The organism is Bacillus sp. AF23, from assembly GCF_020861455.1.
Taxonomy (GTDB): domain Bacteria; phylum Bacillota; class Bacilli; order Bacillales; family Bacillaceae; genus Bacillus; species Bacillus halotolerans.
This window is the reverse complement of the sequence record NZ_JAJHVY010000015.1, coordinates 346,029-403,699: the sequence shown is the minus strand read 5'-3', so window position 1 is coordinate 403,699 and position 57,671 is coordinate 346,029. Positions and strand designations below refer to the sequence as shown.

Below are 57,671 nucleotides of genomic sequence, written 5' to 3'. Positions count from 1 at the left end.
TTCAACTCTTATTAAAACTGACGGCAACAAAGGTGTTATTTTAGAAGTAAACTCTGAAACTGATTTCGTTGCGAAAAACGAAGGCTTCGTAGAGCTTCTTAATACATTGGCTGACCACCTTCTTGCAAACACTCCTGCAGATGTTGAAGAAGCAATGGGCCAAAAAATGGACAACGGCTCTACTGTAGAAGAGTACATTACAAGTGCAGTTGCTAAAATCGGTGAGAAAATCACGCTTCGCCGCTTTGCTGTTCTTACAAAAGATGACAGCTCTGCATTCGGTGCTTACCTTCACATGGGCGGACGCATCGGCGTATTAACTGTTCTTAACGGTACAACTGACGAAGAAACTGCGAAAGATATCGCAATGCATGTTGCTGCGGTTAACCCTCGTTATATTTCTCGTGACCAAGTATCAGAAGAAGAAACAGACCATGAGCGTCAAATCTTAACTCAGCAAGCTCTTCAAGAAGGAAAACCTGAAAACATCGTAGCGAAAATGGTTGAAGGCCGTCTGAACAAATTCTTCGAAGAAATTTGTCTTTTAGACCAAGCATTTGTTAAAAACCCAGATGAAAAAGTGAAACAAGTTGTTGCGGCGAAAAACGCAACTGTTGAAACTTTCGTTCGCTATGAAGTTGGCGAAGGTATCGAAAAACGTCAAGAAAACTTTGCTGAAGAAGTAATGAACCAAGTGAAAAAATAATGGTGAAAAGATGTCGCGATCAAGTCGCGTCTTTTCAGGCAGTATAGGGGACACACTTTGTGTTCCCTATTTTTAAAACTATATTTACAAACCTTTTTTTCTCTTGCATAATAGAAAACGGCAATGTTTACACTTGGAGGTTATTATGGAAAAACCAAAATACAAACGTATCGTATTAAAGCTTAGCGGGGAAGCATTGGCAGGGGAACAGGGTAATGGAATTAACCCTACTGTCATTCAATCCATTGCAAAGCAAGTGAAAGAAATCGCTGAGCTTGAAATCGAAGTGGCTGTTGTAGTAGGCGGCGGCAACTTATGGCGCGGAAAAACAGGAAGTGACCTGGGCATGGACCGCGCAACTGCAGACTATATGGGGATGCTGGCGACAGTGATGAACTCGCTTGCTCTTCAAGACAGCTTGGAAACACTCGGAATCCAGTCCAGAGTGCAAACATCCATTGAAATGAGACAAGTTGCTGAACCGTATATCAGAAGAAAAGCGATACGCCACTTAGAGAAAAAACGTGTCGTTATTTTTGCTGCGGGTACAGGAAACCCATATTTCTCAACTGATACGACAGCTGCACTGCGCGCTGCTGAAATTGAAGCAGACGTTATTTTAATGGCTAAAAACAATGTTGACGGTGTGTATAATGCTGATCCTAGAAAAGATGAATCAGCTGTAAAATATGAATCGCTTTCTTACCTTGACGTTCTAAAAGACGGCTTGGAAGTGATGGATTCAACAGCATCATCTTTATGCATGGATAATGACATTCCGCTAATCGTCTTTTCTATTATGGAAGAAGGAAATATTAAACGCGCCGTGACAGGCGAATCAATCGGAACGATCGTGAGGGGGAAATAACGTGTCAAAAGAAGTATTAACACAAACGAAAGAAAAAATGGAAAAAGCAATTGCTGCTTATCAGCGTGAATTGGCTACTGTACGCGCAGGCCGTGCGAACCCATCTTTATTAGATAAAGTAACAGTTGAATATTACGGAGCACAGACACCTTTAAATCAGCTGTCTTCTATTAACGTGCCTGAAGCTCGTATGCTGGTCATAACACCATACGACAAGTCAGCAATCGGTGATATCGAAAAAGCAATTTTAAAAGCGGATTTAGGCTTAACGCCAACGAGCGACGGCAATATGATTCGCATTGCGATTCCTGCGCTAACAGAAGAAAGACGTAAAGAATTAGTCAAAGTTGTAAAAAAATATGCTGAAGACGCAAAAGTAGCTGTACGAAATGTACGCCGTGATGCGAACGATGATCTCAAAAAACTTGAGAAAAACGGAGACATCACTGAAGATGAGCTGCGTGCTTCCAATGAAGATGTTCAAAAACTGACAGATGAATATGTGTCAAAAATTGACAGTGTCACAAAAGACAAAGAAAAAGAAATCATGGAAGTTTAATGAAAAACTATGTACAATAGATAATAGTGAAAAGACCCTCTCATGTTTACAGGGGGTTTTTTTGTTAATACTGTTGATTACATTGGTTATCAGCAGGGAATGCAACCTTTTTGGGTGACGGAGGAATCTCATGCTCAACATACTCAAAAATTGGAAGAACCAGCAAACTGCGGCTTCCAACTTAGAACGCTATACAAAAGAAGACATACTTAAGGGGGAAATCCCCGAACACATCGCCATTATAATGGATGGAAATGGCCGTTGGGCTAAAAAACGCTCTCTCCCCCGAATTGCAGGCCACCACGAAGGAATGAAGGTGGTTAAAAGGACAACAAAGCTTGCTAACGAATTGGGTGTCAAGGTACTGACCCTGTACGCATTTTCAACAGAAAACTGGAAGCGGCCGAAAATGGAAGTTGATTTTTTGATGAAGCTTCCTGAAGAGTTTTTAAATACGTATCTACCGGAACTTGTTGAGGAGAATGTGCAGGTCCGGATTATAGGAGATGAATCAGCCTTGCCGCCGCACACAATGCGTGCGATTGAAAAGGCTGTAAAGGATACGGCGCAAAATGACGGGCTGATCCTTAATTTTGCTCTCAACTATGGAGGGCGTACTGAAATTGTCACTGCTGCAAAAACACTCGCGGAAAAAGTGAAGGATGGTTCTTTGAAAATAGAAGACATTGATGAGTCGCTTTTTTCTAATCATTTAATGACTGAATCTTTGCAGGATCCTGAACTTTTAATTCGAACGAGTGGCGAGATTAGACTAAGCAACTTTATGCTTTGGCAGGTTGCCTACAGTGAATTTGTCTTTACTGACGTTCTGTGGCCTGACTTTAAAGAAAATCATTTCTTGCAGGCGTTAGGAGAATATCAGCAACGGGGCCGGAGGTTTGGCGGAATTTAGAGGATGGTGGACATGAAACAAAGAATTTTGACAGGTGTTCTGGCAGCAATTGTATTTTTATTTTTAGTTATTGTCGGGAATTTGCCGTTCACCATATTAGTTTATGCAATGGGCAGTGTAGCGCTTTTTGAGCTTCTGCGGATGAAAAAACTTAAGCTGGTTTCACTGCCTGGATTGATCAGTCTTTTATTGTTATGGATGTTCTTAATGCCAAGCCAGTACTCTTTTTTTGAAGCGAATGGTATCTCGAAAATTGAAACGGCTTTGTTCGCAGTACTGATTTTACTGACGTACACAGTATTGGTGAAGAACACTTTTACCTTTGATGAAGTCGGCTTTATTACCCTTGCAACGATTTACATCGGAATGTGTTTTCATTATTTTATTGAAATCAGAAATCTTGATCAGCATGGGCTGACATACATTTTTTATGCCTGTGTCGTGATTTGGTCGACTGATTCCGGTGCATATTTTGTCGGGAAATCGCTTGGGAAACGAAAACTGTGGCCTGAAATCAGCCCTAATAAAACAGTTGAGGGATTTGTAGGCGGAATCGTCATTGCACTTGTACTTTCGACGATTTTTCAGCTTGTGGCAAACTTGCCGATCCCATATTTCTATCTGCTTTTGATCACACTGTTTTTGTCTGTTTTCGGACAGATTGGGGATTTAGTAGAATCCGCTCTGAAAAGACATTACGATGTAAAGGATTCTGGGAAAATTCTTCCCGGGCATGGCGGTGTGCTAGACCGTTTTGACAGTTTTTTGTTTGTCATGCCTTTCTTGTACTTTCTGCTTGCCCTTTTTTCATAAAAAAGTCTAATATGAATTAGAGACTGATTATGCAGCAAAAAGAATAGGAGTAGTGGCACTTTGAAAAATATTTGTCTTTTAGGAGCAACAGGATCAATCGGCGAACAGACTCTTGACGTATTGCGTACGCACCAAGACCAATTTCAGCTGGTATCTATGTCGTTCGGCAAAAATATTGATAAGGCCGTGCCGATGATAGAGGCCTTTCAGCCGAAGTTTGTATCTGTCGGTGATCTGGATACATATCACAAATTAAAACAAGTTTCTTTTTCATTTGATTGCCAGATCGGGCTTGGAGAAGAAGGCCTGATTGAAGCGGCAGTTATGGAGGAAGTCGATATTGTTGTCAATGCCTTGCTTGGGAGTGTCGGTCTCATTCCTACGTTAAAGGCGATCGAACAGAAAAAAACAATTGCGCTTGCAAATAAGGAAACTCTTGTCACTGCCGGGCATATAGTTAAAGAACATGCTAAGAAATACAATGTTCCGCTGCTGCCCGTTGACAGTGAGCATTCAGCCATTTTTCAAGCCCTGCAAGGCGAACAGGCTAAAAACATTGATCGCCTTATCATTACGGCGTCCGGCGGAAGTTTTCGGGACAAGACGCGGGAGCAGCTCGAATCAGTTACAATTGAAGATGCATTACAGCACCCGAATTGGTCAATGGGTGCAAAAATTACAATTGATTCGGCTACAATGATGAATAAGGGATTAGAGGTGATTGAGGCGCATTGGCTTTTCGATATTCCATATGAACAAATCGATGTGGTCTTACATAAGGAGAGCATCATCCATTCCATGGTAGAGTTTCATGACAAAAGTGTGATTGCACAGCTCGGCACTCCTGATATGAGGGTTCCGATTCAATATGCGCTCACCTATCCCGACCGATTGCCATTGCCAGACGCCAAAAGGCTCGAGCTGTGGGAAATCGGCACTCTTCATTTTGAGAAAGCTGACTTTGACAGGTTCCGCTGCTTACAATTTGCCTTTGAATCAGGTAAAATAGGGGGAACAATGCCGACTGTGCTAAACGCGGCAAATGAAGTGGCTGTCGCCGCCTTTTTAGCGGGCAAGATATCGTTTTTAGCGATTGAAGACTGTATCGAAAAGGCATTAAACCGCCATCAGGTTATTCAAAAGCCTAGCTTGGCAGACATTCAGGAAGTGGACAAAGATACCCGGGGATACGTCAATTCAATACTCACATAAGGTGGTATGTTCGTGAATACAGTTATAGCGTTTATCATTATTTTCGGAACGCTCGTTTTCTTCCATGAACTGGGCCATTTGTTGTTAGCCCAAAGAGCGGGAATTCTGTGCCGTGAATTTGCGATCGGCTTTGGTCCAAAAATCTTTTCATTCAAAAAAAATGAAACGGTGTATACGATCAGACTTCTCCCGGTCGGCGGGTTTGTCCGCATGGCCGGCGAAGATCCGGAAATGATTGAGGTGAAACCCGGCTACACGATCGGGCTTCTTTTTAACAAAGAGGATCAGGTTGAAAAAGTCATCATCAATCAAAAGGAAAAATACCCGGATGCTTTAATTATCGAGGTGGAAACGGCGGACCTAGAGCATGACATGAAGATCACCGGCTATGAACAGGGGAAAGAGGATGAGCTTTCCAGCTTTAGTGTGAGTGAAACCTCCTTTTTCATTGTTGACGGAGAAGAAGTTCAAATCGCGCCGTATAACCGCCAGTTTGGTTCCAAACCTGTGTGGCAGCGAATTAAGGCGATTGCCGCAGGTCCGATTATGAATTTCATATTGGCTTATGTCATTTTAGTGATGCTTGGGCTGATTCAGGGTGTTCCGTCAAATGAGCCTATGCTTGGACAGCTGACAGACAACGGACGGGCAGCCGAAGCAGGGCTAAAAGAAGGAGATTACATTCAAAGCATTAACGGAGAGAAGATGAGGTCCTGGACCGACATTGTCTCTGCGGTAAAAGAAAACCCGGAAAAAGAAATTGACGTTGAGGTAAAAAGAGATAACAAAACGCTCCACATTTCAGTTACTCCGGAAGCCGTTAAAGATGAGAACAAAAAAACAATCGGCCGCTTTGGTTCTTACGCGCCGACTGAGAAAGGCGTTCTCTCAGCAGTTGCTTATGGTGCAACATCAACTGTTGATGTTACAAAAGCGATATTAACAAATCTCAGTAAATTAGTGACAGGACAATTTAAAATTGATATGCTTTCAGGTCCTGTCGGCATATACGATATGACAGACCAAGTGGCAAAAACGGGAATCATTAATTTATTCCAGTTTGCTGCATTTTTAAGTATTAACCTTGGGATCGTCAACCTGCTTCCGATTCCGGCTCTTGACGGCGGAAGACTGTTGTTTCTATTTATAGAAGCCATTCGGGGCAAACCGATCAACAGAGAAAAAGAAGCCTTTGTGGTGTTTATCGGAGTCGCTTTCCTAATGCTTCTTATGCTGGTCGTTACATGGAACGATATCCAGCGGCTGTTTTTGTAAATGAAAAGTAAATCAATCAGAGGTGCGAAGAAATGAGACAAAGCTTGACGCTTATTCCTACGCTCCGTGAAGTTCCAGCTGATGCCGAAGCGAAAAGTCATCAGCTTCTTCTAAGAGCAGGATTTATCAGACAGAATACGAGCGGGGTATACAGCTATATGCCTCTTGCGTATAAGGTTATTCAAAACATTCAGCAGATCGTCCGTGAGGAAATGGAAAAAATCGACGCTGTAGAAATGCTTATGCCCGCGCTGCAGCAGGCTGAGACATGGCAGGAATCAGGCAGATGGTATACGTACGGTCCTGAACTGATGAGACTTAAAGACCGTCACGGCCGTGAATTTGCTTTAGGGGCAACGCATGAAGAAGTGATCACTTCACTCGTTCGCGATGAGGTTAAATCCTATAAGCGTCTCCCTCTGACTCTGTACCAAATCCAGTCTAAATTCAGGGATGAAAAACGCCCGCGCTTCGGTTTATTAAGAGGCCGCGAATTCATTATGAAGGATGCTTATTCTTTCCATGCTTCTGAAGAGAGCTTGGATGAAACATATCAAAAAATGTACAATGCGTATTCTAATGTTTTCGCCCGCTGCGGCATTAATGTAAGACCTGTTATCGCTGATTCAGGTGCCATGGGTGGAAAAGATACACATGAGTTTATGGCACTTTCTGAAATCGGAGAGGATACCATTGCGTACTCTGATGAATCACAATATGCAGCCAATATCGAAATGGCTGAAGTTCTTTATCAGGAAGTCCCTTCAAATGAAGAGCCTATCGCTTTAGAAAAAGTGCACACTCCTAATGTGAAAACGATCGATGAGCTGACTGCATTTTTACAGGTTTCAGCTGAAGCCTGCATTAAATCGGTATTGTTTAAAGCGGATGACCGTTTTGTTCTGGTGCTTGTACGAGGGGATCACGAAGTGAATGATATTAAAGTGAAGAATCTCCTGCATGCAGAGGTTATGGAACTTGCTTCCCATGAAGAGGTCGTTCAGCAGCTTGGAACAGAGCCTGGCTTTGTCGGACCTATCGGTGTGAATCAAGAGATTGACGTCTATGCAGATTTCGCTGTTAAAGCAATGGTTAATGCTGTTGCCGGTGCGAATGAAGGAGATTATCATTATAAAAATGTCAACGTAAGCCGTGATGCGCAAATTAAAGAATTTGCCGATCTTCGCTTTATTAAGGAAGGCGACCCGTCACCAGACGGCAAAGGCACGATCCGTTTTGCAGAAGGAATCGAAGTCGGACAAGTCTTTAAGCTTGGAACTCGTTATTCTGAAGCGATGAATGCGACATATTTAGATGAAAACGGACGAGCACAGCCAATGCTGATGGGCTGTTACGGAATCGGTGTTTCCAGAACCCTTTCTGCTATTGCTGAACAGCATCACGACGAAAAAGGCTTAATATGGCCAAAAAGCGTCGCGCCGTATGATCTTCATATTCTTGCGCTGAATATCAAAAACGATGCGCAAAAAGAATTGGCTGAAAAGCTGTACGGTGATTTAAAGGCGAAAGGCTATGAAGTGCTGTATGACGATCGTGCGGAACGTGCCGGCGTAAAATTTGCTGACTCGGATCTAATCGGTCTTCCAATCCGTATTACTGTCGGCAAACGGGCTGATGAAGGAATTGTGGAAGTTAAAATCCGCAAAACGGGTGAGTCAACAGAAGTTTCTGTTGATGAGTTATCTGCTTTTATTAGCAAGCAGTAAACACCATAACGATTTATCAAAAAACATGTTAAAATAGAAATAATAGAAGGTACCTCATTGCCTGAGGTACCTTCACTTATGATGTTTTTAGGGGGGATACTGTCTTAATGGAACAGTTATCAGTAAACAGAAGGCAGTTTCAAATTCTTCTGCAGCAGATTAATATGACAGATGATACCTTCATGACATACTTTGAAGATGGCGAGATTAAAAAGCTGACGATACACAAAGCATCTAAATCTTGGCATTTTCATTTTAAATTTAAATCTTTGCTGCCTTATCAAATATATGACATGTTAACCATGAGGCTGACGCAATCGTTTGCCCATATTGCAAAAGTGACGTCTTCAATCGAAGTGCAAGATGCCGAGGTTGATGAAGGCCTCGTGCAGGATTACTGGACACGCTGCATTGAAGAGCTGCAAGGCATTTCACCGCCGATTATCAGTCTCTTAAGCCAGCAAAAACCAAAGCTGAAGGGCAACAAACTGATTGTCAAAACAAAAACGGATACAGAAGCATCTGCTCTTAAGAACAAATACAGTGCGATGATTCAAGCGGGATACCGTCAATTTGGGTTTCCGGATTTTCAGCTTGATGCTGAAATATTTGTATCTGATCAAGAAGTGCAAAAGTTTCGGGAACAAAAGCTAGCTGAAGATCAAGAACGGGCGATGCAGGCTTTAATTGAAATGGAGAAGAACGATAAAGAAAGTGATGAAGATCAAGCTCCTTCAGGGCCTCTTGTTATCGGCTATCAAATTAAAGATAACGAGGAAATCAGAACACTTGACAGCATAATGGACGAGGAACGGAGAATTACGGTTCAGGGTTATGTGTTTGATGTGGAAACCAGAGAACTGAAAAGCGGGCGCACGCTGTGCATCTTCAAAATTACTGACTACACAAATAGTATCTTAATTAAAATGTTTGCAAGAGAAAAAGAAGATGCGGCCCTGATGAAGTCTCTGAAAAAAGGCATGTGGGTAAAAGCACGCGGAAGCATTCAAAACGACACCTTTGTCCGAGATCTGGTCATGATTGCAAACGATGTAAATGAGATAAAAGTAAAAAACCGTGAAGACACGGCGCCTGAAGGAGAAAAAAGGGTAGAATTGCATCTGCATTCCCCAATGAGCCAAATGGATGCTGTAACAGGCATCGGAAAGCTTGTTGAACAGGCGAAAAAATGGGGGCATGAGGCGATCGCTTTGACTGACCATGCTGTCGTTCAATCCTTCCCAGATGCTTATTCTGCTGCCCAAAAACATGGAATTAAAATGATTTACGGAATGGAAGCCAATATCGTGGATGACGGGGTGCCGATTGCTTATAATCCCGCACACCGTTTGCTTGATGAAGAAACATATGTCGTTTTTGACGTCGAAACAACCGGACTTTCCGCTGTGTATGATACGATTATTGAACTGGCGGCTGTAAAAGTGAAAGGCGGAGAGATCATTGATAAGTTTGAGTCATTTGCCAACCCGCATCGTCCGCTTTCGGCCACAATCATTGAACTGACAGGCATCACTGATGATATGCTGGTCGACGCGCCGGATGTAATAGACGTGATAAGAGATTTCAGAGAATGGATTGGCGATGATATTCTCGTCGCCCATAATGCAAGCTTCGATATGGGATTTTTAAACGTTGCTTTCAAAAAGCTTCTCCAAGTTGAAAAAGCAAAAAATCCTGTCATTGATACGCTGGAGCTCGGCCGATTTCTTTATCCGGAATTTAAGAATCACCGTCTGAACACGCTGTGTAAAAAGTTTAACATTGAACTTACACAGCACCACCGTGCGATCTATGATACCGAGGCAACCGCTTATTTGCTTTTGAAAATGCTGGAGGATGCTGCTGAAAAGGGCATTCAGTATCATGACCAGCTGAATGAAAATATGGGTCAGTCCAACGCTTATCAAAGGTCAAGACCGTATCATGCAACAGTGCTGGCGGTGAACAGCACAGGCTTGAAAAACTTATTTAAGCTCGTTTCACTTTCCCATATTCATTATTTTTACAGAGTGCCGCGTATTCCAAGGTCTCAGCTTGAGAAATACAGGGAAGGCCTTCTGATCGGTTCAGCCTGCGACAGAGGAGAGGTTTTTGAAGGCATGATGCAAAAGTCGCCGGAAGAGGTGGAGGATGTTGCGTCATTCTACGATTACCTCGAGGTTCAACCGCCTGAGGTGTACCGCCACTTGCTTGAGCTAGAACTGGTTCGCGATGAAAAATCGCTGAAAGAAATCATTACGAATATCACCAAACTCGGTGAAAAGCTTAATAAACCTGTTGTCGCAACAGGAAATGTTCATTATTTGAATGATGAGGACAAAATTTACAGAAAGATTTTAGTATCCTCTCAGGGCGGCGCGAATCCGCTGAACAGACACGAACTTCCGAAAGTGCATTTCAGAACGACAGATGAAATGCTTGAAGCCTTTTCCTTCTTAGGGAAAGAAAAAGCGAAGGAAATCGTGGTTACCAACACACAAAAGGTTGCATCTTTAATTGAAGACATCAAGCCGATTAAAGATGATTTATATACGCCGAAAATCGAAGGCGCTGATGAAGAAATCAGGGAAATGAGCTATCAGCGTGCACGTAGCATTTACGGAGAGCAGCTCCCTGAAATCGTTGAAGCGCGTATTGAAAAAGAACTGAAAAGTATCATCGGCCACGGCTTTGCTGTTATTTATTTGATCTCTCATAAACTTGTAAAGAGATCTCTCGATGACGGGTATCTGGTAGGGTCACGGGGATCGGTAGGTTCTTCATTAGTTGCGACACTTACTGAGATCACAGAGGTGAACCCGCTGCCGCCGCACTATATATGTGCTGAATGCCAGCATTCTGAGTTCTTTAATGACGGATCTGTCGGTTCAGGTTTTGACCTGCCTGACAAAATGTGTCCTCATTGCGGAACGCCTTTGAAAAAAGACGGGCACGATATTCCGTTTGAAACGTTCCTGGGATTTAAAGGGGATAAAGTACCTGATATCGATTTGAACTTCTCAGGGGAATATCAGCCGCAGGCCCACAATTATACAAAAGTATTGTTCGGAGAAGACAACGTATACCGTGCGGGAACGATCGGCACGGTTGCAGAAAAAACAGCTTACGGTTACGTAAAAGGCTATGCCGGCGATAATAATCTCCATATGCGCGGCGCCGAAATCGACCGGCTTGTGCAGGGCTGTACAGGTGTAAAACGGACGACCGGACAGCACCCTGGCGGTATTATTGTAGTACCGGATTATATGGATATTTATGATTTCTCTCCGATTCAGTTTCCGGCAGATGCGACAGGTTCTGAATGGAAAACGACTCATTTTGACTTCCATTCCATTCATGACAACCTGCTGAAGCTTGATATTCTGGGGCACGATGACCCGACGGTAATCCGTATGCTTCAAGATTTAAGCGGAATTGATCCGAAAACGATTCCGACAGATGACCCTGAAGTAATGAAAATCTTCCAAGGAACCGAATCACTCGGTGTCACACAGGAACAGATTGGATGTAAAACGGGCACTCTGGGTATTCCTGAATTCGGAACCCGCTTTGTCCGGCAAATGCTTGAAGACACAAAGCCGACAACGTTTTCTGAGCTCGTTCAGATTTCAGGGTTGTCTCACGGAACAGATGTATGGCTCGGCAATGCGCAAGAGCTCATTCACAATAATATTTGTGAGCTGAGTGAGGTGATCGGCTGCCGTGATGACATTATGGTTTATTTAATCTATCAAGGGCTCGAGCCGTCACTGGCGTTTAAAATTATGGAATTTGTCCGTAAAGGAAAAGGTTTAACGCCTGAATGGGAAGAAGAAATGAAAAATAACAATGTCCCAGACTGGTATATCGATTCCTGCAAAAAGATTAAATACATGTTCCCGAAAGCCCACGCCGCGGCTTATGTATTAATGGCAGTCCGTATTGCTTACTTTAAAGTGCATCACGCGCTTCTGTATTATGCGGCTTATTTTACGGTTCGTGCAGACGACTTTGATATTGATACAATGATCAAAGGCTCCACAGCAATCAAAGCCGTAATGGAGGATATCAACTCCAAAGGGCTTGATGCGTCGCCGAAGGAAAAAAACCTTCTCACAGTATTAGAATTAGCGCTGGAAATGTGTGAAAGAGGCTATTCATTCCAAAAAGTCGATTTATACCGCTCCAGCGCAACGGAATTTATTATTGACGGCAACAGCCTGATTCCGCCGTTTAATTCTATTCCTGGATTAGGTACGAACGCCGCTCTAAATATTGTAAAGGCCCGTGAAGAAGGAGAATTTCTCTCAAAAGAAGATTTGCAAAAGAGAGGGAAAGTATCAAAAACGATTTTAGAGTATTTAGATCGTCACGGCTGTTTGGAGTCATTGCCGGACCAAAACCAATTATCGCTGTTTTAGCATATAAAAGCCGAATTTCTTAAGAAATTCGGCTTTTATGCATACATGAGCGGCAAAAGTGCAATCGTATGAGTAGAGCCCCTGTGATCTGCTTAACAGCGTAAAGGTAAACGTATATCCATTTGCAATAAAAATATGGTTATGGTATAGTTTTATTGGAAATGCTAACGATTACCGAGGCAAAGAGTGGGGAAACCCGCTCTTTTGTATTGAACAAGACAATTTTGTCTCGACATGTTCATCGTTTACTTTAAAGCCCCTGCTCTTTTGAAGCAGGGTTTTTATGCAGAGTGACGAGACGAATATGATATCGACAGCACAAGGAGGAAGAACATGAGCAAAAAAGTGACTGACACCGTTCAAGAAATGGCTCAGCCAATCGTAGACAGCCTTCAGCTTGAACTCGTTGACATTGAATTTGTCAAAGAGGGTCAAAGCTGGTTCCTTCGCGTGTTTATTGATTCCGATGACGGTGTGGATATTGAGGAATGTGCCAAAGTAAGCGAAGCTCTAAGCGAGAAGCTTGATGAGGCAGACCCAATCAGCCAAAATTACTTTCTTGAGGTTTCATCCCCGGGAGCTGAGCGTCCATTAAAGAAAAAAGCCGATTTCGAAAAATCACTTGGGAAAAATGTATACATTAAGACCTATGAGCCGATTGACGGCGTAAAAGTGTTTGAAGGACAGCTGGCTGAATTCGATGGACAAACAGTGACAGTTGAGATGACAATCAAAACAAGAAAGAAACGGATCGATATTCCGTATGAAAAAATAGCTAACGCAAGATTAGCTGTAACATTCTAATGAATACAAGTTTTAAGGGGGGAGACCGTTAACATGAGCAGTGAATTATTAGATGCTCTCACCATTCTTGAAAAAGAAAAAGGCATCAGCAAAGAAATTATCATTGAAGCAATCGAAGCTGCTTTAATTTCTGCTTATAAGCGAAATTTTAATCAGGCGCAGAATGTACGGGTGGATTTGAACCGTGAAACAGGTACAATCCGTGTATTCGCAAGAAAAGATGTCGTTGATGAGGTATACGATCAAAGACTGGAGATCTCAATCGAAGAGGCGCAAAGCATCCACCCGGAATATATGGTAGGTGATGTTGTAGAGATTGAAGTAACGCCTAAAGATTTCGGACGCATTGCGGCCCAAACAGCGAAGCAGGTCGTGACACAGCGTGTGCGCGAAGCTGAACGCGGTGTGATCTATTCTGAGTTTATTGACCGTGAAGAAGACATCATGACTGGTATTGTTCAGCGCCTGGACAATAAATTTATCTATGTGTCTCTAGGTAAAATTGAAGCTTTGCTGCCGGTTAATGAGCAAATGCCGAATGAAAGCTATAAGCCTCATGACCGCATTAAGGTGTATATCACAAAAGTAGAAAAAACGACGAAAGGCCCGCAGATTTATGTGTCAAGAACACACCCAGGCCTCTTGAAGCGTTTATTTGAAATCGAAGTGCCGGAAATTTATGATGGAACTGTAGAGCTGAAATCTGTTGCCAGAGAAGCAGGCGATCGTTCGAAAATTTCTGTTCGCACTGATGATCCTGATGTGGATCCGGTAGGCTCTTGCGTCGGTCCTAAAGGCCAGCGTGTTCAGGCGATTGTCAATGAATTAAAAGGTGAAAAAATTGACATTGTCAACTGGTCGAATGATCCTGTAGAATTTGTCGCGAATGCGCTCAGCCCTTCGAAAGTGCTGGATGTCATCGTGAATGAAGAAGAAAAAGCGACAACTGTTATTGTTCCTGATTACCAGCTGTCTCTGGCGATTGGCAAAAGAGGACAAAACGCACGCTTAGCTGCTAAATTGACAGGCTGGAAGATTGATATTAAGAGCGAAACAGACGCAAGAGAGCTTGGAATTTATCCGAGAGAACTTGAAGAAGACGACGAAGAGCCGCTCTTTACGGAGCCTGAAACTGCTGAATCGGATGAATAAGAGGTGACCTTAGGTGAATAAACACAAAAAGATCCCGTTACGCAAGTGTGTAGTGACTGGAGAAATGAAGCCTAAAAAGGAACTAATCCGAGTTGTACGTTCAAAAGAAGGCGAAATCTCAGTAGATCCGACCGGGAAAAAGAACGGGCGGGGTGCTTATTTAACGCTGGATAAAGAGTGCATCTTAGCAGCAAAAAAGAAAAACACTTTGCAAAATCAATTTCAATCACAAATCGATGACCAGATTTTCGAAGAATTGCTGGAACTGGCGGAAAAGGTGAAAAAATAAAATGTCTGGAATGGAATGGTTTCCCTTGCTGGGTCTGGCCAATCGAGCTCGTAAGGTCGTGTCAGGCGAGGACTTGGTTATTAAAGAAATCAGGAATGCGCGTGCGAAGCTTGTCCTGCTTACAGAGGATGCATCATCTAACACAGCAAAGAAAGTAACCGACAAGTGCAATTATTATAAAGTTCCTTATAAAAAAGTCGCGGATCGCGCGATTCTTGGACGCTCTATCGGTAAAGAATCCCGTGTCGTTGTCGCCGTCACTGACCAAGGTTTTGCGAATAAGCTGATCAGCTTGCTCGATTAATATTTTTGGGGGTGAACGAATGGCTAAAATGAGAGTATACGAATATGCAAAAGCGTTAAATGTTTCAAGTAAGGAAATTTTGACCGCACTGAAGAACATGGATTTAGAAGTGAATAATCATATGGCCATGCTTGAAGAAAAGGCCATTAAACAGCTTGATGCCAAATTTAAAAAAGGCGGCGCAGCCGTTAAATCTCAAAAGCCTGCGGAAACGAACAAAAACAAACAGCCGCAAGGGGTAAATCAGCAGTCTGCTGGAAATCAACCAAATAAAATTCGAGACGGAAAGAAGAATGACGTGCAGAATAATCAATTTAACAAAAACAAGAAGAATAACAACAACAAAAAAAATAAACGCAACAATAACAACAACAGAAACCAACATCAGCAAAAGCCTGTGAAGCCGAAAAAAGAGCTTCCTGAAAAAATTACGTTCTCAGGCACTTTAACAGTCGGCGCACTGGCTGAAGAGCTTGGCAAAGAGCCTTCTGAACTCATCAAAAAACTGATGCTTCTTGGTGTTATGGCGACCATTAACCAAGAGCTCGATAAAGACACAATCGAACTGATTGCATCAGAATACGGTGTTGAAACAGAAGAAGTTATTGTCCTTGAAGAAACTGAATTAGAGAAATACGAAGAGCCTGACAAAGAAGAGGATCTTGAAATTCGTCCTCCTGTCGTTACAATCATGGGTCACGTTGACCATGGGAAAACAACGCTTCTTGACAGCATCCGTAAAACAAAGGTTGTTGAAGGAGAAGCTGGCGGAATCACTCAGCATATCGGAGCCTACCAAATCGAAGAAAACGGCAAGAAAATCACTTTCTTGGATACCCCGGGTCACGCCGCATTTACAACAATGCGTGCACGCGGTGCGGAAGTAACCGATATTACGATCCTGGTTGTAGCTGCGGATGACGGTGTAATGCCGCAAACAGTAGAGGCGATCAACCACGCGAAAGCGGCAGAAGTGCCGATCATCGTTGCTGTGAATAAAGTTGATAAAGAAGCTGCAAACCCTGACCGTGTGATGCAAGAACTGACAGAATACGGACTTGTGCCTGAAGCTTGGGGCGGAGAAACGATTTTTGTTCCGCTTTCCGCTTTAACTGGAAAAGGCATCGATGAACTCGTTGAAATGATTTTGCTTGTCAGTGAGGTAGAGGAACTGAAAGCGAACCCGAACCGCCAGGCAAAAGGAACTGTTATTGAAGCGGAACTTGATAAAGGCAGAGGGTCAGTTGCGACATTGCTCGTACAGACTGGAACACTGCATGTCGGTGATCCGATTGTAGTCGGCAATACATTTGGCCGTGTCCGTGCAATGGTCAATGATATTGGTCGCCGTGTGAAAACAGCGGGACCGTCTACTCCGGTTGAAATTACCGGTCTAAATGACGTGCCTCAAGCGGGAGATCAATTCCTTGTCTTTAAAGATGAAAAAACAGCTCGTTCTGTTGGAGAAGCACGTGCTTCCAAACAGCTTGAAGAGCAGCGCAGCGATAAAGCAAAGCTGAGTCTTGACGACTTATTCGAGCAAATTAAACAAGGTGATGTAAAAGACATCAACCTAATCGTAAAAGCTGACGTTCAGGGATCTGCCGAAGCTTTAACAGCCGCACTTCAAAAAATTGAAGTTGAAGGCGTTAAAGTGAAAATCATCCACACAGGCGTTGGTGCAATCACAGAATCTGACATTATTTTAGCATCTGCTTCCAATGCAATTGTTATCGGGTTTAATGTGAGACCGGACGGTAATGCTAAGAGTACGGCTGAAGCTGAAAACGTAGATATTCGTCTTCACCGTATTATTTACAAAGTAATCGACGAGATTGAAGCAGCTATGAAAGGTATGCTTGATCCTGAATATGAAGAAAAAGTAATAGGTCAAGTAGAAGTGCGCCAAACATTTAAAGTGTCTAAAATCGGTACGATTGCCGGCGGATATGTTACTGAAGGAACAATTACGCGCGACAGCGGCCTCCGTTTAATTCGTGACGGCGTCGTAATCTTCGAAGGCGAAGTGGACGTTCTGAAACGCTTTAAAGACGATGTGAAAGAAGTTTCACAAGGCTACGAATGTGGTATAACGATTAAGAAATACAATGACATTCGTGAAGGTGACATCCTTGAAGCGTATGTCATGCAAGAAATTGAAAGAAAGTGATCGGATTTGCGGAATGTGAATGCATCATTTATGATGCAGGATCGTTAAAAGAAAAGCGGGCCGTTCTGAAGCGGATCTTAACCAGGGTTCAAAATAAGTTCAATGTTTCGATTTCAGAGATTGGCTATCAGGACACATGGCAAAGAACCAGCTTTGGAATCGCCGCTGTTTCTTCCTCTCGCGTTCAGACAGAAAAAGAATTGCAGCGTGTTCTTGCGTTTATCGATTCTTTTCCTGAAATTGAACGGACGATCACTAGAACAGAGTGGTTTTAACTTAGAGGTGATTGAATTGAGTATGAGAGCAAACCGTGTCGGCGAGCAAATGAAAAAAGAACTCGGTGATATTATCAGCCGAAAGCTGAAGGATCCGAGAATTGGTTTTCTGACAGTAACGGATGTACGTGTATCAGGTGATTTACAAATTGCAAAGGTGTATATTTCCGTTCTCGGAGACGAGAAAAAAAGGGAGGAAGCACTGAAAGGGCTTGCTAAGGCGAAAGGGTTTATTCGCTCTGAAATCGGCAGCCGCATCAGACTTCGTAAAACGCCTGAAATTGAATTTGAGTTCGATGAATCAATTGATTACGGAAATCGAATCGAAACATTGATTCACCAATTGAATTCAGAGAACCCGTCTGAATAACAAATGAAGAGGATAGGCGTTCGTCGTCTGTCCTCTTTTCTGCGTTTTGAAGAAAATCCTCACAACAGAAGGAGTGAAAGGCATATGGTTAACGGAGTTCTCCTTTTACATAAACCGGTCGGCATGACATCGCATGATTGTGTCATGAAGATCCGGAAGCTGCTTAAAACAAAAAAAGTCGGACATACGGGAACGCTTGATCCTGAGGTATCAGGTGTGCTTCCGATTTGTGTGGGCCGGGCTACCAAAATTGTCGAATATTTAACTGAGAAGTCTAAAACATATGATGCTGAAATTACGCTTGGTGTTTCAACGACGACAGAGGATCAAACCGGAGAAACCGTTGAAACAAAGCCAGTAGATCAAGCTGTTGATGAAGCAGAAGTAGAAAAGGTTTTAAACAGTTTAAAGGGGCAACAAGAACAGATTCCCCCGATGTATTCCGCAGTAAAGGTAAACGGCAAAAAATTATATGAATATGCAAGAGCGGGACTTGAAGTAGAACGGCCAAAACGTCTTATTACCATTGAAGATATTGTGCTCACTACAGGGGTTAAACATAATGGAGAGACAGCGAGTTTCCGGTTTACAGTAACATGTTCAAAAGGAACCTATGTGCGCACATTGGCGGTTATGATTGGCGAAAAGCTTGGATATCCGGCTCATATGTCTCATTTGATCCGTACGGCATCCGGTGACTTTTCTCTTGATGAATGCTTTACGTTTGAAGAGCTGAAAGCTCAAGCCGAGTCCGGAACTGTAGCAGACCATACAGTCTCTATTGAACGTGCGCTCAATCATTTGCCGAAATGGATCATAAGTGATACATTAGCTAAGAAAGTAGAAAATGGGGCTTTGCTTGAAACACCAGAACAATTCTCGGATCTGACTAGTGACGACCGTCTCGCAGTCTATACGGAATCCGGAAGCTGTCTGGCGATTTATTTCCCTCATCCTACAAAACACGGGCTGTTAAAGCCGGCAAAAGTATTGATGCAAAAAAGCGAACAATAGAAAAAAGGTGACCGTTCTGTGAAGACGATACATATGACACATCCGCATCATTTAATAAAAGAGGAGCAGCCAAAGTCTGTGATGGCGTTAGGTTATTTTGACGGCGTTCATTTAGGGCATCAAAAGGTAATCGGCACAGCTAAACAGATAGCTGAAGAAAAGGGTCTGACATTAGCCGTGATGACCTTTCATCCCCATCCTTCCCATGTGCTGGGCAGGGATCGGGAACCAAAGGATCTGATTACCCCTCTTGAAGATAAAATCAGCCAAATTGAACAATTAGGTACGGAGATTCTGTATGTTGTTAAATTCAATGAAGTGTTTGCTTCTCTGACTCCTAAGCAGTTTGTTGATCAGTATATTTTAGGCCTTAATGTACAGCATGCAGTGGCAGGCTTTGATTTTACGTACGGAAAATACGGCAAAGGAACAATGGAAACGATGCCGGTTGATTTAGATGGAAAAGCTGATTGTACAATGGTGGAAAAATTGACGGAGCAGGATAAAAAAATCAGCTCCAGCTATATTCGGACTGCACTTCAAAACGGAGACGTTGAACTGGCCAATGTCTTGCTTGGACAGCCCTACTTTATTAAAGGAATTGTCATTCACGGAGATAAAAGAGGGCGGACAATCGGGTTTCCGACGGCCAATATCGGCTTAAATAACAGCTATATTGTCCCGCCGACCGGTGTATATGCCGTCAAGGCGGAAATAAACGGCGAGATTTACAACGGCGTTTGCAATATCGGCTATAAGCCGACGTTTTATGAAAAACGTCCGGAACAGCCTTCAATTGAGGTCAATTTATTTGATTTTGATCAAGAAGTATACGGAGCCGCTATAAAAATTGAATGGTATAAACGAATTCGGAGCGAGCGCAAGTTCAACGGCATTCAAGAATTAACAGAGCAAATTGAGAAAGATAAGCAGCAAGCGATCCGTTATTTCAGCAATTTGCGGAAATAACATGCAGCGCACACAAATTTTATTCTAAAATATTTGCATATAGGCTCGATTTTTAGTATGATAGTTTTCGTAGTCTTAAAACCTTTGCTTGGCAATCCGAAGTCACCGACGGTTGCTAGGTAACTGGGGCTAAATATTATTTGGAGGTGAAACAGGATGGCAATTACTCAAGAGCGTAAAAACCAACTCATCAGCGAGTTTAAAACACACGAATCTGATACTGGATCTCCAGAAGTTCAGATCGCTATCCTAACTGATTCAATTAACAACTTGAACGAGCATTTACGTACTCACAAGAAAGACCACCATTCACGTCGCGGTCTTCTTAAAATGGTAGGTAAGCGTCGTAATCTTCTTACGTATCTGCGTAATAAAGACGTAACTCGTTACCGTGAGTTAATTAACAAACTAGGCTTACGTCGATAATCGTAAAAAGCGGGAGGATTCCCGCTTTTTTATCGTATAAAAGCGAAAAATTTTTTATAACTAATCATTGAAATCCTTTTACATACTACTTTGACATTGATATGTTCAATCCATTTCGTTCATAATAGGAGTAATTGATTATTTCACACAACGAAGAGAGGAGTTCGTAATCGTATGGGACAAGAAAAACACGTCTTTACCATAGATTGGGCCGGAAGAACGCTTACTGTTGAAACCGGCCAGCTTGCCAAACAGGCAAATGGTGCTGTTATGGTTCGCTACGGCGATACAGCAGTACTCAGTACAGCAACCGCTTCAAAAGAACCGAAACCGCTTGATTTCTTCCCGCTTACTGTAAACTACGAGGAAAGATTGTATGCGGTAGGTAAAATACCTGGCGGGTTTATTAAAAGAGAAGGACGTCCAAGTGAAAAAGCCATTTTGGCGAGCCGTTTAATCGACCGTCCGATCCGGCCTTTGTTCGCCGATGGATTCCGTAATGAAGTTCAAGTCATCAGCATCGTCATGAGTGTTGATCAAGACTGCTCTTCAGAAATGGCTGCTATGTTCGGTTCATCGCTTGCACTTTCTGTATCAGACATCCCGTTTGAAGGACCGATTGCAGGGGTAACTGTCGGACGCATTGATAATCAATTTGTTATTAACCCGACGGTTGATCAGCTTGAGAAAAGTGATATCAATCTTGTCGTTGCCGGAACTAAAGATGCAATTAACATGGTGGAAGCAGGAGCAGACGAAGTTCCTGAGGAAACGATGCTAGAAGCGATTATGTTCGGCCATGATGAGATTAAACGCCTGATTGCATTCCAAGAAGAAATTGTTGCAGCTGTCGGCAAAGAAAAATCAGAAATTAAGCTTTATGAAATTGACGAAGAGCTGAGTGAAAAAGTTAAGGCTTTAGCAGAGCAAGATCTGCTGAAAGCAATCCAGGTTCATGAAAAACATGCCCGTGAAGATGCCATTAATGAAGTGAAAAACACAGTTGTGGCAAAATTCGAGGATGATGAGCATGACGAGGAAACAATCAAACAAGTCAAACAGACTTTGTCCAAGCTTGTCAAAAATGAAGTGCGCCGCCTGATTACTGAAGAGAAAGTAAGACCTGACGGCCGCGGAGTCGATCAAATCCGCCCGCTTTCTTCAGAGGTTGGCCTCTTGCCGAGAACACACGGTTCCGGATTGTTCACAAGAGGACAGACTCAGGCTCTCAGTGTTTGTACGTTAGGTGCTCTCGGAGATGTGCAAATCCTTGATGGTTTAGGTGTCGAAGAATCGAAACGGTTTATGCATCATTACAACTTCCCGCAATTCAGCGTCGGGGAAACTGGACCGATGCGCGGACCGGGACGCCGTGAAATCGGACATGGAGCTCTTGGTGAGCGTGCGCTTGAGCCTGTTATTCCATCTGAAAAAGATTTCCCTTATACTGTCCGTCTTGTATCCGAAGTGCTTGAATCAAACGGTTCCACTTCTCAGGCAAGTATTTGTGCAAGCACACTTGCGATGATGGATGCCGGTGTACCGATTAAAGCACCAGTCGCAGGTATTGCAATGGGACTTGTCAAATCAGGCGAACATTATACTGTTCTGACTGATATTCAAGGCATGGAAGATGCGCTTGGAGACATGGACTTTAAAGTTGCCGGAACTGCAAAGGGCGTAACGGCGCTGCAAATGGACATTAAAATTGAAGGCCTCTCCAGAGAGATTCTTGAAGAAGCGCTTCAGCAGGCGAAAAAAGGAAGAATGGAAATCCTCAACAGTATGCTTGCTACATTAAGCGAATCAAGAAAAGAGCTTTCTCAATATGCGCCTAAGATTTTAACAATGGCTATTAATCCTGATAAAATCCGCGATGTCATCGGACCTAGCGGAAAACAAATCAATAAAATCATCGAAGAGACCGGTGTTAAAATTGATATCGAGCAGGATGGCACAATCTTTATTTCGTCGACAGTTGAAAGCAGCAACCAAAAAGCGAAGAAAATCATCGAAGACCTCGTCAGAGAGGTTGAAGTCGGCCAGCTTTACTTAGGTAAAGTAAAACGAATTGAAAAGTTCGGTGCTTTCGTTGAAATTTTCAGCGGAAAAGACGGTTTGGTGCACATTTCAGAGCTTGCGCTTGAGCGTGTAGGAAAAGTTGAAGATGTTGTCAAAATCGGAGACGAGATTCTTGTGAAGGTTACTGAAATCGATAAGCAAGGACGGGTCAACTTGTCTCGTAAAGCTGTGCTCCGTGAAGAGAAAGAAAAAGAAGAACAACAATCTTAAATGAAAACATGAAAGGAGCCTGGGAGACCCGGCTTCTTTATTTTGACGCTTTAAAAAGCAAGCGGGTTCTACCTTGTCCTTCTCCTTCATAATGTGAGGTGAGGGGGGGACAGAACATGTACAAAAAATTTGTACCGTTTGCCGTTTTTCTATTTCTTTTTTTTGTTTCATTCGAGATGATGAAAAATCCGCACACACTTGATTATATAGGGGCAATGAAACAAGATACGGTGACCGTCTCGGCGTCCAAAGACCCGTTATATGAAGAATTGCTTCAAAAGGCGCCAGATTATGAAGTAAAGCCTCAGAATGCAAGAATAGACAAGGTGTGGAAAAGCATTCCCGGTTACAATGGTTTAAAGGTCAATATTGAAAAATCATATAAAAAAATGAAAAAGCACGGTGATTTTCGGGAAAACGATTTAGTGTACAGTCAAGTAAAACCAAGTGTTCATCTTGAGTCTCTTCAGCCAGAGCCTATTTACAAAGGGAATCCGGAAAAACCGATGGTGGCTTTTTTAATTAATGCGGCATGGGGAAACGAATATTTGGAAAGAATGCTCCCTGTCCTTCAAAAGCATAACGTGAAGGCTACGTTTTTTTTGGAAGGCAATTGGGTGAAAAACAATGAACAGCTGGCTAAAAAGATTGCGGAAGAAGGACATGAAATCGGAAATCATTCATACAATCATCCGGATATGAGCAAACTGACTACAGGAAGAATTTCCGAACAGCTCGACAAGACGAATGAGCAAATAGAAAAAACGCTCGGCGTCAAGCCGAAATGGTTCGCTCCGCCAAGCGGGAGTTTCAGGAAAGCGGTTGTTGACATTGCAGCTGAGAAACATATGGGAACAGTGATGTGGACAGTTGATACAATCGACTGGCAAAAACCGGCTCCGTCTGCACTTCAAACGCGGGTGTTAAGCAAGATACATAATGGTGCCATGATTCTAATGCATCCGACCAATCCCACGGCGGAAAGTCTTGAAGCGCTGATTACAAAGATAAAAGATAAAGGATATGCGCTTGGAACAGTCACTGAACTAATGGATGAAACAAGACTGTTGAAGTAACAGGGCAGGCAGCCAGTCTTTGAATAGGAGGAACAAATTTGATTAAACGATATACATGTCAAAATGGTGTAAGAGTTGTGCTTGAAAATAACCCGACAGTCCGTTCTGTCGCGATCGGCGTTTGGATTGGTACAGGCTCGCGGCATGAAACACCGGAGATAAATGGGATTTCTCACTTTTTGGAGCATATGTTCTTCAAAGGGACGAGCACAAGATCTGCACGTGAGATAGCAGAATCTTTTGATCGTATTGGCGGTCAGGTCAATGCGTTTACCTCAAAGGAATATACCTGCTATTATGCAAAGGTGCTTGATGAGCATGCGAATTACGCACTTGACGTATTAGCAGATATGTTCTTTCATTCAACTTTTGATGAAAACGAGCTGAAAAAAGAAAAAAATGTGGTTTACGAAGAAATAAAAATGTATGAAGACGCGCCCGATGATATTGTTCATGATTTACTGAGCAAAGCCACGTACGGGAATCATTCTTTAGGCTATCCGATTCTAGGCACAGAGGAAACGCTTGATTCCTTTAACGGCGACTCTCTCAGACAGTACATGCATGATTATTATACGCCGGACCGTGTCGTCATTTCTGTAGCGGGTAATATATCAGAAAGCTTTATAAAAGATGTAGAAAAATGGTTCGGATCATACGAGGCAAAGGGCAAAGCGACAGGTCTTCAGAAGCCCGGATTCCATACAGAAAAACTCACGAGAAAAAAAGAAACAGAACAAGCCCATTTATGTCTGGGATTTAAAGGGCTGGAAGTCGGTCATGAAAAAATTTATGATTTGATCGTCCTTAATAATGTGCTCGGAGGCAGCATGAGCAGCCGCCTGTTCCAAGATGTTCGTGAAGATAAAGGGCTCGCTTATTCTGTTTACAGCTATCACAGCTCATATGAGGACAGCGGCATGCTCACTATTTATGGCGGAACAGGTGCAAATCAGCTTCAGCAGCTGTCAGAAACCATTCAAGAAACCCTTGCAACATTAAAGCGCGACGGCATAACGCCGAAAGAGCTGGAAAACAGCAAGGAGCAAATGAAGGGAAGCTTGATGCTGAGCTTAGAAAGCACAAACAGCAAAATGAGCCGAAACGGTAAAAATGAACTGCTGCTCGGAAAACACAAAACATTAGACGAAATTATTAATGAATTAAACGCTGTAAACTTAGAACGTGTCAACGGTCTTGCCAGAGAAATGTTTACGAATGACTATTCTCTGGCTCTTATCAGCCCTTCCGGCAATATGCCGTCATAAATCCGAAATGCCTGCCCTGAAACGGAGCAGGCATTTTTTTATCCTTTTGATCATACATAGTACAAGGGGGTGACAGAGATGCGGCTCAGTGAATTATCCGGGAAGGAAATTGTCGACATCAAAAGAGCTGAACGGCTGGGAGTACTGGGGCAGACCGATTTAGAAATCAATGAACAGGATGGTCAGATCACAGCGCTCCTCATTCCGACAGTCAAATGGTTTGGTTTGAGAAAACACGGTCAAGACATTCGTGTCCCCTGGAATCATATTCAAAAGATCGGATCAGATATGATCATTTTAGATGTCCCTGAGGAAATTTCTCCTCACCAAGAGTAACTATAGAAAAAGCCCACCTCTGCAGGTTATGGGCTTTCATGAAAACATCCAAACATCGGCTGAGTCTGCCGATGTTTTTTTGTGTGAAAAAAGCGTATGTTTTAATTCACCGCTATTTCCTTTTGATCATAAGATGAAGGGGAGCTTAACAGCTAGGGATCCAGTATATACAAAGAAGGTGAACGTTTAACATGTTAACCGGATTGAAAATTGCAGTTATCGGCGGTGACGCAAGACAGCTCGAAATTATTAGAAAGCTCACTGAACAGCAGACTGACATCTATCTCGTCGGTTTTGACCAATTGGATCACGGTTTTACCGGAGCTGTAAAATGCAATATTGATGAAATTCCTTATCAGCAAATAGACAGTATCATTCTTCCTGTGTCTGCGACAACAGGAGAAGGTGTCGTATCAACCGTATTTTCAAATGAAGAAGTTGTTTTAAAACAGGAGCACCTTGACCAAACGCCTGCACACTGTGTCATTTTCTCAGGGATTTCTAACGCCTATTTAGAAAACATTGCAGCTCAAGCAAACAGAAAACTTGTTAAGCTGTTTGAGCGGGATGACATTGCGATATACAATTCTATTCCGACAGTAGAAGGAACCATCATGCTGGCCATTCAGCACACAGATTATACGATACACGGATCTCAGGTGGCGGTTCTCGGGCTGGGACGCACCGGAATGACGATCGCCCGTACATTTGCCGCGCTTGGAGCGAATGTAAAGGTCGGGGCAAGAAGTTCAGCGCATCTGGCGCGCATCACCGAAATGGGGCTCGTTCCGTTTCACACTGATGAACTCAAAGAGCATGTCAAAGATATAGATATTTGTATTAATACCATACCGAGCATGATTTTGAATCAAACTGTGCTTTCTCGCATGACACCGAAAACCTTAATATTGGATCTGGCTTCACGTCCCGGCGGAACCGATTTTAAATATGCTGAAAAACAAGGGATTAAGGCACTCCTTGCCCCTGGTTTGCCGGGGATTGTCGCTCCTAAAACAGCAGGGCAGATCCTCGCCAATGTCTTGAGCAAGCTTTTGGCTGAACTACATGCTGAGGAGGGGAAATAAGAATGTCGTCACTAAAAGGGAAAAGAATCGGATTTGGACTGACCGGCTCGCATTGCACATATGAAGCGGTGTTTCCGCAAATTGAGGCGCTAGTCAATGAAGGAGCGGAAGTTCGGCCGGTTGTCACATTTACTGTAAAATCGACTGATACACGCTTTGGAGAAGGAGCAGAATGGGTTAAAAAGATTGAAGACCTTACCGGATATGAGGCAATTGATTCAATTGTAAAGGCTGAACCCCTCGGGCCAAAGCTTCCGCTGGACTGCATGGTAATTGCTCCATTAACTGGAAACTCGATGAGCAAGCTCGCCAACGCTATGACAGACAGCCCTGTACTGATGGCTGCAAAAGCAACAATCAGAAACAATCGGCCGGTCGTTCTCGGTATATCAACAAATGACGCTCTCGGTTTAAACGGCACAAACCTAATGAGGCTCATGTCTACCAAAAATATCTTCTTTATTCCATTTGGGCAAGACGATCCCTTCAAAAAACCGAATTCAATGGTTGCCAAAATGGATCTGCTTCCTCAAACCGTTGAAAAGGCGCTGATGCATCAGCAGCTTCAGCCGATTCTCGTTGATAATTATCAGGGAAATGACTAATATACAGAAAATCTTTCCCAAACAAAAAAATTCGGTCATCACCCGCATATTCTATGGTAAAATAAAACGTAAAATTATAGTCAAATCAATTCAATGAAGCTGATTGGCGGAAGGAGTTTTACAGATGGGAAGAGGTTTACACGTAGCTGTTGTCGGAGCGACAGGAGCTGTAGGACAACAAATGCTTAAAACACTTGAAGACAGAAATTTTGAAATGGACACACTTACATTGCTATCTTCAAAACGCTCTGCGGGTACCCAAGTCACATTTAAAGGCCAAGAGCTGACTGTACAGGAAGCTTCTCCTGAAAGCTTTGAAGGAGTAAATATTGCTTTGTTCAGCGCCGGCGGAAGCGTATCACAGGCATTGGCACCCGAAGCTGTAAAACGCGGCGCTATTGTTATAGATAATACAAGTGCGTTCCGTATGGACGAAAATACACCGCTTGTTGTGCCTGAAGTTAACGAGGCAGACTTGCACGAACACAACGGCATTATTGCCAACCCTAACTGCTCTACAATTCAAATGGTGGCTGCGCTGGAACCGATCCGCAAAGCTTACGGCTTAAACAAAGTTATCGTATCAACTTACCAAGCGGTATCAGGAGCGGGAAATGAAGCTGTAAAAGAGCTGTACAGCCAAACAGAGGCGATTTTGAACAACGAAGAAATCAAACCAGAGATTATGCCTGTAAAAGGGGATAAAAAACACTATCAAATCGCTTTCAATGCGATTCCGCAAATTGATAAATTCCAAGATAACGGCTATACGTTTGAGGAAATGAAAATGATAAATGAAACGAAAAAAATCATGCACATGCCTGAGCTTCAAGTAGCGGCTACATGTGTGAGACTTCCGATTGAAACCGGCCATTCAGAGTCCGTTTACATCGAAGTAGACCGAGATGACGCTACTGTGGAAGATATTAAAAATCTATTAAAAGAAGCTCCTGGCATTACACTTCAAGACGACCCGAGCCAGCAGCTTTATCCGATGCCTGCCGATGCAGTCGGCAAAAACGATGTGTTTGTAGGCCGCATCCGCAAAGACTTGGACAGAGCAAACGGTTTTCATTTATGGGTAGTTTCTGATAACCTATTAAAAGGCGCAGCATGGAACTCTGTTCAAATTGCAGAAAGCCTGAAAAAACTAAACCTCGTATAAAAGAAAGAATTTCCCAAAGACGAATAGAAGAGAGTAAGGCGCAAATAGCCTGCTCTCTTCTGTTACGTCCGAATAATTTGGAGTGAAAACAGTGAAGATAATTGTTCAGAAGTTTGGCGGGACATCTGTAAAAGATGACAAAGGACGTAAACTGGCTTTAGAGCACATTAAAGAAGCAATCAGTGAAGGATATAAGGTTGTCGTTGTCGTTTCTGCGATGGGCCGGAAGGGTGATCCGTACGCAACAGACTCTCTGTTGGGACTGCTTTACGGCAACCAGTCTGCGATTTCCCCGAGAGAGCAGGATCTGCTTTTATCATGCGGAGAGACGATTTCTTCTGTCGTCTTTACGAGCATGCTGCTGGATAACGGTGTAAAAGCATCTGCTCTGACAGGGGCTCAGGCTGGCTTCTTAACGAATGATCAGCATACAAATGCGAAAATCCTTGAAATGAAACCGGAGCGTTTATTCAGTGTGCTTGCGAATCATGACGCAGTAGTCGTCGCAGGATTCCAAGGCGCTACTGAAAAGGGCGATACAACAACGATCGGAAGAGGGGGCAGCGATACGTCTGCAGCTGCACTTGGGGCGGCAATTGACGCTGAATACATCGACATTTTCACAGATGTTGAAGGTGTGATGACTGCTGATCCGAGAGTAGTGGAAAACGCGAAACCGCTTCCTGTAGTAACATATACAGAAATCTGCAACCTGGCGTACCAGGGAGCGAAAGTGATTCATCCGCGAGCTGTGGAGATTGCGATGCAGGCTAAGGTTCCGATTCGCGTCCGCTCAACATATTCCAAAGATAAAGGCACATTGGTGACATCACATCATTCTTCCAATGTCGGCAGTGATGTTTTTGAACGGCTGATTACCGGAATTGCCCATGTCAAAGATGTCACACAGTTCAAAGTGCCTTCAAAAATCGGTCAGTATAACGTTCAGACTGAAGTTTTTAAAGCGATGGCGAGTGCAGGGATCAGCGTTGATTTCTTTAACATTACACCTAGTGAAATCGTTTATACGGTGGCTGGGAACAAGACGGAAACAGCTCAGCGCATCTTAATGGATATGGGTTATGACCCGATGGTGACGAAAAACTGCGCAAAAGTTTCGGCGGTCGGTGCCGGTATCATGGGCGTCCCGGGTGTAACGTCTAAAATTGTGACAGCTCTATCAGAGAAAGAGATTCCTATTCTGCAGTCGGCGGACAGCCACACGACCATCTGGGTGCTTGTCCATGAAGAGGACATGGTTCCTGCTGTAAACGCTTTGCATGAAGTGTTTGAACTTTCTAAGTAAATGTGATTGAATCATGATGAGGTGAAAAAAATGAATTTCGGAAATGTGTCTACAGCTATGATTACACCTTTTGACAATAAAGGGAATGTAGACTTTCAAAAATTGTCTACACTGATTGATTACTTGTTGAAAAACGGAACAGATTCTTTAGTGGTAGCGGGAACAACAGGAGAATCTCCAACCCTTTCAACAGAAGAAAAAATAGCGCTATTTGAATATACGGTCAAAGAAGTGAACGGCCGGGTGCCTGTCATTGCGGGTACTGGCAGCAACAATACGAAAGATTCCATTAAGCTGACCAAAAAAGCTGAGGAAGCAGGCGTAGATGCGGTGATGCTTGTTACGCCGTATTATAATAAACCTTCACAAGAAGGAATGTATCAGCATTTTAAAGCTGTTGCTTCTGAAACATCTCTTCCGGTTATGCTGTACAATGTGCCGGGCCGCACCGTTGCTTCTCTTGCTCCTGAGACGACAATCCGTTTGGCGGCGGATATTCCGAATGTTGTTGCGATTAAAGAAGCGAGCGGAGATCTCGAAGCGATTACAAAAATTGTTGCGGAAACGCCTGAAGATTTCTCCGTTTATTCTGGGGATGACGCCTTGACGCTTCCTGTTCTGTCAGTAGGAGGAAGAGGTGTCGTTTCAGTCGCAAGCCATATCGTAGGCTCTGATATGCAGCAAATGATCAAAAATTATACAAATGGGCAAACAGCTAACGCGGCACTGATTCACCAGAAACTGCTGCCGATTATGAAGGAACTGTTTAAAGCGCCTAACCCGGCTCCTGTGAAAACAGCTCTTCAGCTGAAAGGCCTTGATGTCGGTTCAGTGCGTCTGCCTCTCATCCCATTAAACGAAGATGAACGTCTGAGCTTAAGCAGCGCGATCAGCGAACTGTAAGAAAAGTTTCATACAGTGAAACAAACGCGGTCATTCTCATTTCACCTGAGTTTGACCGTTTCTTATACATATTGGTTTTCCCTAAACCTTCTGCTTTATCTTGTTTTCTAAATTTACTTTCAGTTATAATAGGAACAAGTGATGATGGACGGGTATGAGACTAGGAGGATATAGATTTTGAAAAAGAAAAATACAGAAAACGTTAGAATTATCGCCCTTGGCGGTGTCGGAGAAATTGGGAAGAACCTTTATGTCATCGAAATTGATTCAGACATTTTTGTCGTTGATGCCGGCCTAATGCATCCAGAAAACGAAATGCTCGGTATTGATGTGGTGATTCCTGACATATCATATTTGATTGAACGATCTGACCGCGTTAAGGCTATCTTTTTAACACATGGGCATGATGAGAATATCGGCGGCGTTTTTTACTTATTAAACAAGCTGTCTGTTCCTGTATACGGAACAAAGCTGACGCTTGCACTATTAAGAGAAAAATTAAAACAATACGGACATAACCGAAAAGCTGATTTAAGAGAAATTCACTCAAAATCTGTCATTACATTTGAATCAACAAAGGTATCGTTCTTTAATACGATCCACAGTATCCCTGATTCAGTAGGCGTCAGTTTAAAAACATCACTTGGATCTATTGTATGCACGGGAGACTTCAAATTTGACCAAACACCCGCACTTAATCAATCGTGCGACATTGGCGAGATTGCCAAAATCGGCAACAGTGGCGTACTTGCTCTGCTTTCTGACAGTGCTAATGCAGAACGACCGGGTTACACCCCTTCGGAAGCTGCTGTCAGCGGAGAGATTTCGGACGCACTGTACAATTCAGAGAACCGGGTAATCATTGCCGTTTTCGCATCCAATATTAACCGGATTCAGCAAGTCATTCATGCAGCGGCTCAAAATGGCAGAAAGATTGCCATTGCCGGAAAAAACCTTCAATCGATCCTTCAGCTTGCAAGAAAGCTTGGATATATTGAAGCAGATGATGAACTGTTTATTTCAATTCAGGATGTCAAAAAATATCCGAAGCGTGAAGTAGCGATTGTAACTGCCGGCAGCCATGGTGAACCGTTGGCAGCTCTGACAAGAATGGCAAACAAAGCTCACAAGCAGCTGAATATCGAAGAAGGGGATACAGTTGTCATTGCATCCACTCCGATCCCTGGGCAGGAACTCATTTATTCTAAAACAGTAGATTTGCTTGCCAGAGCCGGCGCACAAGTCATTTTTGCCCAAAAGCGTGTGCATGTATCTGGACACGGCTCACAGGAAGAGTTAAAGCTGATGATCAATCTGCTTAAACCAAAATATTTAATTCCTGTTAACGGCGAATACAGAATGCAAAAGGCTCATTCGAAAATCGCTGAAGAAATCGGCATGAAGCGCAGTGATATCTTCTTAATTGAAAAAGGAGACGTTGTCGAGTTCCGCGGCCAAAACGTAAAGATCGGTGATAAAGTGCCATACGGCAATATTTTAATCGACGGTTTAGGTGTAGGCGACATCGGAAATATTGTGCTGAGAGACCGCCGCTTACTTTCACAAGACGGCATACTGATTGTTGTCATTACACTTGATAAACAAAAGAAACATCTTGTATCAGGTCCTGAGATTATCACACGCGGTTTTGTTTATGTAAGAGAGTCTGAAGGCCTTATCGTACAGGCTACTGAGCTTGTACGCTCTATCGTGACAGAAGCAACTGAAACATCAAACGTTGAATGGTCAACGCTTAAGCAGGCAATGCGAGATGCTTTGAACCAATTCCTATATGAAAAAACAAAACGTAAACCGATGATCATCCCAATTATTATGGAAGTCTAATGTAAACGTAAGACCGGACCTGTTCCGGTCTTTATTTTTTTGCCTGTTAAGCCGGGATTGAATTGAAGATCTTTGTTCATAATACAAAGAGAAACTCGGAAAGGGTGAAAGCGAAATGGATCATCGTATGGAAAATACAGAAGAAGAACGTCCTGAAAAAAATGATGCGAAAGACAGCATTATGAATAAAATACAGCAGCTAGGAGAAACGACACTTCCGCAGCTGCCGCAAGATACAAATATTCATTGTCTGACCATTATCGGACAAATAGAAGGCCATGTTCAGCTGCCTCCGCAAAACAAAACAACAAAATATGAACATGTAATCCCGCAAATCGTTGCCATTGAGCAGAATCCAAAAATTGAAGGTTTGCTTATTATATTAAATACAGTCGGCGGAGATGTAGAAGCAGGTCTTGCAATTGCTGAAATGCTTGCGTCTCTGTCAAAACCGACCGTCTCCATTGTACTTGGCGGAGGACATTCCATCGGTGTACCAATTGCGGTATCTTGTGATTACAGCTATATCGCTGAAACAGCTACCATGACGATTCATCCCGTTCGTCTGACGGGACTGGTGATCGGCGTGCCTCAAACCTTTGAGTACTTGGATAAGATGCAAGAAAGAGTCGTTAACTTTGTAACAAGCCATTCAAATGTAGATGAAGATAAGTTTAAAGAGCTGATGTTTTCAAAAGGAAACTTAACACGCGATATTGGAACAAATGTCGTCGGCAAGGATGCCGTCGAGTATGGACTGATTGATCACGTCGGCGGAGTCGGACAGGCGATTCATAAATTAAATGAGCTGATCGAGGAAGCGAGAGAAGAAAAAGGGCGGATGATTCAATGATTTTGTATACCACGATGCCGCAGGAAATTGTTTTCGCGGAACAGAACCAACAGCCAAGTGCACACGAGCAAATTGAGTATAGAGGTGTTCCGCTTCTTGTCGAGATGAAAGGCAATGAAGCAGAGGTTATTCAAGTCATGAGCACTAATCCAATGCACTTTCTGCATCCGGATATTTCTCCGGGACAAAAGCTAAAATTAAACGTATAAGATTCCGGCCCTTTTTTAAGGGCAAAATATGCTATAATAGGGGAATCCTACAGAAAAACGCAGCCAGTAAACGGCTGCTTTCTTCATTATGTATGAACTTACATTTTTTAACGCAGTAAGGTGATGAGTGTGGCAAAGAAAAAAAGAAAATCGAGAAAAAAACAGGCAAAACAGCTCAACATAAAATTTGAATTGAACGGATTGCTGTGCATTGCTATCTCAATTATTGCCATTTTACAGCTTGGTGTAGTGGGACAAACCTTTATCTACTTGTTCCGTTTTTTCGCTGGTGAGTGGTTTATTTTATGCTTGTTAGGCTTATTCGTTTTAGGGGTTTCCCTATTTTGGAAGAAAAAAACGCCGAGTCTTTTAACAAGACGAAAGGCTGGGCTGTACTGCATCATTGCAAGCATATTGCTGCTTTCTCATGTACAGCTGTTTAAAAATTTGACGAACAGAGGATCTATTGAGTCTGCCAGCGTGATCCGCAATACATGGGAATTATTTTTAATGGACATGAATGGAAGCTCTGCTTCACCTGATTTAGGCGGGGGGATGATCGGAGCGCTTCTGTTTGCGGCTTCACACTTTTTGTTTGCATCAACTGGTTCTCAAATTATGGCGATTGTAATGATTTTGATCGGAATGATTCTGGTCACGGGGCGTTCTCTTCAAGAAACACTGAAAAAGTGGATGAGCCCGATCGGCCGTTTCATCAAAGAACAATGGTTTGCTTTTATTGATGATATGAAATCAGTCAAAACAAATATGAAATCATCGAAAAAAGCGAAAGCCAATACCAGTAAGAAACAAAAGCCGGCGCGCAAAAAACAGCAAATCGAGCCAGAGCCCGCTGCTGAAGAAGAGGAGCAGGAAATGGTATCGCCTCTCATTCATTCAGAGCCGATTATCTCAAGCTTTTCAGACCGGAATGAAACGGAAGAGCCTCCGGCAGCTGCAGTAAAACAAATTGAGCCGGCCACAGAACCGCTTCAGGAAAATCAGTCCGAGGCTGACCATAATGAAACGGCTGCTGCTCCGCCAATGACTTTTACAGAACTTGAAAATAAAGATTATCAGATGCCGTCATTAGATTTATTAGCTGATCCGAAGCATACCGGCCAGCAGGCTGATAAAAAAAATATTTATGAAAATGCCAGAAAGCTTGAACGCACCTTCCAAAGCTTCGGCGTAAAGGCGAAAGTGACACAGGTTCATCTTGGGCCGGCTGTCACGAAATATGAAGTGTATCCGGATGTCGGAGTGAAGGTAAGCAAGATAGTCAACCTAAGTGACGATTTAGCGCTTGCGTTAGCTGCAAAAGACATCAGGATTGAGGCGCCTATTCCAGGTAAATCTGCTATCGGCATAGAAGTGCCAAACGCGGAAGTGGCTATGGTATCGCTGAAGGAAGTGCTTGAGTCAAAACTTAATGACAGACCTGATGCAAAACTGTTAATCGGACTTGGTCGTAATATTTCGGGTGAAGCTGTGCTTGCTGAATTAAACAAAATGCCTCATTTGCTTGTCGCAGGCGCGACCGGAAGCGGAAAAAGTGTCTGTGTCAACGGCATTATTACAAGTATTCTGATGCGCGCTAAACCGCATGAAGTGAAAATGATGATGATTGACCCAAAAATGGTTGAACTGAATGTGTACAATGGGATTCCGCATTTGCTTGCTCCGGTGGTAACTGACCCGAAAAAAGCATCACAAGCTTTGAAAAAGGTTGTCAATGAAATGGAACGTCGGTACGAATTGTTTTCTCATACCGGAACAAGAAATATTGAAGGGTACAATGATTATATAAAACGCTCCAATAATGAGGGAGAGGCAAAACAGCCAGAGCTGCCGTATATCGTGGTCATTGTGGACGAGCTAGCTGATCTCATGATGGTAGCTTCATCTGATGTAGAAGACTCGATTACGAGATTGTCCCAAATGGCACGGGCTGCCGGCATCCATCTTATTATTGCGACACAGCGTCCGTCAGTTGACGTCATTACAGGGGTCATCAAGGCAAATATTCCGTCACGAATCGCATTCAGTGTCTCTTCACAGACGGACTCAAGGACCATTCTGGATATGGGGGGCGCTGAGAAGCTTTTAGGACGAGGAGATATGCTGTTTTTACCTGTCGGGGCTAATAAACCTGTCCGTGTACAAGGAGCATTTTTGTCAGACGAAGAAGTAGAGCAGGTCGTGGATCATGTCATTACGCAGCAAAAAGCTCAATATCAGGAAGAAATGATTCCTGAAGAAATAACGGAAACCCATACTGAGGTTACCGATGACCTTTATGATGAAGCCGTCGAATTAATCGTCGGCATGCAGACTGCATCCGTATCGATGCTGCAAAGAAGGTTCAGAATCGGGTATACGAGAGCGGCACGCCTGATTGATGCAATGGAAGAACGCGGCGTAGTTGGCCCGTATGAAGGCAGCAAACCAAGGGAAGTCTTAATATCAAAAGAAAAACATGATGAGCTCTCTTCTTAAATGAAGGGGGTTCAGTAACAATAATAACATTATGTAAACTGTACACCTTTTTATTTATTTTTTCGACAAAACATGATATAGTTGTCCCAATTGTTCAATAATTTTTATCGAAAGTGGTTTACGGAGGGGAAACATGTCTACAAAAGCTGATAATCGGCACTTGTATTTAAAAGTGATTGAACGAATAAAAGAGGATATTAAAAATGGAATCTACACTGAGAAAGAAAAGCTCCCTTCTGAATTTGAGCTTTCCAAAAAGCTTGGTGTCAGCCGGGCGACTTTGCGTGAAGCACTGCGGATATTGGAAGAAGAGCATGTGATTATCAGAAGGCATGGTGTAGGAACTTTTGTCCATTCTAAGCCGTTATTTCTTTCGGGCATTGAACAGCTGAACAGTGTAACCAAGATGATTGAACAGGCTAATATGATTCCAGGAACGATTTTTCTTTCATCTCAAGTGCTTATGCCGTCTGATGATGATATCAAGAGATTTCATCTGACATCAGGCCAGGAAGTTTTTTATCTTGAACGTGTCAGAACGGCAAACGGGCAGCCGATTGTGTATTGTATTGACAAAATTCCGATGGATATATTGCCGGATTCTTTTTCTCACCAGCAAGAGTCTATGTTTGACCTGCTTGAGAAAAATTCAGGCTCTGTGATCAGCTACGCCGTAACTGATATTGAGCCGATCGGCTATCATGATACGATTTCTCCAGTGCTGGAATGCGATCCGGAAACAGCTCTTTTGCTGTTAAAACAAACGCATTACGATCAGCATGATAAACCGGTGCTTTATTCATTAAATTATTTCAGAGCCGACAAATTCAGATTCCATGTTTTGCGTAAACGTTTCTAAAACAGACGCCTGTGATGTGTCTGTTTTTTTATTTGCCTGGTTTATGTTTCTTTGTACATACTTTTACTGCTGTTAACGCAAGATATAAAGGATGACAAAGTGAATGGGTGAAAATGTTGAAAGAAAAAATAGGAATGAAAAATATTATTGCTCTGGCTTCCGTACCGCTTGTTATGACATTAGGGAACTCCATGCTGATTCCCGTGCTTCCGATGATGGAGAAAAAGCTGTCGGTCAGTTCATTTCAAGTGTCATTAATTATCACTGTATATTCGGTGGTAGCGATCATTTGCATTCCGATCGCGGGGTACCTGTCGGATAGATTTGGCAGAAAAAAAGTGCTGCTCCCATGCCTTCTTATTGCGGGAATAGGGGGAGCTGTGGCTGCTTTTGCTTCGACATATATAGACAATCCTTACGCTATGATCTTGGTCGGACGGGTTCTTCAAGGCATCGGATCAGCGGGTGCAGCTCCCATCGTCATGCCGTTTATCGGCGATCTGTTTGAGGGGGATGATGAAAAGGTCAGTGCCGGTCTTGGCGATATTGAGACCGCTAACACCTCCGGAAAAGTGCTGAGTCCCATACTGGGTGCCTTACTTGCTTCCTGGTACTGGTTCGTCCCGTTTTGGTTTATTCCGTTTTTCTGTTTGATCAGCTTTTTGCTCGTATTGTTTCTGGTCGAAAAGCCTGAAGAAGATGAGGATGCACCTACAATTTCAGAGTTCCTCAAGAATGTGCGGAAAATCTTTAAACAGGATGGACGCTGGCTCTACACAGTTTTTATTATTGGGTGCGTCATTATGTTTTTATTATTTGGCGTATTATTTTACTTATCAGATACGCTAGAGAATAAATATACAATTGACGGAGTGGCCAAAGGCGGGCTGCTGGCGATACCTCTTTTATTCCTGTCCAGCAGTTCTTTTATAGCGGGTAAAAAGATCGGCAAAGATAAGGCAAGAATGAAATTTTGCGTCGTTACAGGGATGATTATGTTAAGCCTGTCTTTTATCGGCTTGTGGTGGAACCACAGTTTTTATTTTTTATTTATCTTTTTGAGCTTTGGGGGAATTGGAATCGGAATGGCGCTTCCTGCTCTAGATGCGCTGATAACAGAAGGGATTGAGAGTGAGGAATGCGGAACTATTTCCTCATTTTATAATAGTATGCGCTTTATTGGAGTAGCTCTCGGGCCGCCTGTGTTTGCGGCATTGATGTCTAATGCAAGCTGGCTTATCTTCATTCTTTCCGCGTTTTGCGGGATTATTTCCTTATTTCTGGTGCTCTTTAATGTAGATGCTAAAAAAAGTGAAGAAGAAAAAAACTTAGGGACGGTTTGACACACCGTCTTTTTTTGCTGAGAAGAATAGCGAATCTCGGCAGAAAACTCTTTTTTATTTCCAATAGCGGACGAACAATTAATACGTAAGAGGTTATTGTTTCCTTATAAATCCTACAGTTGCTATAATTACATGAAAGAGTGTTTCTGCGAATGCTGAAATTTGGTCATAATACATACTAATAAGAAATGAACGAAGGAGGTTTCACATGTCATATGTCAATGAAGTCAAAACAAAGCACGGCGGTTTAACCGCACATATTGTAGAAACAGAAAAATTTAAAACCGTCTCGCTTATCTTTAAAATGCTGGCGCCCTTAACAAAGGAGCAAGTTACGAAAAGAGCGCTGTTCCCGCATGTGCTGCTTCGAGGAACAGAAAGCCGTCCGAAAACTGCAGAATTGCGTTCTTACCTGGATGAACTTTACGGCACGTCTGTTTCGGCTGATCTCTCGAAAAAAGGTGAACAGCATGTAATTACATTCAGACTTGAAATTCCGAATGAAAAATATTTAAAAGATCAGACGCCACTCCTTGAAAAAGGGCTGCAGCTTCTCGCAGAAATCGTCTTTTCACCTGCTTTGGAAGCAGGCGTTTTTCAATCGCAATATGTGGATCAAGAAAAACGAACGCTGAAGCAAAGAATTCAAGCAGTTTATGATGATAAAATGCGTTACTCTAATCTAAGGCTTATACAGGAAATGTGTAAAAACGAACCTTACTCGCTGCACGTCAATGGTGAGATCGACGATGTTGATGCCATTACGGTCGATCAATTATATGAAACATACCGACACGCGATCCAAAAAGACCAGCTTGATTTATATGTCGTCGGCGATGTTGACAGTAAACAAGTGCAAGCTGCTATTGAACAATATTTTCAAACAGAGGAACGCACCCTGGAAGCATTTGTAAACAATCATGCTGAACAACCTGAACCCAAAGAAGTCATTGATGAAGAAGACGTCAAACAAGGCAAGCTGAATATTGGCTATCGGACCAATATTACCTTTACGGATCAGGATTATTCAGCTTTACAAGTTTTTAACGGAATGTTCGGCGGCTTTTCTCATTCCAAGCTTTTCATTAATGTTCGGGAAAAAGCCAGTCTCGCTTATTACGCAGCCTCGCGTATCGATAGCTTTAAAGGTTTATTAATGGTGATGTCAGGAATTGAAGTGAAAAACTACAAACAAGCCGTCTCTATTATTGCCGAGCAATTTCAGGCTATGAAAAACGGGGAGTTCAGTGAGCAAGACATCTCTCAGACGAAAGCCATGATTCGGAATCAGGTGCTGGAAACAATTGATACTGCGTACGGTTTATCTGAATTTCTATATCAGCAGGCCGCTGCCCAAGTCGATATTCCGATCGAAGATTTCCTTGCCAATATTGAGCGGGTGACAAAAGAGGATATCATTAAAGTCGGCGAAAAGATTCAGCTTGATACGACTTATTTCTTAAAAGGGACGGAGGGTGCATCTTGATAAAACCAATCGAATTTGAACAGCTTCAGGAGACGCTGTATCATGAAAAAATGTCAAACGGCCTGGACGTATACGTTTTGCCGAAAAAAGGCTTCAACAAGACGTATGCGGTATTCACAACAAAGTACGGGTCTATCGATAATCAGTTTGTCCCTCTTGGAAAAGACGAGATGGTTCAAGTTCCGGATGGGATTGCCCATTTTCTTGAACATAAGCTGTTTGAAAAAGCTGATGGAGATGTTTTTCAAGATTTCAGTAAACAGGGCGCCTCTGCCAATGCGTTCACGTCATTTACAAGAACGGCTTATCTTTTCTCAAGCACGTCAAATGTGGAACGCAATTTGGAGACACTGATTGATTTTGTGCAGGACCCTTATTTTACAGAAAAAACGGTGGAAAAGGAAAAAGGGATTATCGGCCAGGAAATTAACATGTATGATGATAACCCTGACTGGAGGCTTTACTTCGGGGTGATTGAAAACATGTACAAAGATCATCCTGTCAAAATAGACATAGCCGGCACGGTAGAAAGCATATCCCATATCACAAAGGACCTTCTTTACGAATGCTATGAAACGTTTTATCATCCGAGCAACATGCTCCTCTTTATAGTCGGTCCTGTTGATCCTGAAGCTATCATTTCTCAGGTAAGAGAAAATCAGGAAAGAAAACCGTATACAGATCAGCCGGAAATTAAACGGGAAGAAGTAAAAGAGCAAGAATCTGTTTTCCGGAAAGAAAAAGAAATTAAAATGAATGTCCAGGGACCGAAATGTCTCGTCGGACTGAAATCAAAGCATCCGTATAAATTAGGGAAAGAGCTGCTCAAGCATGAACTTACAATGAACCTATTGCTTGAATCTTTGTTCGGCAAAAGCTCTGCCCAATATGAGTCCCTTTATGAAAAAGGGTATATAGATGAAACGTTCAGCTTTGATTTTACGGCTGAATATGGGTTCGGTTTTGCTGCCATTGGCGGGGACACGCCTGAACCGGATAAATTGGCTGAAGACATTTCAGGCAATCTGCTTCGTGCCGGTGAAATCATCACCGCTGAGAAGATTGAACTTGCCAGAAAGAAAAAAATCGGGTCATTTTTAAAGGCATTAAACTCACCTGAATACATCGCTAACCAATTCACTCGCTATGCATTTTTGGAGATGAGCCTGTTTGATATCGTAACTGTTCTCGAGCAGATCACCCTTGAGGATGTGCAGCAAATCATACAAGAGGAAATTGCTGAGGACAGACTGACTGTCTGCAAAGTGGTTCCTAAATCTTAACATGCATCCCTCCAATGTGAGGGGTGTTTTTCTGCGGAAAGAAGGAAAGAGGATGAAAAAAACAGCATTAGTCACCGGGGCGAGCGGCGGTATCGGCAAAAGCATAAGTGAATCGCTTGCAGCAGAGGGATATGATCTGCTTTTGCACTACAATCAGAATGAAAGCGCGGCAGCAGAGCTTGCTGAAAAACTGAAACGGTCATTTGGCATATATGCTGATATTTTGCAAGGAGATCTCTCCACTCCCACTGGCGCTGATGAACTAACAAAATCAATTGTTCAGCCGGTTGATGCGATCGTTTTAAACAGCGGCAGAAGCCATTTTGGACTGATTACTGATGTAGATAATGCTACGGTACAGGAAATGGTTCAGCTGCATGTGGCAAGTCCTTACATGCTGACGAGAAACCTTCTTCCAGGCATGATCCGTAACAAATCGGGAGCGATCGTTGCAGTCAGCTCTATTTGGGGAGAGACTGGTGCATCGTGTGAGGTGCTGTACAGCATGGCAAAGGGAGCGCAGCACTCGTTTGTAAAAGGACTGGCTAAGGAGCTGGCCCCAAGCGGTATCAGGGTCAACGCAGTAGCGCCGGGTGCTGTAGATACAAACATGATGAATCAATTCAATCCGGATGAATTAGAAGAGATCGCTGATGAAATCCCGATCGGCAGGCTTGCACAGCCGAAAGAAGTTGCCGAGGCGGCAGCATTTCTCCTGTCTGAAAAAGCTTCCTATATTACTGGACAGATTCTGTCAGTTAACGGCGGCTGGCACTGCTGACGCAAAATAAAATGTGTATAGTTTCTTTTAAGAAGGACAAAATAATTTTGTAACTTCACATGAAATGGAGGAAACTCACATGTCAGTATTAGAAAACTGGGATAACTGGAAGAATTTCCTTGGTGATCGTTTAAACTATGCGCAAGATAAAGGCATGAGTCAGGATACCATCACTGACCTTGCTACAGAAATCGGCGGTTACCTGGCTAATGAAGTGGATTCTAAGAACGAGCAGGAAAAAGTGCTGGCAGATCTTTGGAGCGTAGCATCTAAAGAAGAACAGCACGCCATTGCCAATATGATGGTTAAGCTTGTTGAAAATAACAGCACTCATTAAGAAGAGAGGAGATTCTTCCTCTCTTTTTTATGTTTTCCCCATCACAGCAACATTCTTCTTTCTAATTAGAGAAAAATGCTTTATGATAAAGGAAGGTAAAATTTTGCCACAATGAAGGGGGTATATCATTTGGCAAAGCTCGAATGGTATTTTGAATATGAAATTCAAGTGAACCGCCCCGGACTGCTCGGGGATATTTCATCTCTTCTCGGGATGCTTTCTATTAACATCGTAACGATAAACGGCGTCGATCTTTCCAGAAGGGGAATGCTGCTCAGGTGCCGCCATATAGATCAAATTAAGCGATTAGAATCAATCTTAAAAACGATGGAAACAATTAAAGTAACGAAGCTGAGAGAACCAAGGCTTCGCGACCGCCTCGCCGTGCGTCACGGCCGGTACATCCAGAGGGATGCCGATGATAAGAAAACATTCCGCTTTGAACGGGACGAGCTGGGCTTGTTAGTCGATTTTATGGCCGAACTGTTCAAAAAAGAAGGCCATAAATTAATCGGGATCCGGGGAATGCCGCGCGTCGGGAAAACGGAGTCAATCGTAGCTTCCAGCGTATGCGCCAGCAAAAGATGGCTGTTTGTGTCATCTACCTTGCTGAAACAGACAATCAGAAGCCAGCTGATTGCCGATGAGTACAGCACTGAAAATGTCTTTATCATTGACGGAATTGTATCGACAAGAAGAGGATCAGAACGCCATCTGCAGCTGGTGAGGGAAATCATGAGGCTGCCTGCTACAAAAGTGGTGGAGCATCCGGACATATTCGTTCAAAATACAGAGTATACACTAGATGACTTTGATTATATTATTGAACTGAGAAATGATCCTGATGAGGTTATTACATATGAACATGCTGAAGAACCCCAAATGTTTGATCAATCCGGGTTTTCAAGCTTTGATTTTTAAAATTGGAAGGTGTTTGTTGTGACTGAACTAGGAATCCGGCTGAAAGAAGCCAGAGAGGAAAAAGCAATGTCATTGGATGATCTCCAAGCGGCAACTAAGATTCAAAAAAGGTATTTAACCGCCTTGGAGGAAGGAAATTATGACATTATTCCGGGTAAGTTTTATGTCCGGGCTTTCATCAAGCAATATGCGGAAGCCGTCGGGCTTGATGCTGACCAATTGTTTGAGGAGCATAAAAAAGATATCCCGAATACGTATCATGACGATGTGTCTGAAAAAATCTCCGGCATGAATCTCCAGAAGGAAATGCCAAAGCCTGCTTCTAAGGCGCTGGAATTGCTGCCTACAATACTTGTGATTCTCGGAGTGATTGTCGTGATCGCCATTGTTTACGCTATAATTCAGTTTGCGAATCATAAAAACGATGATAATAGCAATGCGGCATCAGAAAAATCAATCGCGAAAAGTGAAAGCAAGTATGAGATCCCTAAAGATTCAACGCTGAAAGAGAATCAAACCAATAGCTCTGAAAAAGAGACAGACACGAAAAAAGAAACGAAAGACAAAGAAGATAAAAAAGAAGACAGTGACAGTGACAAACTAGAGGTGAAAGCAACTGGCACTGAAGGATCTGTAACAACTTATGAAGTGTCCGGCGCTGATAAAATCGAGCTTGAGCTGAAGGCTTCAGACAGCTCTTGGATTCGAGTGCGCGATGAAAACAGCAGCTCTCTTAAAGAGGGTACACTGAAAAAAGACGAAACATATAAAAAAGACATAACTGATCAGAAACAAGTTGAAATCCGTACAGGATATGCACCTAACCTGAAAATAAAAATCAACGGTGAGGTTCTTTCATATAAACTTGATCCTAAAGAAGTGATGGCACAAACAATAAAGATTGTAAATAAAAAGGAAGAAAAGTCATCTTAATCACCAGATGACTTTTCTTCACGTCCGAGTATGAAACTGGAGGGGCTTTATGTTTAACTTACCGAATAAAATCACACTAGCAAGAATTGCATTAATCCCAATCTTCATGATTATCATGCTGGCGCCGTTTGACTGGGGCAGGCTCGAATTTGGAGACGAATCCATTCCGGTCACACACTTGGCGGGCGCTATCTTGTTTATTATTGCATCGACGACAGATTGGATAGATGGTTATTATGCCCGCAAACTGAACCTTGTTACAAACTTTGGGAAATTTCTCGATCCGCTTGCGGACAAACTTCTCGTATCAGCAGCGTTAATTATCCTTGTTCAATTTGATCTTGCTCCAGCTTGGATGGTCATTGTGATTATCAGCCGGGAGTTTGCCGTAACAGGTTTAAGGCTTGTATTAGCCGGAACGGGAGAAGTAGTCGCTGCGAATATGCTTGGTAAAATTAAAACCTGGGCACAAATCATTGCAGTATCTGCATTGCTTCTTCACAATCTTCCGTTTGAGCTTGTGTCATTTCCGTTCGCTGACCTGGCGTTATGGGTAGCCGTATTCTTTACCGTTGTATCAGGCTGGGACTATTTCGCTAAAAACTGGGAAGCGCTAAAAACATCTAACTAAGAAAGAAGGACATACGTGATGGAATTTCCAAAAAAAGCAGAGATTATTGCAGTCGGTTCAGAGCTCTTACTTGGTCAGATTGCTAATACAAATGCTCAATTTATCAGCAAACAGCTGGCAGAAATCGGAGTAAACGTATTTTACCATACAGCAGTCGGTGATAATCCGGAGCGGCTGAAGCAGGTCATCCGCATTGCTGAAGAGCGCTCTGATTTTATTGTTTTTTCAGGAGGGCTCGGACCGACAAAAGATGATTTAACAAAAGAAACGATAGCAAATGTGCTGGGACGCCCGCTCGTTTTAAATGATGAGGCGTTTCAATCCATTGAGGATTATTTCAAACGAACAAAACGCACGATGTCACCTAATAACCGAAAACAGGCGCTTGTCATCGAAGGATCTGACGTACTGGCGAATCACTTTGGAATGGCGCCGGGAATGCTTACAGAGCATGATTCGCGCTTTTATATGCTTCTTCCCGGGCCGCCGAGCGAATTGCGTCCGATGTTTGAAAATGAGGCAAAACCGCTTCTTCTTAAAAAGATGGGCTCCAATGAAAAAATTGTATCAACTGTTCTTCGCTTTTTCGGTATCGGCGAGTCTCAGCTTGAAGCTGATTTAGAAGATATCATTGATGCACAGACGAACCCGACGATCGCTCCGTTGGCAGCGGACGGAGAGGTGACGCTTCGCCTGACAGCAAAACATGCCGATGAAAAAGAAACAGAGCGTTTGTTAAAAGAAACAGAAGCCGTTATTTTAGAACGTGTCGGTGAATTTTTCTATGGCTACGACGATACATCGCTTGTGAAAGAGTTATCTAAAGCATGTAAGGAAAAAGGCATCACGCTTTCTGCCGCAGAAAGCTTTACCGGCGGGCTGTTTTCTGAATGGCTGACAGACCTTAGCGGCGCTTCAGCATTGTTTTCCGGCGGCGTTGTTTGCTATTCAAACGAAGTGAAGCAAAATGTGCTCGGCGTCAAAAAGGAAACATTGGACCGTTTCGGAGCAGTCAGCGAGGAATGCGCATCTGAGCTCGCAAAGGGTGTTCAGCAGCTCACTGGAAGCGATATTGGCATTAGCTTTACCGGTGTTGCCGGCCCTGATACTCAAGAAGGCCATGCACCTGGACATGTATTTATCGGTATTTCTGCAAACGGAAAAGAAGAGGTTCACGAGTTTCATTTTGCAGGCTCCAGAACAGGAATCAGAAAACGTGCTGCTAAATATGGCTGCCATTTAATTTTAAAACTGTTAGAGCAAAAATAATGTTTTCAGCACACTATCCTCCTCAAAAAACATGATTTCTCTGACTCATTATGATATTTTGGTAGAAATCAGGCCGAGAAAAATCCGAATATGCGTTCGCTTTTTTCTTGGCAAATCCCTTCAAACAGGGTATAGTATATGTAGTGGTAACATAAAGGAGGAAAAAATAGAATGAGTGATCGTCAGGCAGCCTTAGATATGGCTCTTAAACAAATAGAAAAGCAGTTCGGCAAAGGTTCCATTATGAAACTGGGAGAAAAGACAGATACAAGAATTTCTACTGTCCCAAGCGGCTCCCTCGCTCTTGATACGGCACTGGGAATTGGCGGATATCCGCGCGGACGGATTATTGAAGTATACGGTCCTGAAAGCTCAGGTAAAACAACTGTTGCGCTCCATGCGATTGCTGAGGTTCAGCAGCAGGGAGGACAAGCTGCGTTTATCGATGCGGAGCACGCGCTAGACCCGGTATACGCACAAAAACTCGGTGTCAATATCGAAGAGCTTTTACTGTCTCAGCCTGACACAGGCGAGCAGGCGCTTGAAATTGCAGAAGCGTTAGTTCGAAGCGGTGCGGTTGACATCGTTGTTGTCGACTCTGTAGCGGCGCTCGTTCCGAAAGCGGAAATTGAAGGCGACATGGGAGATTCACATGTCGGTTTGCAGGCACGTTTAATGTCTCAAGCGCTTCGTAAGCTTTCAGGGGCTATCAACAAATCGAAAACAATCGCGATTTTCATTAACCAAATTCGTGAAAAAGTCGGCGTTATGTTCGGAAACCCGGAAACGACTCCCGGCGGTCGTGCGCTGAAATTCTACTCTTCCGTTCGTCTTGAAGTACGCCGTGCTGAACAGCTGAAACAAGGCAACGACGTTATGGGGAATAAAACGAGAATTAAAGTTGTGAAAAACAAGGTGGCTCCTCCGTTCCGTACAGCTGAGGTTGATATTATGTATGGAGAAGGTATCTCAAAAGAAGGCGAAATCATTGATCTCGGAACTGAACTTGATATCGTGCAAAAAAGCGGTTCATGGTACTCTTATGAAGAAGAGCGTCTTGGCCAAGGCCGTGAAAATGCCAAACAATTCTTAAAAGAAAATAAAGATATCATGCTGATGATTCAGGAGCAAATTCGTGAACATTACGGCTTAGATAATAACGGGGTAGTACAGCAGCAGACGGAAGAGACACAGGAAGAACTCGAATTTGAAGAATAAAAATAAAATGAATTTGAAATGATAAAAAAGGCAGAGTGAAAACTCTGCTTTTTTTTCTTTTAAACTTTCTGCAAAATAATGATAAATAAATTGGTTTTTTTGACAACTTTTATAGTACTTCATACGTCTAACAAAACGTGTGTATTTGAAATTAGATTGGGAGGATAAAATGGATGACAAGCCCCACTCACAGAAGAACCGCGAAGCGCAGACGGAGAAAACTAAATAAAAGAGGCAAATTTTTGTTTGGTATGTTGGCGGCAATCATTTGTTTCATGATTTGGAATGCTGTTCATCGAGAGGATGAAGAAGCCGAACCATCTCAAGAAGCTGCGGCGGTTTCTGATACCGGTCAGAAGCAAGCTGATCAGAAGAAAAACAAAGCCAAAAAAACAGAGGAACAAATCAAAGAAGTGGACCGCAATGAAAAAATCAGCAGTTATTTAAAAGAGATCGGCTTCAGCGGGACAGCCATGATCGTCAGAAATGGAGAAGTCGTAATCAATAAAGGTTTTGGTTACGCGGACCGCGAGCATCACATAAAAAACAATCCTGCGACATCTTTTTATGTCGGTTCGTCACAAAAAGCGCTAATAGCAACCGCTATTTTGCAGCTTGAGGAAAAGGGAAAGCTTCAGACAAGTGATCCGGTCAGCGCGTATTTACCCCATTTTCCCAATGGAAAGAATATTACATTAAAGAATCTGCTTACTCATACATCGGGAATAAACGGACATGTTGAAGGGAATGGCGAGATCACTCCGGATGACTTAATAAAAGACATAGAACAGCAAGGAATCAAACGCCAGCCTGGAATATGGGACTATCAAGATTCTAACTATTCAGTTCTCGCTTATATTGTTGCTGAAGTGAGCGGTGAGTCTTATGAACAATACATAACCAATCATATTTTTAAGCCGGCAGAGATGACGCATTCGGGTTTTTACAAGACATATGATAAGCAGCCTTATCCAGCTGTCGGCTATAAGCTGAAAGGCAGCAGGGCCATTACACCGTATATGCTCGATTTATCTCAGATGTATGGAGCAGGCGATATATATATGAGTGCTGCCGATATGTACAAATTTGACAAAGCACTGATAGACGGCAAGCTCTATTCGCAAGAAAGCTATGAAAAAATGTTCACACCAGGGAGCAGTTCCACATACGGAATGGGATTTTATGTTGCCCCCGGAAGCTATTCAAACCACGGAGTCATGCCGGGCTTCAATGTATTGAACAGCTTCAGCAAATCCGGACAAACCGTTGTTGTTTTGTTGTCAAACATTCAAAATAACGCTAAACTTGGACAAGTGAACAATAAAATATACCAGCTTTTAAATCAGGAGTAATTTACGATCTTTTTTTTCAAAAGATTGGCGGATTCACGTTCGGCACGATAAATGGGGGCGGCTCAGCAAACGTTAAGCTGGCAAGCTTGACAAGTATTTCCGACACAATTACAATGAAGTTGTAACATTTGTTTTTTTAACATGATTGTTAAACCATTTAAACTTGACAAGGGCGATGAAACTTTCATTCCCTGTGAAGGTTCTGTATGTTGAGAAAACTAGACAATGTACATGCCGACACTTATTTTGAGCAACAACCAAGTTCATAGCAAGAGGAGGTGAAAGTATGACCCCAATTATGATGGTTCTCATCTCCATTTTGCTGATTCTACTCGGTTTAGTTGTTGGCTACTATGTTCGTAAAACCATTGCCGAAGCGAAAATTGCAGGCGCACGCGGTGCAGCCGAGCAAATTCTTGAAGATGCAAAGCGTGATGCTGAAGCACTGAAAAAAGAAGCTCTGCTTGAAGCAAAGGATGAAATCCACAAACTTCGAATAGATGCTGAACAAGAAGTTCGTGAAAGACGAAATGAGCTTCAAAAACAAGAAAACCGTTTACTCCAAAAGGAGGAAAACCTTGATCGCAAACATGAGGGAATTGATAAACGGGAAGCGATGTTGGAGAAGAAAGATCATTCTCTGAATGAACGACAACAACATATTGAAGAGATGGAAAGCAAAGTGGATGAGATGATTCGTATGCAGCAGTCAGAGTTGGAACGAATTTCGAGTCTGACTCGTGACGAAGCGAAACAAATCATTCTTGACCGGGTTGAAAACGAGCTTTCACATGACATCGCCATCATGACAAAAGAAACTGAGAACCGTGCGAAAGAAGAGGCGGATAAAAAAGCGAAAAACATTCTTTCACTCGCCTTACAGCGCTGCGCAGCGGACCACGTTGCCGAAACAACGGTATCAGTTGTCAATCTTCCAAATGATGAGATGAAAGGACGTATCATCGGCCGGGAAGGGCGTAACATTCGTACGCTTGAAACGCTGACAGGTATTGACCTGATTATCGATGATACCCCTGAAGCTGTTATTCTGTCCGGATTTGATCCGATCAGACGTGAGACAGCAAGGATTGCTCTTGATAAACTCGTTCAGGATGGCCGTATTCATCCGGCACGGATTGAAGAAATGGTTGAAAAATCTCGCCGCGAGGTCGATGACTACATTCGTGAGATGGGTGAGCAAACAACATTTGAGGTTGGCGTTCACGGCCTCCACCCAGATCTGATCAAGATTCTCGGCCGCTTAAAGTTCCGTACAAGCTACGGTCAAAATGTGCTTAAGCATTCCATGGAAGTCGCATTCTTGGCTGGGCTGATGGCATCGGAGCTTGGAGAAGATGCAAAGCTTGCTAAACGGGCGGGATTACTTCATGACATCGGAAAAGCGATTGACCATGAAGTAGAAGGAAGCCATGTTGAAATCGGAGTCGAGCTTGCGACTAAATATAAAGAGCACACAGTCGTAATTAACAGTATTGCATCACACCATGGGGACGAGGAGCCGACTTCCATTATCGCTGTGCTGGTAGCTGCAGCAGATGCGCTTTCCGCTGCAAGACCTGGCGCAAGAAGTGAGACGCTCGAGAACTACATTCGAAGACTTGAAAAGCTTGAAGAAATTTCTGAGTCCTACGAAGGTGTTGAAAAATCATTTGCGATTCAGGCTGGACGTGAAGTGCGTATTATGGTGAAGCCGGATTCAATAAATGATCTTGAAGCTCATCGCCTGGCGCGAGATATCCGAAAACGAATTGAGGACGAGCTCGATTATCCAGGTCATATTAAAGTGACAGTCATTAGAGAAACTCGAGCCGTAGAGTATGCAAAATAAAGTGATGCGCTAAGCATCACTTTATTTTTTTGACGGCTGAGGAATAGAAAGGATTTACAAAATGAGAATTTTATTTATCGGAGATGTTGTCGGGTCACCGGGCCGCGACATGGTAAAAGAGTATGTGCCAAAGCTGAAAACAAAATACAAGCCGCATTTTACCATTATAAATGGCGAAAATGCCGCACATGGAAAAGGCTTAACAGAAAAAATCTATCACAGTTTAATACAGTCTGGCGCAGATGCGATCACGATGGGAAACCACACCTGGGACAAAAAAGAAATTTTCGATTTTATCGACGATGTCCCGAACTTAGTCCGTCCCGCAAACTTTCCGGAAGGAACACCAGGAAAAGGGATCACATATGTGAAAGCAAACGGTAAAGAACTTGCTGTTATCAACTTGCAAGGCCGTACGTTTTTACCGCCGCTCGATGATCCGTTTTTAAAAGCGGATGAATTAATTGCCGAAGCTGCTAAAAGAACACCGTACATTTTTATCGACTTCCATGCGGAAGCGACAAGTGAAAAGCTCGCACTCGGCTGGTACACGGATGGACGGGCATCTGCTGTAGTAGGAACTCACACTCACGTGCAAACAGCGGATAACCGCATTTTGCCGAAGGGCACGGCATATATTACTGATGTAGGGATGACCGGCCCATATGACGGTATACTGGGGATGGACAGAGAAACGATTATCAAACGTTTCAAAACAAACCTTCCTGTGCGCTTTACTGTCGCTGAAGGAAAAACAACCCTGAGCGGAGTCGTCATTGATATAGACGATCAAACGAAAAAAGCCGTTAAAATCGAACGTATTTTAATCAATGATGATCACATGTTCTTTGAATAATTGATCACATGGTTATTTTATAAAAATATTAAAAAGAAAAGCAGGAATATAGCAACTCCTTAGTGAATATAGTAAAAATGGAAGGTAGCCCGCTATTTTTGAAAAGCATTGTGGGGATGGCTTTTTGGATAGCAACATCTAATAATGATTGTTCTAATGAACACTCACTTATCCATTGTAAAACTAAGGGGGAGCAGAAATGGAAATCTTAAAAGTTTCAGCAAAATCGAGTCCAAATTCAGTGGCAGGTGCGCTTGCAGGTGTGTTAAGAGAGCGCGGAGCCGCCGAGATTCAAGCAATTGGAGCGGGTGCTTTGAACCAAGCTGTAAAAGCTGTGGCAATCGCCAGAGGATTTGTGGCGCCAAGCGGGGTTGATTTGATTTGTATTCCGGCTTTTACTGATATTCAGATCGATGGTGAAGAAAGAACAGCGATTAAATTAATCGTGGAGCCTCGCTAAGAAAATTAAAGTATTCACAACCTGTTTGCATATGCAAGCAGGTTGTTTTTCATTTATTGTGATATTTTCTCTCAATAGTATTTTTATAATATAAATGAACCATATGTCATGTGTAAAAACGATTCCGGCTTTTTATAAAAAAAATTTAGCCCATTTTTCAAGACGGATACTTTTGTCTTTCCTAGGAGGACACAGCTGTTTACTGTGATTCCAGATCATGGTACAATCCGGTTATAGCAAGACTTTTAAAGGAGGATTGTACATGCAGAGTGGAAAGATGAAAGCTGTAATGAAAAAACACGGTGCTTTCGGCGCTGTGCTGGCTGAAGTTCCCATTCCTGAAATCGATAAGCATGAAGTTCTTATAAAAGTTAAGGCAGCTTCCATTTGCGGCACGGATGTGCATATTTATAATTGGGACCAATGGGCACGGCAGAGAATAAAAGCTCCTTGTGTCTTCGGCCATGAGTTTAGTGGCATTGTCGAGGCTGTAGGCGAGAATGTCAGCAGTGTAAAAATCGGGGAGTATGTTTCTGCGGAAACACACATTGTATGCGGCACATGCATCCCTTGTTTAACCGGAAAGCCTCATGTATGTAAAAATACGGCCATTATCGGAGTGGACACGGCAGGCTGTTTTGCGGAGTATGTCAAAGTGCCGGCCGAAAACATTTGGAGGAACCCCGCGGATATGGACCCGGCGATTGCTTCCATTCAAGAGCCTTTAGGAAATGCCGTTCATACAGTTCTTGAGAGTCAGAACGCCGGAGGAACGACTGCCATTATTGGATGCGGGCCGATCGGACTTATGGCGGTAGCGGTCGCAAAAGCAGCAGGTGCAGCGCAGGTGGTCGCCATTGACAAAAATGAGTACAGATTAGCTCTCGCCAAACAAATGGGAGCCACAAGCACGGTCTCCGTCGAAAAAGAAGATCCGCTCAAAATTGTAAGCGCTTTAACGGGCGGGGAAGGAGCTGATCTCGTTTGTGAGATGTCGGGTCACCCTTCAGCTATCGCGCAAGGCCTTGCAATGGCTGCAAATGGCGGGAGATTTCATATTCTCAGCCTGCCGGAACATCCGGTTACCATCGACCTGACGAATAAAGTCGTGTTTAAAGGCCTTACCATCCAAGGGATCACAGGGAGAAAGATGTTTACGACATGGCGGCAGGTTTCACAATTGCTTAGAACAAACACACTGGATCTTTCACCTATTATTACCCATCAGTTTCCATTAGAAGAGTTTGAGAAAGGGTTTGAACTGATGAGAAGCGGACAGTGCGGAAAGGTTATTTTAATTCCATAAAAGGGGGATCAACATGACAAAAGAATTTGAGTTTCTAAAAGCAGAGCTTGAAAGAATGAAAGAAAACCATACATGGCAAGACGTTAAACAGGTTGAATCAATGCAGGGCCCTTCTGTTACAGTGAATCATAAAAAAGTCATTCAGCTTTCTTCTAATAATTACCTCGGATTTACTTCACACCCAAGACTCATCAAAGCTGCACAGGAAGCTGCTCAGCAATTTGGAGCCGGAACCGGTTCAGTCCGGACAATCGCCGGAACGTTTACCATGCATCAAGAATTGGAGAAAAAGCTGGCAGCCTTTAAAAAAACAGAGGCGGCACTTGTCTTCCAATCAGGCTTTACAACAAACCAAGGTGTACTTTCCAGCATTCTTTCAAAAGACGATATTGTCATTTCTGATGAATTGAACCATGCCTCTATCATTGATGGAATCAGATTGACTAAGGCGGATAAAAAGGTTTATCAGCATGTAAATATGAGTGATTTAGAGAAGGTGCTGAGAAAATCAATGAATTACCGCATGCGCTTGATTGTCACTGACGGCGTATTTTCAATGGATGGAAATATTGCTCCTCTGCCTGACATTGTGGAGCTCGCTGAGAAATATGACGCTTTTGTGATGGTTGATGACGCCCACGCATCCGGAGTGCTTGGCGAAAACGGCAGAGGGACGGTAAATCATTTCGGTCTTGACGGAAGGGTTCATATTCAAGTCGGAACGTTAAGCAAGGCAATCGGAGTTTTAGGGGGATACGCTGCCGGTTCAAAGGTGTTAATCGACTATTTGCGTCATAAAGGCCGTCCGTTTTTATTTAGCACGTCACATCCTCCGGCTGTAACTGCAGCTTGTATGGAAGCAATTGATGTCTTGCTGGAAGAGCCGGAGCATATGGAGCGTCTGTGGGAGAATACACATTATTTTAAATCAATGCTTGTCCAAATGGGTTTTACTCTCACACAGAGCGAGACGCCGATTTTGCCTATTTTAATAGGTGATGAGGGGGCAGCGAAGCAATTTTCTGATCAGCTTCTGTCACAAGGTGTTTTTGCACAAAGCATCGTTTTCCCGACTGTTGCAAAAGGAAAAGCCAGAATACGCACAATTATTACAGCCGAGCACACCAAAGAAGAACTGGATCAGGCGCTTGATGCCATTGAAAAGACAGCAAAGGAGCTTCAGCTATTGTAAGGAGAAGGGAACACTCTTCTCCCTTTCATTCCTTATTGATTATTATTCTCAATGAGTGTACAATGATAGGTTGCCAGTTGTGCAGAGCTTCAATAACCTTTATACTGGAGGGTGGAAGTTTGGTTTGAAAGGAGAAATATCATATGAATGAAAAGCAAAAATTAGAGAGCGGACAAGTTAATCCATCGGACAAAAAATCCGAGAAGGATTACAGCAAGTACTTTGAAGCTGTCTACATTCCGCCTTCTTTAAAAGATGCGAAAAAACGCGGCAAAGAAGCCGTTACTTATCATAATGACTTTAAAATTTCTGAAGAATTCAAAGGCATGGGTGAAGGAAGAAAATTCTATATCCGGACGTACGGCTGCCAAATGAACGAACATGATACAGAAGTAATGGCAGGCATCTTTATGGCTCTTGGCTATGAAGCGACAAACTCTGTTGACGATGCCAATGTCATTCTGTTAAATACATGTGCGATCCGTGAAAATGCGGAAAACAAGGTATTTGGTGAGCTTGGACACTTAAAAGCACTCAAAAAAAATAACCCGGATCTTATCTTAGGCGTTTGCGGCTGTATGTCACAAGAGGAATCAGTCGTTAACAGGATTTTGAAAAAACATCCGTTTGTAGATATGATTTTCGGTACGCATAATATCCATCGTCTGCCGGAGCTTTTGTCTGAAGCATACCTTTCAAAAGAAATGGTCATAGAAGTTTGGTCCAAGGAAGGCGATGTCATTGAAAACCTTCCGAAAGTCCGCAACGGAAAAATTAAGGGCTGGGTCAACATCATGTACGGCTGTGACAAGTTCTGTACGTATTGCATCGTCCCGTATACACGCGGAAAAGAAAGAAGCCGCCGTCCGGAAGAGATCATTCAGGAAGTAAGAAGACTTGCAAGCGAAGGCTATAAGGAAATTACACTTTTAGGCCAAAACGTAAACGCGTACGGAAAAGACTTTGAAGATATGAACTACGGCCTTGGTGATTTGATGGATGAGCTGCGCAAAATCGATATCCCGAGAATCCGTTTCACAACGAGTCATCCGCGTGACTTTGATGACCATCTCATTGAAGTGCTTGCAAAAGGCGGCAATCTACTCGATCATATTCATCTGCCGGTCCAATCAGGAAGCTCAGAGGTCTTGAAACTGATGGCACGCAAATATGACAGAGAGCGTTACATGGAGCTCGTCAGAAAAATCAAAGCGGCTATGCCAAACGCTTCTTTAACAACTGACATTATCGTCGGCTTCCCTAACGAAACGGACGAACAGTTTGAAGAAACGCTGTCATTATACCGTGAAGTGGAGTTTGACAGCGCCTATACGTTCATTTACTCTCCGCGTGAAGGCACACCTGCAGCAAAAATGAAAGATAACGTTCCGATGAGAGTGAAAAAAGAACGCCTGCAGCGTCTGAACGCACTGGTTAATGAAATTTCTGCTAAAAAAATGAAGGAATATGAAGGCAAGGTTGTCGAAGTATTAGTTGAGGGCGAAAGCAAAAACAACCCTGAGGTTCTTGCCGGCTACACTGAAAAAAGCAAGCTTGTGAATTTCAAAGGACCAAAGGAAGCGATCGGCAAAATCGTTCGCGTGAAAATCCAGCAAGCGAAAACGTGGTCTCTTGACGGAGAAATGGCAGGAGAAGCAATCGAGGTGAAATAAGATGACGCTCTACTCTAAAAAAGACATTGTGCAGCAAGCACGAAACCTTGCAAAAATGATCTCTGAAACAGAAGAGGTTGATTTTTTCAAACGGGCTGAAGCGCAAATTAATGAGAACGCAAAAGTGTCTGTAATCATTAATCAGATTAAAGCCCTGCAAAAACAAGCTGTTAATCTGAAGCATTACCAAAAACTCGAAGCGCTCAAACAAGTAGAAGAAAAAATTGATGCGCTGCAAGAGGAGCTTGAAGACATTCCTGTCATCCAGGAATTCAGAGATTCTCAGGTTGAGGTGAATGACCTTCTGCAGCTCGTGGCGACCACCATTTCCAATCAGGTCACAAATGAAATCATTGCATCAACCGGAGGCGACCTTCTAAAAGGAGAAACCGGTTCGAAGATGAAACATTCAAATAACAGCTGTTCTCTTTAAACACGGTGCCTTTTCAGGCCCGTGTTTTTTTATGTTAAACTATTAAAAGAACTAAACAAACTATGTACTAAATATTCAATCTGTTTTGCCGCCTTTAGCCAAATAAACTTTATCGCACTTATGAGTAAAGTTTCTAGGCACCCCTGCATACAATGGAACAGAAACTTTGTATTTTTATATTTTATTTATAAAAATGCACACTAGACGAATGCCCAGCATAAGATAACACGAAGAAGAACAAGGAGGCATGCCGGAATGTCTGAATACAGGGAAATTATCACGAAGGCGGTAGTAGCGAAAGGCAGAAAATTTACACAGTGCACCAATACCATCTCCCCTGAGAAAAAACCGAGCAGCATTTTGGGCGGTTGGATTATCAATCACAAGTATGACGCAGAAAAAATCGGAAAAACCGTAGAAATTGAAGGGTATTACGATATAAACGTATGGTACTCTTACGCAGACAATACAAAAACAGAGGTTGTCACAGAACGAGTGAAGTACGTCGATGTGATTAAACTCAGATACAGAGATAACAATTACTTAGACGATGAGCATGAAGTGATTGCAAAAGTGCTTCAGCAGCCAAACTGCCTTGAAGTCACCATATCTCCAAATGGCAATAAAATTGTCGTGCAAGCGGAGAGGGAATTTTTGGCGGAAGTGGTAGGGGAAACAAAGGTTGTTGTAGAAGTGAATTCTGATTGGGAAGAGGATGACGAAGAGGATTGGGAAGACGAACTTGATGAAGAGCTGGAGGACATCAATCCTGAATTTTTAGTTGGAGATCCTGAAGAATAAAAAAGAGACTAGGGGAGTCGGTACCCCAAGTCTCTTTTTTATATAGACATATCATTCTTTTAACACTTTCTGTTTATGTTATAATGAAGGCTGGCAAATAGAAACGTTGATACATAGTGAGGGATTAAACAATGGCTACTTATACGCCTATGATACAGCAATATTTAAAAATAAAGGCAGAGCATCAGGATGCCTTTTTATTTTTTCGTCTCGGGGATTTTTACGAAATGTTTTTTGAGGACGCTAAAAAAGCGTCCCAAGAGCTGGAAATTACGTTAACAAGCAGAGACGGAGGCGCCGCTGAAAAAATACCGATGTGCGGTGTTCCGTATCATTCTGCTTCGGCTTATATCGAACAGCTTATTAAAAAAGGATACAAGGTGGCCATATGCGAACAAACGGAGGATCCAAAGGCTGCAAAGGGCGTTGTCAAACGTGAAGTCGTTCAGCTGATTACGCCTGGAACTGTAATGGACGGAAAAGGCATCCATGAATCAGAAAACAACTTTATTGCATCAGTTTCGGCCTGCTCAAACGGATACGGGCTGGCGCTGTCCGATTTAACAACGGGTGAAAATTTGGCTGTTTTAATTGAACGGCTGGAAGACGTCATATCAGAAATTTATTCAGTCGGCGCGCGGGAAATTGTCGTATCGGGAAGCCTTGATGAAAAGACGGTTGCTCAGCTGAAGGAGCGGTGCGGCGCTACCATTTCAATTGAAGATGGGGAAACGGATGAGCACGTTCAGATTATTGAGCATTTGCAGAATCCGGACGTAACGAAAACGTTTCTCCGTTTATATACGTATCTGAAAAGGACTCAGAAACGGAGCTTAGATCACCTTCAGCCTGTACAAGTGTATGAGCTTGAAGAAGCCATGAAAATCGACTTGTACTCAAAGCGAAATTTGGAGCTGACTGAAACGATCCGTTCAAAAAATAAAAAAGGCTCCCTGTTATGGCTGCTTGATGAAACAAA

Annotated in this window: 53 protein-coding genes (2 of these 53 cut by a window edge); all 53 read left to right on the top strand. The window is 42.9% G+C overall.

The features are described 5' to 3' along the window. Positions 1–706, top strand: partial view of a translation elongation factor Ts gene (tsf, locus tag LNN34_RS07250; protein WP_024121419.1) — the 3' portion only. It extends 176 nt beyond the left edge of the window; 706 of the gene's 882 nt are visible here — the last part of the coding sequence; its start codon lies off the left edge, out of view; its stop codon occupies positions 704–706. A 145-nt stretch (positions 707–851) separates the two neighbouring features. Beyond that, a complete protein-coding gene (gene pyrH, locus LNN34_RS07245) occupies positions 852–1,574 on the top strand; it encodes a UMP kinase (protein WP_202657004.1) in 723 nt (240 codons plus the stop codon). 1 nt (position 1,575) lies between these two features. Then, positions 1,576–2,133, top strand: coding sequence for a ribosome recycling factor (gene frr, locus LNN34_RS07240; protein ID WP_024121420.1), 558 nt, complete (start codon positions 1,576–1,578; stop codon positions 2,131–2,133). Positions 2,134–2,263: 130 nt separating this feature from the next. Further along, positions 2,264–3,046, top strand: a complete 783-nt coding sequence (locus LNN34_RS07235) for an isoprenyl transferase (protein WP_024121421.1) — start codon at positions 2,264–2,266, stop codon at positions 3,044–3,046. 3 nt (positions 3,047–3,049) lie between these two features. Continuing rightward, positions 3,050–3,859 (top strand): phosphatidate cytidylyltransferase, encoded by an 810-nt coding sequence (gene cdsA, locus LNN34_RS07230; RefSeq protein WP_081638302.1) that lies wholly within the window; start codon positions 3,050–3,052, stop codon positions 3,857–3,859. Between the two features lie 60 nt (positions 3,860–3,919). Then, positions 3,920–5,071 (top strand): 1-deoxy-D-xylulose-5-phosphate reductoisomerase, encoded by a 1,152-nt coding sequence (gene dxr / locus LNN34_RS07225; RefSeq protein ID WP_059352914.1) that lies wholly within the window; start codon positions 3,920–3,922, stop codon positions 5,069–5,071. A gap of 6 nt (positions 5,072–5,077) precedes the next feature. Then, positions 5,078–6,346, top strand: a complete 1,269-nt coding sequence (rseP, locus tag LNN34_RS07220) for an RIP metalloprotease RseP (protein WP_081638303.1) — start codon at positions 5,078–5,080, stop codon at positions 6,344–6,346. Positions 6,347–6,378: 32 nt separating this feature from the next. Then, a complete protein-coding gene (gene proS, locus LNN34_RS07215) occupies positions 6,379–8,073 on the top strand; it encodes a proline--tRNA ligase (protein WP_217827021.1) in 1,695 nt (564 codons plus the stop codon). A gap of 107 nt (positions 8,074–8,180) precedes the next feature. Beyond that, a complete protein-coding gene (locus LNN34_RS07210; RefSeq protein ID WP_229043043.1) occupies positions 8,181–12,494 on the top strand; it encodes a PolC-type DNA polymerase III in 4,314 nt (1,437 codons plus the stop codon). A 333-nt stretch (positions 12,495–12,827) separates the two neighbouring features. Next, positions 12,828–13,298: a ribosome maturation factor RimP gene (rimP, locus tag LNN34_RS07205; protein ID WP_024121427.1), complete on the top strand. Its 471-nt coding sequence runs from the start codon at positions 12,828–12,830 to the stop codon at positions 13,296–13,298. Positions 13,299–13,331: 33 nt separating this feature from the next. Next, entirely contained in the window at positions 13,332–14,450 is a 1,119-nt protein-coding gene (gene nusA / locus LNN34_RS07200; RefSeq protein WP_024121428.1) for a transcription termination factor NusA, read from the top strand. 13 nt (positions 14,451–14,463) lie between these two features. Further along, positions 14,464–14,739 (top strand): glucose-induced regulator RulR, encoded by a 276-nt coding sequence (gene rulR / locus LNN34_RS07195; protein ID WP_010334283.1) that lies wholly within the window; start codon positions 14,464–14,466, stop codon positions 14,737–14,739. Between the two features lies 1 nt (position 14,740). Beyond that, positions 14,741–15,043, top strand: coding sequence for a YlxQ family RNA-binding protein (locus LNN34_RS07190; RefSeq protein ID WP_024121429.1), 303 nt, complete (start codon positions 14,741–14,743; stop codon positions 15,041–15,043). 19 nt (positions 15,044–15,062) lie between these two features. Then, positions 15,063–17,213, top strand: coding sequence for a translation initiation factor IF-2 (infB, locus tag LNN34_RS07185; protein ID WP_044155863.1), 2,151 nt, complete (start codon positions 15,063–15,065; stop codon positions 17,211–17,213). Further along, positions 17,210–17,488 carry a DUF503 domain-containing protein gene (locus tag LNN34_RS07180; protein WP_003220950.1) on the top strand — a complete coding sequence of 93 codons (279 nt, stop codon included), beginning with the start codon at positions 17,210–17,212 and terminating at the stop codon, positions 17,486–17,488. Before infB ends, LNN34_RS07180 begins: the two co-directional genes overlap by 4 nt. Before the next feature lie 16 nt (positions 17,489–17,504). After that, a complete protein-coding gene (gene rbfA / locus LNN34_RS07175) occupies positions 17,505–17,858 on the top strand; it encodes a 30S ribosome-binding factor RbfA (protein ID WP_010334286.1) in 354 nt (117 codons plus the stop codon). A gap of 84 nt (positions 17,859–17,942) precedes the next feature. Continuing rightward, positions 17,943–18,872 (top strand): tRNA pseudouridine(55) synthase TruB, encoded by a 930-nt coding sequence (gene truB / locus LNN34_RS07170; RefSeq protein ID WP_044155862.1) that lies wholly within the window; start codon positions 17,943–17,945, stop codon positions 18,870–18,872. A gap of 18 nt (positions 18,873–18,890) precedes the next feature. After that, positions 18,891–19,841: a bifunctional riboflavin kinase/FAD synthetase gene (gene ribF / locus LNN34_RS07165; protein ID WP_044155860.1), complete on the top strand. Its 951-nt coding sequence runs from the start codon at positions 18,891–18,893 to the stop codon at positions 19,839–19,841. Between the two features lie 156 nt (positions 19,842–19,997). Next, positions 19,998–20,267, top strand: a complete 270-nt coding sequence (rpsO, locus tag LNN34_RS07160) for a 30S ribosomal protein S15 (RefSeq protein ID WP_003154182.1) — start codon at positions 19,998–20,000, stop codon at positions 20,265–20,267. Between the two features lie 174 nt (positions 20,268–20,441). After that, the gene (pnp, locus tag LNN34_RS07155; protein ID WP_044155857.1) at positions 20,442–22,559 is read left to right on the top strand and encodes a polyribonucleotide nucleotidyltransferase; all 2,118 of its coding nucleotides are present in this window, start codon (positions 20,442–20,444) and stop codon (positions 22,557–22,559) included. Positions 22,560–22,675: 116 nt separating this feature from the next. Next, positions 22,676–23,635, top strand: a complete 960-nt coding sequence (locus LNN34_RS07150) for a polysaccharide deacetylase family protein (protein WP_229043042.1) — start codon at positions 22,676–22,678, stop codon at positions 23,633–23,635. Positions 23,636–23,673: 38 nt separating this feature from the next. After that, positions 23,674–24,903, top strand: a complete 1,230-nt coding sequence (locus LNN34_RS07145) for a M16 family metallopeptidase (RefSeq protein WP_044155855.1) — start codon at positions 23,674–23,676, stop codon at positions 24,901–24,903. Positions 24,904–24,981: 78 nt separating this feature from the next. Beyond that, on the top strand, positions 24,982–25,239 hold the full coding sequence (locus LNN34_RS07140) for a YlmC/YmxH family sporulation protein (RefSeq protein WP_010334291.1): 258 nt from the start codon (positions 24,982–24,984) through the stop codon (positions 25,237–25,239). Between the two features lie 191 nt (positions 25,240–25,430). Further along, the gene (gene dpaA / locus LNN34_RS07135) at positions 25,431–26,324 is read left to right on the top strand and encodes a dipicolinic acid synthetase subunit A (protein ID WP_024121438.1); all 894 of its coding nucleotides are present in this window, start codon (positions 25,431–25,433) and stop codon (positions 26,322–26,324) included. A 2-nt stretch (positions 26,325–26,326) separates the two neighbouring features. Next, entirely contained in the window at positions 26,327–26,929 is a 603-nt protein-coding gene (dpaB, locus tag LNN34_RS07130; protein WP_044155854.1) for a dipicolinate synthase subunit B, read from the top strand. A gap of 124 nt (positions 26,930–27,053) precedes the next feature. Next, entirely contained in the window at positions 27,054–28,094 is a 1,041-nt protein-coding gene (gene asd / locus LNN34_RS07125) for an aspartate-semialdehyde dehydrogenase (protein WP_024121440.1), read from the top strand. Positions 28,095–28,185: 91 nt separating this feature from the next. Further along, positions 28,186–29,400: an aspartate kinase gene (gene dapG / locus LNN34_RS07120; protein WP_059352919.1), complete on the top strand. Its 1,215-nt coding sequence runs from the start codon at positions 28,186–28,188 to the stop codon at positions 29,398–29,400. Positions 29,401–29,430: 30 nt separating this feature from the next. Then, positions 29,431–30,303, top strand: a complete 873-nt coding sequence (dapA, locus tag LNN34_RS07115) for a 4-hydroxy-tetrahydrodipicolinate synthase (RefSeq protein ID WP_024121442.1) — start codon at positions 29,431–29,433, stop codon at positions 30,301–30,303. A 177-nt stretch (positions 30,304–30,480) separates the two neighbouring features. Further along, positions 30,481–32,148: a ribonuclease J2 gene (gene rnjB / locus LNN34_RS07110; RefSeq protein WP_044155851.1), complete on the top strand. Its 1,668-nt coding sequence runs from the start codon at positions 30,481–30,483 to the stop codon at positions 32,146–32,148. Between the two features lie 115 nt (positions 32,149–32,263). Continuing rightward, positions 32,264–33,001 (top strand): translocation-enhancing protein TepA, encoded by a 738-nt coding sequence (gene tepA, locus LNN34_RS07105; protein ID WP_044155850.1) that lies wholly within the window; start codon positions 32,264–32,266, stop codon positions 32,999–33,001. Further along, on the top strand, positions 32,998–33,210 hold the full coding sequence (locus LNN34_RS07100; RefSeq protein WP_024121444.1) for a YlzJ-like family protein: 213 nt from the start codon (positions 32,998–33,000) through the stop codon (positions 33,208–33,210). Before tepA ends, LNN34_RS07100 begins: the two co-directional genes overlap by 4 nt. Positions 33,211–33,339: 129 nt before the next feature. Next, positions 33,340–35,709, top strand: a complete 2,370-nt coding sequence (locus LNN34_RS07095; protein ID WP_229043041.1) for an FtsK/SpoIIIE family DNA translocase — start codon at positions 33,340–33,342, stop codon at positions 35,707–35,709. Between the two features lie 133 nt (positions 35,710–35,842). Further along, complete coding sequence (locus LNN34_RS07090) at positions 35,843–36,568, top strand: GntR family transcriptional regulator (protein ID WP_059292764.1); 726 nt, start codon at positions 35,843–35,845, stop codon at positions 36,566–36,568. Between the two features lie 134 nt (positions 36,569–36,702). Continuing rightward, positions 36,703–37,911 (top strand): MFS transporter, encoded by a 1,209-nt coding sequence (locus LNN34_RS07085; RefSeq protein ID WP_229043040.1) that lies wholly within the window; start codon positions 36,703–36,705, stop codon positions 37,909–37,911. Between the two features lie 208 nt (positions 37,912–38,119). Further along, positions 38,120–39,397 carry an EF-P 5-aminopentanol modification-associated protein YfmF gene (gene yfmF / locus LNN34_RS07080; RefSeq protein ID WP_106294777.1) on the top strand — a complete coding sequence of 426 codons (1,278 nt, stop codon included), beginning with the start codon at positions 38,120–38,122 and terminating at the stop codon, positions 39,395–39,397. Further along, positions 39,394–40,680, top strand: coding sequence for an EF-P 5-aminopentanol modification-associated protein YfmH (gene yfmH / locus LNN34_RS07075; protein ID WP_059352923.1), 1,287 nt, complete (start codon positions 39,394–39,396; stop codon positions 40,678–40,680). The genes yfmF and yfmH overlap by 4 nt, the downstream gene beginning before the upstream one ends. Before the next feature lie 52 nt (positions 40,681–40,732). After that, positions 40,733–41,461: an elongation factor P 5-aminopentanone reductase gene (ymfI, locus tag LNN34_RS07070; protein ID WP_024121450.1), complete on the top strand. Its 729-nt coding sequence runs from the start codon at positions 40,733–40,735 to the stop codon at positions 41,459–41,461. Between the two features lie 79 nt (positions 41,462–41,540). Beyond that, positions 41,541–41,798: a DUF3243 domain-containing protein gene (locus LNN34_RS07065; RefSeq protein WP_044155842.1), complete on the top strand. Its 258-nt coding sequence runs from the start codon at positions 41,541–41,543 to the stop codon at positions 41,796–41,798. Between the two features lie 129 nt (positions 41,799–41,927). Continuing rightward, positions 41,928–42,719 carry a DUF3388 domain-containing protein gene (locus LNN34_RS07060; RefSeq protein ID WP_024121452.1) on the top strand — a complete coding sequence of 264 codons (792 nt, stop codon included), beginning with the start codon at positions 41,928–41,930 and terminating at the stop codon, positions 42,717–42,719. An 18-nt stretch (positions 42,720–42,737) separates the two neighbouring features. Beyond that, the gene (gene rodZ / locus LNN34_RS07055; protein WP_024121453.1) at positions 42,738–43,652 is read left to right on the top strand and encodes a cell shape determination protein RodZ; all 915 of its coding nucleotides are present in this window, start codon (positions 42,738–42,740) and stop codon (positions 43,650–43,652) included. A 49-nt stretch (positions 43,653–43,701) separates the two neighbouring features. Continuing rightward, positions 43,702–44,283 carry a CDP-diacylglycerol--glycerol-3-phosphate 3-phosphatidyltransferase gene (pgsA, locus tag LNN34_RS07050; RefSeq protein ID WP_010334305.1) on the top strand — a complete coding sequence of 194 codons (582 nt, stop codon included), beginning with the start codon at positions 43,702–43,704 and terminating at the stop codon, positions 44,281–44,283. Between the two features lie 18 nt (positions 44,284–44,301). After that, the gene (locus LNN34_RS07045) at positions 44,302–45,552 is read left to right on the top strand and encodes a competence/damage-inducible protein A (RefSeq protein WP_044155839.1); all 1,251 of its coding nucleotides are present in this window, start codon (positions 44,302–44,304) and stop codon (positions 45,550–45,552) included. Between the two features lie 171 nt (positions 45,553–45,723). Then, on the top strand, positions 45,724–46,770 hold the full coding sequence (recA, locus tag LNN34_RS07040; protein ID WP_099042952.1) for a recombinase RecA: 1,047 nt from the start codon (positions 45,724–45,726) through the stop codon (positions 46,768–46,770). 173 nt (positions 46,771–46,943) lie between these two features. Continuing rightward, a complete protein-coding gene (locus LNN34_RS07035) occupies positions 46,944–48,122 on the top strand; it encodes a serine hydrolase domain-containing protein (protein WP_202647295.1) in 1,179 nt (392 codons plus the stop codon). A gap of 286 nt (positions 48,123–48,408) precedes the next feature. Then, complete coding sequence (gene rny / locus LNN34_RS07030; RefSeq protein ID WP_229043039.1) at positions 48,409–49,971, top strand: ribonuclease Y; 1,563 nt, start codon at positions 48,409–48,411, stop codon at positions 49,969–49,971. 61 nt (positions 49,972–50,032) lie between these two features. After that, positions 50,033–50,827, top strand: coding sequence for a 2',3'-cyclic-nucleotide 2'-phosphodiesterase (gene ymdB / locus LNN34_RS07025; protein WP_003245138.1), 795 nt, complete (start codon positions 50,033–50,035; stop codon positions 50,825–50,827). Between the two features lie 199 nt (positions 50,828–51,026). Beyond that, positions 51,027–51,287, top strand: coding sequence for a stage V sporulation protein SpoVS (gene spoVS, locus LNN34_RS07020; RefSeq protein ID WP_003154135.1), 261 nt, complete (start codon positions 51,027–51,029; stop codon positions 51,285–51,287). A gap of 262 nt (positions 51,288–51,549) precedes the next feature. Beyond that, on the top strand, positions 51,550–52,593 hold the full coding sequence (gene tdh / locus LNN34_RS07015; protein WP_059292759.1) for an L-threonine 3-dehydrogenase: 1,044 nt from the start codon (positions 51,550–51,552) through the stop codon (positions 52,591–52,593). 13 nt (positions 52,594–52,606) lie between these two features. Continuing rightward, entirely contained in the window at positions 52,607–53,785 is a 1,179-nt protein-coding gene (locus LNN34_RS07010) for a glycine C-acetyltransferase (protein ID WP_044155834.1), read from the top strand. Positions 53,786–53,928: 143 nt separating this feature from the next. After that, a complete protein-coding gene (gene miaB / locus LNN34_RS07005; RefSeq protein ID WP_024121459.1) occupies positions 53,929–55,458 on the top strand; it encodes a tRNA (N6-isopentenyl adenosine(37)-C2)-methylthiotransferase MiaB in 1,530 nt (509 codons plus the stop codon). Between the two features lies 1 nt (position 55,459). Continuing rightward, positions 55,460–55,891 (top strand): RicAFT regulatory complex protein RicA family protein, encoded by a 432-nt coding sequence (locus LNN34_RS07000; RefSeq protein ID WP_010334317.1) that lies wholly within the window; start codon positions 55,460–55,462, stop codon positions 55,889–55,891. 255 nt (positions 55,892–56,146) lie between these two features. Next, a complete protein-coding gene (cotE, locus tag LNN34_RS06995; protein ID WP_024121461.1) occupies positions 56,147–56,692 on the top strand; it encodes an outer spore coat protein CotE in 546 nt (181 codons plus the stop codon). Between the two features lie 131 nt (positions 56,693–56,823). Then, positions 56,824–57,671: the start of a DNA mismatch repair protein MutS gene (gene mutS, locus LNN34_RS06990; protein ID WP_059292757.1), read on the top strand. Its footprint extends 1,750 nt past the window's final position; 848 of the gene's 2,598 nt are visible here — the first part of the coding sequence; the start codon lies at positions 56,824–56,826; the stop codon falls past the right edge of the window.

What these genes read in the sequence shown, in the direction of transcription:
- LNN34_RS07010 (WP_044155834.1), top strand. Translation starts at nt 52,607, where the DNA reads ATGACAAAAGAATTTGAGTTTCTAAAAGCAGAGCTTGAAAGAATGAAA.
- miaB (WP_024121459.1), top strand. Translation starts at nt 53,929, where the DNA reads ATGAATGAAAAGCAAAAATTAGAGAGCGGACAAGTTAATCCATCGGAC.
- proS (WP_217827021.1), top strand. Translation starts at nt 6,379, where the DNA reads ATGAGACAAAGCTTGACGCTTATTCCTACGCTCCGTGAAGTTCCAGCT.
- ymfI (WP_024121450.1), top strand. Translation starts at nt 40,733, where the DNA reads ATGAAAAAAACAGCATTAGTCACCGGGGCGAGCGGCGGTATCGGCAAA.
- LNN34_RS07150 (WP_229043042.1), top strand. Translation starts at nt 22,676, where the DNA reads ATGTACAAAAAATTTGTACCGTTTGCCGTTTTTCTATTTCTTTTTTTT.
- LNN34_RS07000 (WP_010334317.1), top strand. Translation starts at nt 55,460, where the DNA reads ATGACGCTCTACTCTAAAAAAGACATTGTGCAGCAAGCACGAAACCTT.
- LNN34_RS07210 (WP_229043043.1), top strand. Translation starts at nt 8,181, where the DNA reads ATGGAACAGTTATCAGTAAACAGAAGGCAGTTTCAAATTCTTCTGCAG.
- cdsA (WP_081638302.1), top strand. Translation starts at nt 3,050, where the DNA reads ATGGTGGACATGAAACAAAGAATTTTGACAGGTGTTCTGGCAGCAATT.
- LNN34_RS07235 (WP_024121421.1), top strand. Translation starts at nt 2,264, where the DNA reads ATGCTCAACATACTCAAAAATTGGAAGAACCAGCAAACTGCGGCTTCC.
- spoVS (WP_003154135.1), top strand. Translation starts at nt 51,027, where the DNA reads ATGGAAATCTTAAAAGTTTCAGCAAAATCGAGTCCAAATTCAGTGGCA.
- ymdB (WP_003245138.1), top strand. Translation starts at nt 50,033, where the DNA reads ATGAGAATTTTATTTATCGGAGATGTTGTCGGGTCACCGGGCCGCGAC.
- asd (WP_024121440.1), top strand. Translation starts at nt 27,054, where the DNA reads ATGGGAAGAGGTTTACACGTAGCTGTTGTCGGAGCGACAGGAGCTGTA.
- LNN34_RS07140 (WP_010334291.1), top strand. Translation starts at nt 24,982, where the DNA reads ATGCGGCTCAGTGAATTATCCGGGAAGGAAATTGTCGACATCAAAAGA.
- nusA (WP_024121428.1), top strand. Translation starts at nt 13,332, where the DNA reads ATGAGCAGTGAATTATTAGATGCTCTCACCATTCTTGAAAAAGAAAAA.
- truB (WP_044155862.1), top strand. Translation starts at nt 17,943, where the DNA reads ATGGTTAACGGAGTTCTCCTTTTACATAAACCGGTCGGCATGACATCG.
- LNN34_RS07190 (WP_024121429.1), top strand. Translation starts at nt 14,741, where the DNA reads ATGTCTGGAATGGAATGGTTTCCCTTGCTGGGTCTGGCCAATCGAGCT.
- rseP (WP_081638303.1), top strand. Translation starts at nt 5,078, where the DNA reads ATGTTCGTGAATACAGTTATAGCGTTTATCATTATTTTCGGAACGCTC.
- tdh (WP_059292759.1), top strand. Translation starts at nt 51,550, where the DNA reads ATGCAGAGTGGAAAGATGAAAGCTGTAATGAAAAAACACGGTGCTTTC.
- pgsA (WP_010334305.1), top strand. Translation starts at nt 43,702, where the DNA reads ATGTTTAACTTACCGAATAAAATCACACTAGCAAGAATTGCATTAATC.
- pnp (WP_044155857.1), top strand. Translation starts at nt 20,442, where the DNA reads ATGGGACAAGAAAAACACGTCTTTACCATAGATTGGGCCGGAAGAACG.
- LNN34_RS07045 (WP_044155839.1), top strand. Translation starts at nt 44,302, where the DNA reads ATGGAATTTCCAAAAAAAGCAGAGATTATTGCAGTCGGTTCAGAGCTC.
- dpaB (WP_044155854.1), top strand. Translation starts at nt 26,327, where the DNA reads ATGTCGTCACTAAAAGGGAAAAGAATCGGATTTGGACTGACCGGCTCG.
- LNN34_RS07085 (WP_229043040.1), top strand. Translation starts at nt 36,703, where the DNA reads ATGAAAAATATTATTGCTCTGGCTTCCGTACCGCTTGTTATGACATTA.
- infB (WP_044155863.1), top strand. Translation starts at nt 15,063, where the DNA reads ATGGCTAAAATGAGAGTATACGAATATGCAAAAGCGTTAAATGTTTCA.
- pyrH (WP_202657004.1), top strand. Translation starts at nt 852, where the DNA reads ATGGAAAAACCAAAATACAAACGTATCGTATTAAAGCTTAGCGGGGAA.
- rpsO (WP_003154182.1), top strand. Translation starts at nt 19,998, where the DNA reads ATGGCAATTACTCAAGAGCGTAAAAACCAACTCATCAGCGAGTTTAAA.
- rimP (WP_024121427.1), top strand. Translation starts at nt 12,828, where the DNA reads ATGAGCAAAAAAGTGACTGACACCGTTCAAGAAATGGCTCAGCCAATC.
- tepA (WP_044155850.1), top strand. Translation starts at nt 32,264, where the DNA reads ATGGATCATCGTATGGAAAATACAGAAGAAGAACGTCCTGAAAAAAAT.
- LNN34_RS07065 (WP_044155842.1), top strand. Translation starts at nt 41,541, where the DNA reads ATGTCAGTATTAGAAAACTGGGATAACTGGAAGAATTTCCTTGGTGAT.
- dpaA (WP_024121438.1), top strand. Translation starts at nt 25,431, where the DNA reads ATGTTAACCGGATTGAAAATTGCAGTTATCGGCGGTGACGCAAGACAG.
- recA (WP_099042952.1), top strand. Translation starts at nt 45,724, where the DNA reads ATGAGTGATCGTCAGGCAGCCTTAGATATGGCTCTTAAACAAATAGAA.
- LNN34_RS07090 (WP_059292764.1), top strand. Translation starts at nt 35,843, where the DNA reads ATGTCTACAAAAGCTGATAATCGGCACTTGTATTTAAAAGTGATTGAA.
- rny (WP_229043039.1), top strand. Translation starts at nt 48,409, where the DNA reads ATGACCCCAATTATGATGGTTCTCATCTCCATTTTGCTGATTCTACTC.
- LNN34_RS07035 (WP_202647295.1), top strand. Translation starts at nt 46,944, where the DNA reads ATGACAAGCCCCACTCACAGAAGAACCGCGAAGCGCAGACGGAGAAAA.
- cotE (WP_024121461.1), top strand. Translation starts at nt 56,147, where the DNA reads ATGTCTGAATACAGGGAAATTATCACGAAGGCGGTAGTAGCGAAAGGC.
- dapA (WP_024121442.1), top strand. Translation starts at nt 29,431, where the DNA reads ATGAATTTCGGAAATGTGTCTACAGCTATGATTACACCTTTTGACAAT.
- yfmF (WP_106294777.1), top strand. Translation starts at nt 38,120, where the DNA reads ATGTCATATGTCAATGAAGTCAAAACAAAGCACGGCGGTTTAACCGCA.
- LNN34_RS07100 (WP_024121444.1), top strand. Translation starts at nt 32,998, where the DNA reads ATGATTTTGTATACCACGATGCCGCAGGAAATTGTTTTCGCGGAACAG.